This window comes from Amycolatopsis sp. NPDC004625 (assembly GCF_040609695.1).
Lineage (GTDB): Bacteria > Actinomycetota > Actinomycetes > Mycobacteriales > Pseudonocardiaceae > Amycolatopsis.
This window is the reverse complement of record NZ_JBEXKX010000030.1, coordinates 1-56,910: the sequence shown is the minus strand read 5'-3', so window position 1 is coordinate 56,910 and position 56,910 is coordinate 1. Positions and strand designations below refer to the sequence as shown.

At 73.6% G+C, this 56,910-nt stretch carries 49 protein-coding genes (1 of these 49 only partly in view); 26 read left to right on the top strand and 23 right to left on the bottom strand.

What is annotated here, in order from left to right; translation table 11 throughout:
* A protein-coding gene (katG, locus tag ABZW17_RS29885; protein ID WP_354821508.1) for a catalase/peroxidase HPI crosses the window boundary here: on the top strand, positions 1–1,802 show its 3' portion. Its footprint begins 472 nt before the window's first position; the window shows 1,802 of its 2,274 coding nt (coding positions 473–2,274); its start codon lies off the left edge, out of view; it ends in the stop codon at positions 1,800–1,802.
* A 136-nt stretch (positions 1,803–1,938) separates the two neighbouring features.
* Positions 1,939–2,706, top strand: coding sequence for a polysaccharide lyase family 7 protein (locus ABZW17_RS29880; protein ID WP_354821505.1), 768 nt, complete (start codon positions 1,939–1,941; stop codon positions 2,704–2,706).
* A 34-nt stretch (positions 2,707–2,740) separates the two neighbouring features.
* Here ABZW17_RS29880 and ABZW17_RS29875 read toward each other — a convergent pair whose 3' ends face one another.
* Positions 2,741–3,763 carry an LLM class flavin-dependent oxidoreductase gene (locus ABZW17_RS29875; protein ID WP_354821502.1) on the bottom strand — a complete coding sequence of 341 codons (1,023 nt, stop codon included), beginning with the start codon at positions 3,761–3,763 and terminating at the stop codon, positions 2,741–2,743.
* A 125-nt stretch (positions 3,764–3,888) separates the two neighbouring features.
* Here ABZW17_RS29875 and ABZW17_RS29870 point away from each other — a divergent pair, with 125 nt between their 5' ends.
* The 8 genes from ABZW17_RS29870 to ABZW17_RS29835 all read left to right on the top strand — a co-directional run bounded on the left by ABZW17_RS29870 (position 3,889) and on the right by ABZW17_RS29835 (position 13,410).
* A complete protein-coding gene (locus tag ABZW17_RS29870; RefSeq protein WP_354821499.1) occupies positions 3,889–4,407 on the top strand; it encodes a hypothetical protein in 519 nt (172 codons plus the stop codon).
* Between the two features lie 150 nt (positions 4,408–4,557).
* On the top strand, positions 4,558–6,225 hold the full coding sequence (locus ABZW17_RS29865; RefSeq protein WP_354821672.1) for an alpha/beta fold hydrolase: 1,668 nt from the start codon (positions 4,558–4,560) through the stop codon (positions 6,223–6,225).
* 90 nt (positions 6,226–6,315) lie between these two features.
* Positions 6,316–9,594, top strand: coding sequence for a DUF4132 domain-containing protein (locus ABZW17_RS29860; protein WP_354821496.1), 3,279 nt, complete (start codon positions 6,316–6,318; stop codon positions 9,592–9,594).
* A gap of 446 nt (positions 9,595–10,040) precedes the next feature.
* A complete protein-coding gene (locus ABZW17_RS29855; protein ID WP_354821493.1) occupies positions 10,041–10,370 on the top strand; it encodes a helix-turn-helix domain-containing protein in 330 nt (109 codons plus the stop codon).
* A 128-nt stretch (positions 10,371–10,498) separates the two neighbouring features.
* Complete coding sequence (locus ABZW17_RS29850) at positions 10,499–10,858, top strand: metalloregulator ArsR/SmtB family transcription factor (protein WP_354821490.1); 360 nt, start codon at positions 10,499–10,501, stop codon at positions 10,856–10,858.
* A complete protein-coding gene (locus ABZW17_RS29845) occupies positions 10,855–11,343 on the top strand; it encodes an SRPBCC family protein (RefSeq protein ID WP_354821487.1) in 489 nt (162 codons plus the stop codon). Before ABZW17_RS29850 ends, ABZW17_RS29845 begins: the two co-directional genes overlap by 4 nt.
* A gap of 1 nt (position 11,344) precedes the next feature.
* Positions 11,345–11,905, top strand: a complete 561-nt coding sequence (locus ABZW17_RS29840) for a maleylpyruvate isomerase family mycothiol-dependent enzyme (protein WP_354821484.1) — start codon at positions 11,345–11,347, stop codon at positions 11,903–11,905.
* Between the two features lie 152 nt (positions 11,906–12,057).
* On the top strand, positions 12,058–13,410 hold the full coding sequence (locus ABZW17_RS29835; protein ID WP_354821476.1) for a cellulose binding domain-containing protein: 1,353 nt from the start codon (positions 12,058–12,060) through the stop codon (positions 13,408–13,410).
* A 2-nt stretch (positions 13,411–13,412) separates the two neighbouring features.
* Here ABZW17_RS29835 and ABZW17_RS29830 read toward each other — a convergent pair whose 3' ends face one another.
* The gene (locus ABZW17_RS29830; protein WP_354821473.1) at positions 13,413–14,156 is read right to left on the bottom strand and encodes an alpha/beta fold hydrolase; all 744 of its coding nucleotides are present in this window, start codon (positions 14,154–14,156) and stop codon (positions 13,413–13,415) included.
* A complete protein-coding gene (locus ABZW17_RS29825) occupies positions 14,156–14,524 on the bottom strand; it encodes a DUF1330 domain-containing protein (protein WP_354821470.1) in 369 nt (122 codons plus the stop codon). Before ABZW17_RS29825 ends, ABZW17_RS29830 begins: the two co-directional genes overlap by 1 nt.
* A gap of 72 nt (positions 14,525–14,596) precedes the next feature.
* On the opposite strand from ABZW17_RS29825, the gene ABZW17_RS29820 reads away from it, so the two are divergent.
* The 5 genes from ABZW17_RS29820 to ABZW17_RS29800 all read left to right on the top strand — a co-directional run bounded on the left by ABZW17_RS29820 (position 14,597) and on the right by ABZW17_RS29800 (position 19,919).
* Complete coding sequence (locus tag ABZW17_RS29820; RefSeq protein WP_354821467.1) at positions 14,597–15,226, top strand: TetR/AcrR family transcriptional regulator; 630 nt, start codon at positions 14,597–14,599, stop codon at positions 15,224–15,226.
* Between the two features lie 32 nt (positions 15,227–15,258).
* Positions 15,259–16,251 carry a LacI family DNA-binding transcriptional regulator gene (locus ABZW17_RS29815; RefSeq protein WP_354821464.1) on the top strand — a complete coding sequence of 331 codons (993 nt, stop codon included), beginning with the start codon at positions 15,259–15,261 and terminating at the stop codon, positions 16,249–16,251.
* Positions 16,252–16,766: 515 nt separating this feature from the next.
* Positions 16,767–18,119, top strand: coding sequence for a sugar ABC transporter substrate-binding protein (locus ABZW17_RS29810; RefSeq protein WP_354821461.1), 1,353 nt, complete (start codon positions 16,767–16,769; stop codon positions 18,117–18,119).
* A 40-nt stretch (positions 18,120–18,159) separates the two neighbouring features.
* Positions 18,160–19,071, top strand: a complete 912-nt coding sequence (locus ABZW17_RS29805; protein ID WP_354821458.1) for a sugar ABC transporter permease — start codon at positions 18,160–18,162, stop codon at positions 19,069–19,071.
* Between the two features lie 32 nt (positions 19,072–19,103).
* Complete coding sequence (locus tag ABZW17_RS29800; RefSeq protein ID WP_354821669.1) at positions 19,104–19,919, top strand: carbohydrate ABC transporter permease; 816 nt, start codon at positions 19,104–19,106, stop codon at positions 19,917–19,919.
* Here ABZW17_RS29800 and ABZW17_RS29795 read toward each other — a convergent pair.
* Genes ABZW17_RS29795 through ABZW17_RS29785 form a run of 3 tightly spaced genes read right to left on the bottom strand, consistent with a single transcriptional unit; the run spans position 19,909 to position 23,732 of the window.
* A complete protein-coding gene (locus tag ABZW17_RS29795) occupies positions 19,909–21,453 on the bottom strand; it encodes an ATP-binding protein (RefSeq protein WP_354821455.1) in 1,545 nt (514 codons plus the stop codon). The genes ABZW17_RS29800 and ABZW17_RS29795 overlap by 11 nt on opposite strands.
* Complete coding sequence (locus ABZW17_RS29790) at positions 21,450–22,667, bottom strand: transposase (protein ID WP_354821452.1); 1,218 nt, start codon at positions 22,665–22,667, stop codon at positions 21,450–21,452. Before ABZW17_RS29790 ends, ABZW17_RS29795 begins: the two co-directional genes overlap by 4 nt.
* A 39-nt stretch (positions 22,668–22,706) precedes the next feature.
* Positions 22,707–23,732: a hypothetical protein gene (locus tag ABZW17_RS29785; protein ID WP_354821449.1), complete on the bottom strand. Its 1,026-nt coding sequence runs from the start codon at positions 23,730–23,732 to the stop codon at positions 22,707–22,709.
* Between the two features lie 258 nt (positions 23,733–23,990).
* On the opposite strand from ABZW17_RS29785, the gene ABZW17_RS29780 reads away from it, so the two are divergent.
* The 3 genes from ABZW17_RS29780 to ABZW17_RS29770 all read left to right on the top strand — a co-directional run bounded on the left by ABZW17_RS29780 (position 23,991) and on the right by ABZW17_RS29770 (position 29,837).
* Positions 23,991–25,562, top strand: coding sequence for an ATP-binding protein (locus ABZW17_RS29780; RefSeq protein ID WP_354821446.1), 1,572 nt, complete (start codon positions 23,991–23,993; stop codon positions 25,560–25,562).
* 198 nt (positions 25,563–25,760) lie between these two features.
* Positions 25,761–26,591, top strand: a complete 831-nt coding sequence (locus ABZW17_RS29775) for a helix-turn-helix transcriptional regulator (protein ID WP_354821443.1) — start codon at positions 25,761–25,763, stop codon at positions 26,589–26,591.
* A 225-nt stretch (positions 26,592–26,816) separates the two neighbouring features.
* Entirely contained in the window at positions 26,817–29,837 is a 3,021-nt protein-coding gene (locus ABZW17_RS29770) for a type I polyketide synthase (protein ID WP_354821440.1), read from the top strand.
* 219 nt (positions 29,838–30,056) lie between these two features.
* Here ABZW17_RS29770 and ABZW17_RS29765 read toward each other — a convergent pair whose 3' ends face one another.
* Genes ABZW17_RS29765 through ABZW17_RS29725 form a run of 9 tightly spaced genes read right to left on the bottom strand, consistent with a single transcriptional unit; the run spans position 30,057 to position 39,560 of the window.
* On the bottom strand, positions 30,057–31,283 hold the full coding sequence (locus ABZW17_RS29765) for a PP2C family protein-serine/threonine phosphatase (protein ID WP_354821437.1): 1,227 nt from the start codon (positions 31,281–31,283) through the stop codon (positions 30,057–30,059).
* Positions 31,252–31,734 carry an ATP-binding protein gene (locus ABZW17_RS29760; RefSeq protein ID WP_354821434.1) on the bottom strand — a complete coding sequence of 161 codons (483 nt, stop codon included), beginning with the start codon at positions 31,732–31,734 and terminating at the stop codon, positions 31,252–31,254. Before ABZW17_RS29760 ends, ABZW17_RS29765 begins: the two co-directional genes overlap by 32 nt.
* A complete protein-coding gene (locus ABZW17_RS29755) occupies positions 31,734–32,066 on the bottom strand; it encodes an STAS domain-containing protein (RefSeq protein WP_354821431.1) in 333 nt (110 codons plus the stop codon). The genes ABZW17_RS29760 and ABZW17_RS29755 overlap by 1 nt, the downstream gene beginning before the upstream one ends.
* Before the next feature lie 7 nt (positions 32,067–32,073).
* Complete coding sequence (gene glgX, locus ABZW17_RS29750) at positions 32,074–34,209, bottom strand: glycogen debranching protein GlgX (protein ID WP_354821428.1); 2,136 nt, start codon at positions 34,207–34,209, stop codon at positions 32,074–32,076.
* A gap of 24 nt (positions 34,210–34,233) precedes the next feature.
* On the bottom strand, positions 34,234–34,569 hold the full coding sequence (locus tag ABZW17_RS29745) for an STAS domain-containing protein (RefSeq protein WP_003077073.1): 336 nt from the start codon (positions 34,567–34,569) through the stop codon (positions 34,234–34,236).
* Between the two features lie 27 nt (positions 34,570–34,596).
* Complete coding sequence (locus tag ABZW17_RS29740) at positions 34,597–36,411, bottom strand: AGE family epimerase/isomerase (RefSeq protein WP_354821424.1); 1,815 nt, start codon at positions 36,409–36,411, stop codon at positions 34,597–34,599.
* 44 nt (positions 36,412–36,455) lie between these two features.
* Positions 36,456–37,088: a DJ-1/PfpI family protein gene (locus ABZW17_RS29735; protein ID WP_354821666.1), complete on the bottom strand. Its 633-nt coding sequence runs from the start codon at positions 37,086–37,088 to the stop codon at positions 36,456–36,458.
* Positions 37,089–37,093: 5 nt separating this feature from the next.
* The gene (locus ABZW17_RS29730) at positions 37,094–38,710 is read right to left on the bottom strand and encodes a thiamine pyrophosphate-binding protein (protein ID WP_354821421.1); all 1,617 of its coding nucleotides are present in this window, start codon (positions 38,708–38,710) and stop codon (positions 37,094–37,096) included.
* A gap of 25 nt (positions 38,711–38,735) precedes the next feature.
* A complete protein-coding gene (locus tag ABZW17_RS29725; RefSeq protein WP_354821418.1) occupies positions 38,736–39,560 on the bottom strand; it encodes a type 1 glutamine amidotransferase domain-containing protein in 825 nt (274 codons plus the stop codon).
* A 209-nt stretch (positions 39,561–39,769) separates the two neighbouring features.
* Here ABZW17_RS29725 and ABZW17_RS29720 point away from each other — a divergent pair, with 209 nt between their 5' ends.
* Entirely contained in the window at positions 39,770–41,416 is a 1,647-nt protein-coding gene (locus ABZW17_RS29720) for an FAD-dependent oxidoreductase (protein WP_354821415.1), read from the top strand.
* Between the two features lie 49 nt (positions 41,417–41,465).
* Here the strand turns inward: ABZW17_RS29720 and ABZW17_RS29715 are convergent, their stop codons facing one another.
* Positions 41,466–42,200 carry a hypothetical protein gene (locus ABZW17_RS29715; RefSeq protein WP_354821412.1) on the bottom strand — a complete coding sequence of 245 codons (735 nt, stop codon included), beginning with the start codon at positions 42,198–42,200 and terminating at the stop codon, positions 41,466–41,468.
* 182 nt (positions 42,201–42,382) lie between these two features.
* Between ABZW17_RS29715 and ABZW17_RS29710 the strand changes: the two genes are divergently transcribed.
* A complete protein-coding gene (locus tag ABZW17_RS29710; protein ID WP_354821409.1) occupies positions 42,383–43,846 on the top strand; it encodes an MFS transporter in 1,464 nt (487 codons plus the stop codon).
* 68 nt (positions 43,847–43,914) lie between these two features.
* Here the strand turns inward: ABZW17_RS29710 and ABZW17_RS29705 are convergent, their stop codons facing one another.
* Together ABZW17_RS29705 and ABZW17_RS29700 are read right to left on the bottom strand one after the other, a co-directional pair.
* Entirely contained in the window at positions 43,915–45,096 is a 1,182-nt protein-coding gene (locus tag ABZW17_RS29705) for an amidohydrolase family protein (RefSeq protein ID WP_354821406.1), read from the bottom strand.
* Between the two features lie 70 nt (positions 45,097–45,166).
* Positions 45,167–45,853, bottom strand: a complete 687-nt coding sequence (locus tag ABZW17_RS29700) for an EthD domain-containing protein (RefSeq protein ID WP_354821403.1) — start codon at positions 45,851–45,853, stop codon at positions 45,167–45,169.
* Between the two features lie 165 nt (positions 45,854–46,018).
* On the opposite strand from ABZW17_RS29700, the gene ABZW17_RS29695 reads away from it, so the two are divergent.
* The 4 genes from ABZW17_RS29695 to ABZW17_RS29680 are packed head-to-tail and all read left to right on the top strand — an operon-like array spanning position 46,019 to position 49,687.
* Positions 46,019–46,813 (top strand): SDR family oxidoreductase, encoded by a 795-nt coding sequence (locus ABZW17_RS29695; RefSeq protein ID WP_354821400.1) that lies wholly within the window; start codon positions 46,019–46,021, stop codon positions 46,811–46,813.
* Complete coding sequence (locus ABZW17_RS29690) at positions 46,813–48,021, top strand: aminotransferase class I/II-fold pyridoxal phosphate-dependent enzyme (RefSeq protein WP_354821397.1); 1,209 nt, start codon at positions 46,813–46,815, stop codon at positions 48,019–48,021. The genes ABZW17_RS29695 and ABZW17_RS29690 overlap by 1 nt, the downstream gene beginning before the upstream one ends.
* A complete protein-coding gene (locus tag ABZW17_RS29685) occupies positions 48,018–48,947 on the top strand; it encodes a diiron oxygenase (protein ID WP_354821394.1) in 930 nt (309 codons plus the stop codon). Before ABZW17_RS29690 ends, ABZW17_RS29685 begins: the two co-directional genes overlap by 4 nt.
* The gene (locus ABZW17_RS29680) at positions 48,947–49,687 is read left to right on the top strand and encodes a tryptophan 2,3-dioxygenase family protein (protein ID WP_354821391.1); all 741 of its coding nucleotides are present in this window, start codon (positions 48,947–48,949) and stop codon (positions 49,685–49,687) included. Before ABZW17_RS29685 ends, ABZW17_RS29680 begins: the two co-directional genes overlap by 1 nt.
* A gap of 7 nt (positions 49,688–49,694) precedes the next feature.
* On the opposite strand, the gene ABZW17_RS29675 is transcribed toward ABZW17_RS29680, so the two are convergent.
* The 5 genes from ABZW17_RS29675 to ABZW17_RS29655 are packed head-to-tail and all read right to left on the bottom strand — an operon-like array spanning position 49,695 to position 54,521.
* Positions 49,695–50,522, bottom strand: coding sequence for an alpha/beta hydrolase (locus ABZW17_RS29675; protein WP_354821388.1), 828 nt, complete (start codon positions 50,520–50,522; stop codon positions 49,695–49,697).
* Complete coding sequence (locus tag ABZW17_RS29670) at positions 50,519–51,487, bottom strand: methyltransferase (RefSeq protein WP_354821385.1); 969 nt, start codon at positions 51,485–51,487, stop codon at positions 50,519–50,521. The genes ABZW17_RS29675 and ABZW17_RS29670 overlap by 4 nt, the downstream gene beginning before the upstream one ends.
* Positions 51,484–52,713 carry a hypothetical protein gene (locus tag ABZW17_RS29665; RefSeq protein ID WP_354821382.1) on the bottom strand — a complete coding sequence of 410 codons (1,230 nt, stop codon included), beginning with the start codon at positions 52,711–52,713 and terminating at the stop codon, positions 51,484–51,486. The genes ABZW17_RS29670 and ABZW17_RS29665 overlap by 4 nt, the downstream gene beginning before the upstream one ends.
* A 25-nt stretch (positions 52,714–52,738) precedes the next feature.
* The gene (locus ABZW17_RS29660; protein ID WP_033262363.1) at positions 52,739–53,047 is read right to left on the bottom strand and encodes a muconolactone Delta-isomerase family protein; all 309 of its coding nucleotides are present in this window, start codon (positions 53,045–53,047) and stop codon (positions 52,739–52,741) included.
* Positions 53,048–53,078: 31 nt separating this feature from the next.
* Positions 53,079–54,521 (bottom strand): ankyrin repeat domain-containing protein, encoded by a 1,443-nt coding sequence (locus tag ABZW17_RS29655; RefSeq protein WP_354821379.1) that lies wholly within the window; start codon positions 54,519–54,521, stop codon positions 53,079–53,081.
* Positions 54,522–54,745: 224 nt separating this feature from the next.
* Here ABZW17_RS29655 and ABZW17_RS29650 point away from each other — a divergent pair, with 224 nt between their 5' ends.
* Both ABZW17_RS29650 and ABZW17_RS29645 read left to right on the top strand, forming a co-directional pair.
* Positions 54,746–56,212 (top strand): FAD-dependent monooxygenase, encoded by a 1,467-nt coding sequence (locus tag ABZW17_RS29650; RefSeq protein WP_354821376.1) that lies wholly within the window; start codon positions 54,746–54,748, stop codon positions 56,210–56,212.
* Between the two features lie 72 nt (positions 56,213–56,284).
* Positions 56,285–56,797, top strand: coding sequence for a VOC family protein (locus ABZW17_RS29645; RefSeq protein WP_354821373.1), 513 nt, complete (start codon positions 56,285–56,287; stop codon positions 56,795–56,797).
* The last annotated feature ends 113 nt before the right edge of the window (positions 56,798–56,910 follow it).

Here is a 56,910-nt window from a genome sequence, read left to right as displayed (position 1 = left end):
ACGCCAACCTCGACAAGGCCCGCCGCCTGCTGTGGCCGGTCAAGCAGAAGTACGGCCAGAAGATCTCGTGGGCCGACCTGCTCGTCCTGGCCGGCAACGTGGCCCTGGAGTCGATGGGCTTCCAGACCTTCGGGTTCGGCTTCGGCCGCGTCGACACCTGGGAGCCGGAAGAGATCTTCTGGGGTCCGGAGGACGACTGGCTGGGCGACGAGCGCTACGCCAGCGACACCGAGATGGTGCCCGAGCTCGGCGCGACCGAGATGGGCCTCATCTACGTCAACCCCGAGGGTCCCCGCGGCAGCGCGGACTTCGAGGCCGCGGCGCACTTCATCCGCGAGACCTTCGCCCGGATGGCGATGAACGACGAGGAGACCGTCGCCCTCATCGCCGGCGGCCACACCTTCGGCAAGACCCACGGCGCCGGCGTGGCCGACGACCACGTGGGCCCGGAGCCGGAGGGCGCCCCGCTGGAGGCGCAGGGCCTCGGCTGGCTGAACACCCTCGGCAGCGGCAAGGGCCAGGACCAGATCACCAGTGGTCTCGAGGTCACCTGGACCGACAAGCCGACCGAGTGGAGCAACCGCTTCTTCGAGATCCTGTTCGGCTACGAGTGGGAGCTCACCACCAGCCCGGGCGGCGGCAAGCAGTACGTCGCCAAGGACGCGCCGGAGATCATCCCGGACCCGTTCGACCCGGACAAGAAGCACAAGCCGACGATGCTCACGACCGACCTGTCGCTGCGCTTCGACCCGGTCTACGGCCCGATCTCGCAGCGGTTCAAGGACAACCCGGACGAGTTCGCGCTGGCCTTCGCCAAGGCCTGGTACAAGCTGCTGCACCGCGACATGGGCCCGGTCAGCCGCTTCCTCGGCCCGTGGGTCGCCGAGCCGCAGCTGTGGCAGGACCCGGTGCCGGCCGTCGAGGGCGACCTCGTGGGCGACGCCGACATCGCCGCCCTCAAGGCGAAGGTGCTGGAGTCCGGCCTCTCGGTGTCCGAGCTGGTTTCGACCGCGTGGGCGTCGGCCGCGAGCTTCCGCTCCACCGACAAGCGCGGTGGCGCGAACGGCGCCCGGATCCGCCTGGAGCCGCAGCGTAACTGGGAGGTCAACCAGCCCGAGCAGCTCGGCAAGGTCCTCGAGGTCCTCGAGGGCGTCCAGCGCGAGTTCAACGGGGCGGGCGGCGCGCAGATCTCGCTCGCCGACCTGATCGTGCTGGCCGGCTCGGCCGCCGTCGAGAAGGCGGCGCGCGACGCCGGCGTCGAGACGACCGTGCCGTTCCACCCGGGCCGCACCGACGCCACGGCCGAGCAGACCGACGTCGACTCGTTCAAGGTCCTCGAGCCGCGCGCCGACGGCTTCCGCAACTACCTGCGGGCCGGCGAGAAGCGCCAGCCGGAGGTGCTGCTGGTCGACCGCGCGTACCTGCTCGACCTGACCGCGCCGGAGATGACGGTCCTGGTCGGCGGCCTCCGCGCCCTCGGCACGAACCACGGCGGTGCCGCGCACGGCGTCCTCACCGACAAGCCGGGCGTGCTCACCAACGACTTCTTCGCCAACCTGCTTGCCCCGGGCACGCGGTGGAAGGCGTCGGAGTCGGCGGAGAACGTCTACGAGATCCGCGACGTCACGACCGACGAGGTCAAGTGGACCGCCACCGCGGTCGACCTGGTCTTCGGGTCGAACTCGCAGCTGCGGGCGCTGGCCGAGGTCTACGCCAGCGACGACGCTCGCGAGAAGTTCGTGGCGGACTTCGTCGCGGCGTGGACGAAGGTCATGGAGCTGGACCGCTTCGACCTCGCCTGATCGCTCCCCTTGCCACGGGCCCGGCCGGTTTCCGGCCGGGCCCGTCCGGCGATCTTGACATCGGGTGCACGCCGACCTACCGTGAGTTCCACGCCGCCGGGTTGTCCAGACCATTTATCGTCTGAAAGGACACCCGATGACGCGTGTTCGTGCTTTGCTCGTTCTCCTGGCGGTCCCGGCCCTGGCCGCGGCGACCGCGTCCCCCGCACTGGCGGCGAACCCGGCCGTGGCCCCGGGCGGCAACTTCGACCTCGCGGTCTGGCAGCTGCAGGAGCCGGTCGGCTCGCCGGGCAGCCCGACGACCATCTCGTCGTCCCGCCTGCAGGGCGCCAACGGCTTCCAGGACAGCTACTTCTACACCGACACCCGCGACGGCGCGATGACCTTCTGGGCGCCGGAAAAGGGCGTCACCACGCCGAATTCGAACTTCGCGCGGTCGGAGCTGCGCGAGATGAACCGCGACGGATCGGCGGCGAACTGGTCGCTGAGCGGGTCGCACAAGCTGACCGCGACCCTGCGCGTGGTGTCGGTGACGTCGAACGTGTGCGTCGGCCAGGTGCACCTCGGCACCGGCGGCTCGTCGACGAAACCGCTGCTGGAGCTGTACTACCGGGCGAGCGGGGACATCGTGCTGGGCACGGAGAACTCCCCCGACGGCGGGCAGACCGCGCACACCGTCGGCCACGTCGCCGTCGGCAAGACGTGGAGCTACACGATCGGCATCTCCGGCGGCAGCACCATCGACCTCACGGTCAACGGGAGCACCACGCACTACGCCATTCCGTCGTCGTTCAAGGCGTACAAGCAGTACTTCAAGGCGGGCTCGTACAACCAGTCCTCTTCGGACAGCACGACGAAGGGCGCGCGCGTGGCGTTCTACGGCCTGAAGGTCACCCACGGCTGACCGCGCGGCCCGGCCGCCACCGGGCCGCCGCTCGTCAGCGCCAGCCCAGTTCCGGGGCCACGTGCGTCAGGATGTTCTCCAGCACGTGCGCGTTGTAGTCGACGCCGAGCTGGTTGGGGATGGTGAGCAGCAGGGTGTCCGCGGCCTGGACGGCCTCGTCCTCCTTGAGCTGCCGCACGAGCTCGTCGGGTTCCCCGGCGTAGGAGCGGCCGAAGATCGCCCGGGTGTTCTCGTCGATCATGCCGACCTGGTCACGCGAGTGGCGGTCGCGGCCGAAGTACGCACGGTCGGTGTCGTTCGTCAGCGCGAAGATGCTGCGGCTGACCGAAACCCGCGGCTCCCGCTCGTGGCCGGCTTCGGTCCACGCTTCGCGGTAGGCCTCGATCTGCTTGCGCTGCTGGACGTGCAGCGGTTCGCCCGTTTCGTCGTCCTTGAGCGTCGAGCTCTGCAGGTTCATGCCGAGCTTGGCGGCCCAGACGCTGGTCGCGTTCGAGCCGGAGCCCCACCAGATGCGGTCGCGCAGGCCCTCGGAGTGCGGTTCGAGCCGCAGCAGGCCGGGCGGGTTGGCGAACATCGGCCGCGGGTTCGGCTGTGCGAACCCCTCGCCGTCCAGGAGCTTCAGGAAGACCTCGGTGTGCTGCCGGGCCATGTCGGCGTCCGTCTCGCCCTCGCCGGGGGCGTACCCGAAGTAGCGCCAGCCGTCGATCACCTGCTCGGGGGATCCCCGGCTGATGCCGAGCTGGAGCCGGCCCCCGGAGATGAGGTCGGCGGCGCCCGCGTCCTCGATCATGTACAGCGGGTTCTCGTAGCGCATGTCGATCACGCCGGTGCCGAGCTCGATCTTCGACGTCCGCGCGCCGATCGCCGCCAGCAGCGGGAACGGGCTCGCCGCCTGCCGCGCGAAGTGGTGCACGCGGAAGTAGGCGCCGTCGACGCCGAGTTCTTCGGCGGCCACCGCCAGGTCGATCGACTGGTGCAGGAAGTCGGCGGCCGACCTCGTCTCGGAGTGCGCGCCCGGCGACCAGTGGCCGAACGAGAGGAACCCAATCTTCTTCACACCCCCTCAGACGTCCGATGGCCGGGAATGATTCCCGGATGTGACGGGCTCGGTCGCTCGTTCCGGTGAATCGCCGCCCGGGTCCGGCCGGGCCGGGTACTCCGCCGGAAACGAGGAGGAGACGCATGCCCGACAACGACCTCACGGGGTTCCTGATCATCGGCCTGGTGTTCGTGGTGGCGGACGGCCAGGTCCTCTACCGCGGCGGCCGGCGGTACCTGAGCGGGCCGGACGGCGAGGAGGGGACCGGCTCGATGGCCTGGATGGTGGTGACCGTGTTCCACCTCGTGTCGTTCGGCGTGCTCGCCCTGCTCTCGGTCGTCGGCCCGCAGTGGTCCGGTTCGACGGCCGCGCTCGTCGGCCGGCTCGGAGTCTTCCTGCTGCTGATGGCCGTGGCGCACGTGCTGACGCTGGCCGTGCTCGCCCGGCGCCGGCAGGACCGGCTCGTCGAAGAGCACTTCCAGGAGCGGGAGACCGAGCCGCGCGGCACCGAAACCCACGTCCGGCCGGCCACCGAAGTGGTCGTCGAGCCGACCGCGGCGGACCCGGCGTGGCGGCCCGCCGTCACCCCGGTGCCCGGCCAGGACGGCGCGCACCCGCGGGTCGCCCCCGATCTCGGCAACCACGGGCCGTACCGCACCTGAACTGCACCGCAGGCGTTCACCGGATCGAAGGAATCCGCCCGGCGAGCCGCGGCTCCGCGCTGCCGCTGCCCCACCGGGCGTGATTGGATCTTGCCCGGCCGGTGCGTGAGGAAGGAAACTGCGGTGCGAACGTCCCGAGCAGGGCTGGCGGTGGCCGTCTCGGTCCTGGTGGCGGCCACGGCGCCCGCCGCCGCGACCACGCCCGACCCGCTCGCGCCCTACCGGGGCCAGCAGGTCGCCTGGGGCGCCTGCCCCTTCAAGCAGGGCACCCACGCCCGGGCCGCGCAGTGCGCCCGGATCACGGTCCCGCGGGACTGGGCGGCGCCCTCGGCCGGCACCGACCTGCAGGTCTCGATCAGCCGCGCGGCGGCCACCGCGACCCGGCAGGGTGCGATCCTGGTGAACCCGGGCGGGCCCGGCGGCCAGGGCACGTCGCTGGCCGGCGCGCTGGCGAGCCTGGAACCGGCGCTGAACGAGCACTACGACCTGATCGGCATGGATCCCCGCGGGACCGGCCAGGAAGGCGGCGAGGACAAGGGGTACGTCTGCCGCGTGCCGCTGGGCCGGCTGCCCGCGGACGACGACGACCTCGACGCCCGCGACCGCTCGGCGGCCAGCATCGCCGTGCACCAGCGGACCCCGCGCGTGCTGGCCGAGGCGTGCCAGAGCGACGCGCTCGCGCCGTTCGTCACCACCTGGCAGACCACGCACGACATGGACCTGATCCGCGCGCTGCTGGGCGACGAGAAGCTGAACTACCTCGGTTTCTCCTACGGCACCTGGCTCGGGGCGAAGTACGCGTCGCTGTTCCCCGACCGCGCGGGGAAGCTGGTCCTCGACTCCAGCGTGAACTTCGAGGGCCGGCTGCAGGCCGCGTTCGAAGCGTTCCCGAAGATCGACCAGCGCCAGTTCGACGGCGTCTACGCGCCGTGGCTGGCGCGGCGGTTCCCGGACCAGCTCGGCAGGACCGCCGTCGAGGTCCGGGCGAAGTGGGAGCGGCTGCGCACCTTCTTCAAGGCCAAGGGCGTGCCACCGGACGTCTTCGACTCGGTCTTCGTCGGCAACGGCAGCACCCGGCAGTGGATGACCGGCGCGCTGGTCCTCACGAAGGGGGCGGCGGCGATGGACGGCACCGCCACCCCGCCGCCCGCCGCGCTGCGCAGCGACCTCGACAGGGCCTCGCGCGCGGTCTTCGGCCGTCCGGCGGACCGGCTGACGGCCGCCGACGTCGCGGCGGACCCGCCGGAGCCCGACTACGCCGACGTCCCGGGGACGCGGCTGGCCGTGGCCTGCGGCGACCAGCCGACGCGGACGGCGAGCTGGTACAAGCTGCTCAGCGACCTGCAGGGGCCGGCCTACCCGCTGTTCGGCTGGGCGTACGGCCTGAGCGAGGCGTGCGGTTTCTGGTCCGACCCGCCGCAGCACGACCTGCCGAAGCTTTCGCCTCGGGCGGCGAAGAACATCCTGGTGGTGCAGGGCGAATTCGACCCGCAGACCGGTTACGAGCAGGCGGAGGCGGCGGCGCGGGCGGCCGGGATCCCGATGATCTCGGTGGCGGATTCGCCCTTCCACGGCCAGTACGCCGTCAGCGGCAATTCCTGTGTGGACGATCTGGTGAACGGCTTCTTCCTCGGCGGCGCACGCCCGGCGGCCACCATCTGCCCCGGCGTCCCCCTGCCCGGCGAGCACCAGGTGTTCCCGGTGCCGGGCCCGGCGGGCCTGCCGGCCGAGCCGTCGGTGCCCGCGGCGCGTGACTCGCTTTCGACCGCGCGGGAACGCCTTCAGGACGACATCAGCGCGGTCAACCGCGACCGCTGACCCCGGAAACCGGCCCCGAGCTGCGGACGTCCGGAAACTGTCGTACCCCTCCCGTAGCCTTCGGGCCGTGTCGATCAGAGGGGGAAACCAGTGAGCGAGACGACGTTCGCACCGGATCCGTCGCGGGGTTCGGCCGTCCACGTGCGGCGCGGTGGGGCGGCCCCGCCGGGCGTCGAGCCGGTGGCGGAGGCGGCTGCCTGGTGGCGGGCCGCGCTCGCCGGGGATGCGGTGGCGACCGCCGCCTTGTCCAATCCGGACAGCGATGCGGAGCTGGTCGAAGCCGCACTGGCGGGTGATGGGAGCGTGCTGGGCGCGGCTGTCTTGGCCGAGCTGCTGCAGTGCGGTCTCGCGAAGAAGCCCGGCGGCAGGGTCACCTCGTGGTGGATCGCCGACGCGTGGTGGCCGCGGGGGCCCGCGTTCGCGGTGCGGGCCGCGGCCGGGCTGGCCCGGATCGTCCACGTCGAACACTATGGGGCCACGCCGTTCCTGCGGCGGCGAACCGGCCTGAAGCCGTACTTCGAGACCGTGCGCCACCCGCTGTTCCGGCGGTTGCGCGGGATTCTCGCCGCCGCCACGGAAGCCGAGTACGAGGCGGCGACCGAGGCGCTGGCGGGCACTCGCACCGACCTGACCGGCAGGGTGGTGGCGTCGTACCTGGTGCCCACGCGCGAAGACTGGGCCGACGAAGTGGCCGCGGAAACCGCGTCGCTCGAAGACTACGGGTTCGACTGGCGCTCGGTGCTGCACTCGCTGTCGACACCCGCCCAGCTCGAAGCCGTCCCCACCGCGATGCTCCACTGGCGTCTCATGGACGAAGAAGGCCGCCGCACGCTCCTGGACGGGCTGGGTGCCGCCTCGGCGCCCGCGTTCGCCCGCGCGGCCGACGCCGACCCGAACGGCGGTGACTCGCGCAAGAAGCTGCTGGCCGTGCTCGCGGAGCTTCCGGGTGACGAGGCGTTCGAGCTCCTGGTCGCGCGGCTGGGGCAGAAACACGTGCAGCAGGCCCTCTTCGCGGCGATGGGCCGTGATCCGGTGCGCGCGGGCCGGTTGCTGGCCCGGGCCGCCACGTCGAAGGCGGGATACGCCGGGGAGGCGGGTTTCCTGCTGCGGTCCCACGTCGCGGCCCATCCGGCCGGTGTTCTCCCCGATCTCGCGGGCGAGGAGCGTGCCCTGGTCGAACGGGTGCTGGGCGGCGAAGACCGGCTGCCGGCGGTGTCCGGTGACGTCCTGCCGCGGGTGCTCGTGGACCCGCCGTGGGTGAACCGGCGGGCCGCGGCGAAACCGTTCGTCCTCAACGGACTGAGCGTCGACGCCGAGCCGAAACTCCGGTGGCGGCCCGGGGAACAGGCCGGCTGGGCCGAGCGGCGCACGCGGATGCACCGCGGCCTGCACGGCGGCTGGCGGCGGGCGGCCGCGGAGTACGACGCGGGGAAGCTGGTGGGGTGGTACGCGTCGATCCTGTTCCTGGACGCCCCGGACGCGTGGGTGCGCGAGCGGCTCGAAGGCTGGCGGCCCAGCGACCCGTGGGAGGGCGAACTCTGGGGCCGCGTCCTGGCGAGCCGGCACGGGCTGCTCGCGTACCGGCCCCTGGTGGCGGTCGCGAAGGCGAGCCCGGCGCTGTGCGGTGAAGTGCTGCTGCCGTACGCGAGCCCGGAGATCGCCGGGCTGGTGGCGGACTGGCTGGTCCGGCTGAAGACGGCCAAGCCGGTCGCGCTGGCGTGGCTCGGGCGGCACGCCGCCGACGCCGCCGCGTACCTGGTGCCACCGGCCCTGGGACCGGCGGGCAAGCACCGGCACGCCGCCGAGTCCGCGCTGCGGGTGCTGGCCCGCAGCGGGCACGAGGCGGCGGTGGTGGCCGCCGCGGCCGCCCACGGTGCCGAAGCCGCCGACGCCGTCGCGGGCGTGCTGGCCGCCGACCCGCTGGAGATCCTGCCGGCGCGGATCCCGGTCCCCGGCGCCTGGGCGGACCCGGCGGTGCTGCCGCAGATCCGTGTCCGCGGCGGCGAACACGCGCTGCCGGAGGCGGCCGTCCCGCACGTGCTGACGATGCTCGCCCTGTCGAAGCCGGACGAGGTCTACCCGGGCGTGGCGCAGCTTCGCGACACGTGCGACCCCGGTTCGCTCGCCGAGTTCGCCTGGGCGGTGTTCGGGCGGTGGCGGGCCGCGGACTACCCGGCCAAGGACGCCTGGGTGCTCACCGCGCTGGCCGAGCTGGGTGACGACGAGGTGGTGCGCGGGCTGAGCCCGCTGATCCGGGCGTGGCCGGGCGAAGGCGGGCACGCCCGGGCGGCGGCCGCGCTCGACGTGCTCGCCGGCATCGGCACCGACGTCGCCCTGACGCACCTGAACTCGCTGGCGCAGAAGGTGAAGTTCAAGGCCCTCAAGCTCCGGGCGCAGGAGAAGATCGCGGCGGTCGCGGCCGGGCTCGGGCTGTCGGCCGGGCAGCTGGCCGACCGCCTGGTGCCCACGCTCGGCCTCGACGAGCCCGAGACGGCGGTGATCGACTACGGCACCCGGCGGTTCGCGCTCGCCTTCGACGAGCAGCTCCGCCCCTCCGTCACGGACGAGAACGGCCGGCGCCTCAAGGCAGTGCCGAAGCCGGGTGCGAAGGACGACGCCGAGTGGGCCGCCGCCGAGTACAAACGGTTCTCCGCGCTCAAGAAGGAGGTCCGCGCGGTCGCCGCGGAGCAGATCCCGCGGCTGGAGTCGGCGATGGTCCTGGGCCGCCGGTGGCCGGCCGCGGAGTTCGCCGAGCTGCTGGCCGGGCACCCGCTGCTGGGGCACCTGGTCCGCCGGCTCGTCTGGCGCACCACGGGCGGCCGGACCTTCCGCTGCACGGACAGCGGCACGTACATCGACGTGCGGGACGAGGAGTACGTCCTCCCCGCGACAGCCGATGTCGGCGTGCCCCACCCGCTGGAGCTCGCCGGCGAGCTGCCGGCCTGGTCGGAGCGGTTCGCCGGGCTCGGGATCCGGCAGCCGTTCCCCCAGCTCGCCCGCCCGGTCGCGGCCCTCGACGAGGCCGAGCGGGCCGCCCCGGCGTTGAAGCGGTTCGAGAACCGCACGGTCCCGGTGGGCAAGCTCCTCGGCCTCACCCAGCGCGGCTGGGTCCGCGGCCCGGTCCGGGACAACGGAATCGAGCACGAGATCCTCCGCCCCCTCCCCGGTGGCGGCGCGGTGGTGGTGAACCTCGAACCGGGCATCGCGGTCGGCCTCCCGGCGGAGGAGCCGGAGCAGACCCTCACCGCGATCCGGCTCGACGAGCCGGCCACCGGCACGCGGGCATCCCGAGGCACCCGCGTCTTCGGCGAGCTGGACCCGGTGACGGCGTCGGAGCTGATCACGGAGCTGGCGGAGCTGACCCGCTGACCTGGCCCGGCCACCACGTCACCGCGGTGGCCGGGCCGGCCCCGTCGATGGGCGCCCCGGCGCCGACCTGGGCCTACGCCGGCGACCGGCTGACCGGCGCGCCCGACGCCGGTGTCCCGCGTCCGCGCGAATCAGAAAATCTCTGCTGGCGAAGGTAGACATTCCCCCGCGGCCGGAGGTAATGTTCTGCTCGTACCGAGAGAGACCAGACGGGAAGGAAGGCACGGGAACATCACTGGATCGCCCGCAGCGGCTCGTCGCCGCGCGGGTCCGCAGTCCCATCGAGTTCGGAGGTGGTGCTCGGTCACGGAAAAGCGATCCCCGCGCCGTTCGGCGCGGGTGCAGGAAGCCGGCGGTCACGCCGGCCGGCAGTAGTGATACCCAACCTTCGAGGACCCCGGGTGCCACCCACGGCACCCGGGGTCCTTTCTCGATGTGGAGGTGGAATGATCCCCGACCGGGAAAGACCGGCGGAGCCCGGCAAGTTCGACGACGAGCACTACCCCGGCTACACCATGGGCCGGGCCGCGGACATGCTGGGCACCACCCAGGGTTTCCTGCGCAGCCTCGGCGAGGCGGGCCTGATCACGCCACAGCGATCCGCCGGTGGGCACCGCCGGTACTCGCGGCACCAGCTGCGCCTGGCCGCCCGGGCCCGCGAACTGGTCGACCAGGGCACCGCCATCGACGCCGCGTGCCGGATCGTCTCCCTCGAAGACCAGCTCCACGAAGCACGCTCCCTCAACCGTTCCCGGCCGGCCGAACCTGACAGCTGACCCGCTCGGCTGTCCACCGTGGACCCCCGACCTGCCATGCCGGCCAGGCGCAAGCTTCTCAACCACCAGGTTGACAACCCGCGCTCCGGCCTCTAGGTTCGTGCTCAACCGAGGAGTTGAGAAGACAGGTGGACGAAGGCACCGAACGGCTCAACCGGGTGTTCGCGGCGCTGGCCGATCCGACCCGGCGCGATCTGGTGGCCCGGCTGGCCGGGGCGGACGCGACCGTCGGCGAACTGGCCGAGCCGTACGCCATGAGCCTGCAGGCGGTCTCCAAGCACGTGAAAGTGCTCGAAGAGGCCGGCCTGGTGACGCGCAGCAAGGATGCCCAACGCCGGCCGGTCCACCTGGACGCCGAGGTGTTCGACCTGATGACGAAGTGGATCGACCGGTACCGGCGGCAGGCCGAAGAGCGCTACCAGCGGCTCGACGCCCTGCTCGGCCGGATGGCCGGCGACGCAGCCCCAGCCCGCGAGGACGCATCATGACCATGGCGAAACACGAAACCGAGATCCAGGCCGACGGGCGGGTCCCGACGATCCGGATCGTCCGGGAGTTCGACGCGGCCCCCGGACTCGTGTTCCGCGCCCACGTCGACCCCGAGCTCTACGCGCAGTGGATCGGGCCGCACTCGGTCACCACGAGGATCACGCGGTGGGACGCGCGGGCCGGCGGCGCGTGGGCCTTCGCCAACGACCGGGACGGCGAAGAGATCGCCGCCTTCCACGGCAGTTTCCACGACGTGCGGCCGGACGAGCGGATCGTGTGGACGTTCACCTACGACGGCGAGCCCGACGGCGTCGCCCTGGAAACCCTGACCCTCGAAGCACTCGCGGGCGGCCGGACCCGGCTGCAGGTGCTGAGTGTCGTGCAGGACTTCGAAACCCGGGACGGCATGCTGGCGAGCGGCATGAACACCGGTCTCACCGAGGGCTACGCCAAGCTCGACGCACTGCTCGCCAAGGAGGCGTGACATGACACCCACCGGACCCGCGCAGCGGCACGCGCACGACGCCGCCCGGTTCACCGAGCTGACGGAGTCGGCTTCGGCCGCCGACTGGGCGCGGCCCAGCCCGGTCGACGGGTGGACGGCGCTCGACGTCGTGCGGCACCTGGTCGAATGGCCGCGGGCGTTCCTCGGCGGGGCCGGGATCGCCCTGCCGGCCCTGGCCGTCGAAGGCGACCCGGCCGGCGCCTGGAAGCAGCACGTCGCCGACATCCAGGCCATCGTCGAGGACCCCGCCGGGCGGGTGCTCAGCAACCCGCACACCGGCGACCGGCCGGTGGACGAGGCGATCGACCAGTTCTACACCAACGACATCTGGATGCACAGCTGGGATCTCGCCAAGGCGCTCGGCCGCGAACCCGACCTCGGCGAGGAGCGCTGCGCCGCCACCCTGGCCGGGATGCAGCCGATGGAGGAGCTGCTGCGCGGCAGCGGCCAGTTCGGCCCGGCGGTGCCGGTGGCCGCCGACGCCTCGGCGCAGGACCGGCTGATCGGCTTCCTCGGCCGCGACCCCGCCTGGCGGCCCTGAGCGGACGGCGGCACGCGCCGGGTGCGCGTGCCGCCGCGGCGCACCGCAAAGATTGACAACCGCCGGTCCCCGGAGGACTCTGGGAGCGCTTCCAGAAGTCGCCGCCGGGGTCGCTTCCGCCTGCCCCGGCACGAAAGGCGGAAGGAGAGTCCATGGGATCCGCCTCCCGCCGGGGTGCCGCGCGGCCGGCCGTGCTCGCCGCGGTCGCCCTGCTGGTGCTGGGGGTTTCCGTGCTGTGGCCGTGGCCCTCGGGCGCCGCACCGGCGGCCCCGCTGACCGGCAACGCCACCCACTTCGACGCACTCGGCGCCCCCTACGGCGGCTGCGGCCTGCCCCAGGACCAGCTCGACTCGCCGGATTTCGTCGCCCTCAACGTCTACAACACCCCCGGTGACTACGGCTTCTACCCGCGGCCGATCCCGCCGGCGCAGGCCGCCAAGATCGGGCTGTGGGACAACGGCCGCAACTGCGGGCGGTTCGTGCAGGTCACCATCGGCGACTACTGCACCGGCGTCAACGACGGCGCACCGGGACAACCGTTCTGCCGCAACGGGTCCTGGGTGACCGACGGTTACGCGGGCGCCCAGCTGACCATGGTCGTGGCGGACAGCTGCGGCGATTCGAACGCCTGGTGCCGCGACGATCCCGCCCACCTCGACCTGTCGACGGCGTCGCTGAACCGGTTCGTCAAGAACGGTGCCCCGGTCGGGGACATGAACCCCGCGCACTGGAACAACCGGCACGTCTCGTGGTCCTACGTGCCCGCGCCGAGCTACACCGGCGACCTGAAGCTCGGCTTCCTCCAAGGGGCGCAACGGTATTGGACGGCCATCGCCGTGTCGCACCTGCCCAACGGCGTGCACGGCGTGGAGTTCCTCGGCGCCGACGGCACGTGGCAGCCGGCGCAACCGGACAGCGATCTGGGCCAGGCGTTCCTCATCGGCCCGACCGCCACCGCCGGCACCGCCTACGCGATCCGGGTCCGCGACGCGAGCGACGCGCTCGTCAACGACGGCCGCGTCTACCGGTTCACGCTGCCGGACCAGTGCCTTTCGGGGTGCGGACCCGCCTACACCGCCATCAGCTACACGACCGGCACCGGCACCCCGACGACCACACCCACGACGCCCACCACGCCGACGGTCCCGACCACGACGCCCACCACGCCGACGGTCCCGACCACGACGACGACCACGCCGGCCGGGATGGCCTGCACGGCGACCGCCGCGGTCACGTCCACCTGGAACGGCGGGTACCAGCTGCAGTTCACCGTGCGGAACACCGGCTCGGCCGCGGTTTCGGGCTGGACCACGTCGTTCACGTTCCCGGACACCCAGCAGGTGACCAACTCCTGGAACGCCGCGCTGACCCAGACCGGCCGGCAGGTGCAGGCGGCCAACCAGTCCTACAACGGGACCCTGGCCGCCGGAGCCACGACGACCTGGGGCGCCACGGTGTCCGGTGCCGCCCAGCCTCTCTCCGGACTGGCCTGCGCCGCCCGCTGACCTCAGGGGACGGTGGCCCAGAACCCGGTCAGCGCCGCGGCGGCGCGGGCCGGGTCGTGGGTCATCCACCAGTGGCCGAGGCCGTCGAGCTCGGCGACCCGCGCACCGGCGCGGGCCGCCGAACGGCGGCGTTGGTCCTCGGTCCCGGAGACGTGGTCGGCCGTGGCCAGCACGGCCAGCCCCGGCCGGGCCGCCGCGCGTTCCAGCGGCAGGCCCAGGCCGGGCACACCCACGGCGGCGGACCGGTACAGGGTGAGTACCGCCCGGCCCATCGCCTCGTCCTGCCCCTCCGCGACCCGGGCCGCGACGGCTTCGCCCATCCCCCGCGCCACCAGCACCGCCGCGCGGTCCGCGGCCGTGCCGCCGAACCGCGCCGCGACGTCGGCCTCGCCGGCTCCCGGCGTCTGCCAGCGGCGGGCGAGTTCGTGCCACTCGTAGCCCGGGTCGTACATCCCGAGCGCGTCGCTGACCCAGCTGCGGACCAGGTCCGGGTGGCTCAGGACGACGTTCACGACGTGCCCGCCGCCGAGGTCGTGGCCCACCAGGTCCACCGGCTCGCCGAACGCCGCCAGCTCGGCGGCCAGCCAGTCGCGGTAGCCGGCGTGGGTCGCCTCGAACCCGGGCGGCAGCGGGGCGCCGAACCCGGGCGGTGACAGGCGGACCACGTCGGACCGCGGGAGCTCCGCCAGCAGCAGGTCCCAGACCGCCGCCGTCTCGGGGTTGCCGTGGACGAACACCGCGGGCATCACGGACCGGCCGGCGTGGTCGGCTGCAGGACCGATTCCAGCAGCGCTTCGGTGCGCAGGTGGCCGATCGCCTGGTATTCGGGGTCGCGGACCATCGCGGCGAACGTCTTCCGGTCCGGGTAGCGCACCAGCGCCACCGTGTCCCACGCCTGCCCGTCCTCGGCGACGAGGGCGCGGCCGCCGTCGCCCAGGAACTCGACCGTCAGGCCGTAGCGGGTGTTCAGCCCGCGGTTCAGGGCTTCGACGTACCGCCCGTAGCTCTCGCGGCCACCGTCCGGGCGGAACCGCAGCAGGTTGAGCATCACGACCGGGCCACCGGGGTCCTCGGCGAGCAGGGTGTCGAGAGCGTGGTCTTCGATTTCGATCATCAGGGCCTCCTTGGCCGCCACCATACACATACTTGTTTGTCGACACGCAAGTTACTTTGCTACGCTGGTGGCATGCCGACCAGCCGCCGCACCCAGCAGGAACGCCGTGACCAGGCCGAAACCGCGCTCCTGACCGCCGCCGCCGAACTCGTCGTCGAGCAGGGCGTGCGTTCGCTGACGCTCGCCCGCGTCGGGGAACGCGCGGGGTACAGCCGCGGGATCGTCACCCACCACTTCGGCGGCAAGCAGGCGCTGGTCGAACGGCTGGCGCGGGCCACGCAGACCGGATTCGTCCCCGGCCTCGAGGACGTGCCGCCGGGGCTCGGCCGCCTGCTGCGGCTGATCGACGGCTACCTCGGCGAGCTCGGCCGGATCGGGGTGTTCAACCGGGCGTTCCTGCTGCTGTGGGCGGACTCCGCCACCCAGCCGGAGCTGGCGCCGATCTTCCGCGAGCGGGACGCGGCCTTCCGCGCCGACCTGCGCGAAGACGTCGAAGCCGGGATCGCGGCCGGGACGATCGACGCGGGGATCGTCCCGGCCGAAGCCGCGACCGCCGTCGTGGGGCAGCTGCGCGGGATCGCGCTGCAGCGGCTGCTCGACCCGGCGAGCGTCGACACCGGGGCGCTGCGCCGGAGCGTCACCGAGCACTGGCGCCGCGCCCTGCGACCGGCTTCCTCCGCCGGGACACCGGCGACCCCTTAGGCTCTTCGTCGGACCGCGGAGGGAGGTGGCGGGTGACCGGGCGGCTGCCGCGGATCAAGCGCGTGACGATCGAAGACGTGGCCAAGGCGGCCGGGGTGGGCCGGCAGACCGTTTCGCGCGCGCTGCGCGACCTGCCGGAGATCGCGCCCGAAACCCGCGACCGCGTGCTGGCCGCCGCGAGCCGGCTGGGCTACCGGCCGAGCGCGCTGGCGAAGGGCATGCGCACCCAGCGTTCGGACGTCATCGCGCTCGTCGTGTCCGACATCGCGAACCCGTTCTACCCCGCCGTGGCCCGCGGGGTGTACGACGCGGCGGAGGCCGCCGGGTGCAGCGTCGTGCTGTACAACACCGACGCCGACCCGGGCCGCGAGCGCGACGCCATCGAGGACGCGCTGGCCCGCTCCGCGCGAGGTGTCGTCGGGTTCTTCTACGGAACGCCCGAAGACGTCCTGGCCGGCTACGCGCGCTCGGTGCCGCTGGTCGTCGCCGACCGGGAGCTGTCGACCGAGGTGGCGGCCTCGGTGAGCAACGACTTCGCGGCCGGGACCGCGGCCGCGGTCGAGCTGCTCGCCCGGCGCCCGGACGCCTGCCTCGGCATGCTGGACAGCTCGGTCGGGGTGGCGGTGGACGAGCGGCGCCTGGCCTTCCTCGCCGCCTGCGCCGACCACGGCTTCGGCGACGTCTCGGCCCGGATCGTGCAGGGCCCGCCGAGCATCGCCGGCGGCACCGAGGCGGCCCGCCGGCTGCTGGACGAGTGGCCGGCGGTCAACGGCATCTTCGCGTTCAACGATCTGATGGGCATCGGCGCGGTGCAGGCGGTGCTCGCGCGCGGGCACGCCGTCCCGGGTGACTGCGCGGTGGTCGGGTTCGACGACCTGGAGATGTCGGCCTACCTGAACCCGCCGCTCAGCACGGTCCGGATCGACAAGTACGACCACGGGCAGGCCCTGGTCCGCGCCCTGCTCGCGGACACGGCCGACCGGATCTCGCTGCCGGTTTCGTTGATCACCCGCGCCACCGCCTGACGCCGGTTCCGCCGAAGCCGCCCTTGACGGCGTCCCCCTGAGATGCGCATACTCCCCGGGAACCAGGGCCGGGAACATTCCCGGGAACGTTCCCGACACCGGGTGGAGAGGGAGACAAGGGCATGCACGCAGGCGATCCGGGACCACTCGGGCCCCGCTTGCTGCCGCGGGCCCGGGCCGGTCGCGAGGGGACGGTTGCGAGGCGCGGCCGCGGTGGGTGCGAGAACCTCGCGCTCAGCCGCCGGGGCCGCGGTGGGCAACACTGCCTCCGCGCCGGGCCGCCGGGGTGCCGGAACCTCGCCCCGCGCCCGGGCCGCAATGAGAACTCCGTACCGGCCCGCGAGCACCCAAACCTCGCACCGACCCGTCCCCCGGCCGCGGTGCGCACCCAACCATCCGCCGCCAAGACCACCGTCCACACCGGACTCCGCGCCTGCTGAACCTTCCCGAAGCCCGGGTCGTCCCGATCCCGGGCCTCGGCTGACTCCGCCGCCACCCCGAAAGGACCGAACGCAATGGTGCGTACCTCTCCCCCGACAAGACGGCTCCGCCGGCTCGGCGCCGTCCTGGCCGCGGCCGGGCTTGCGCTGGCCACCGCCGCCTGCGGCGGCAGTGACGCCGCCGCGCCCGCCGCCGCGGCCTGTGCGCCCTCCGGTGGCAAGGTCGACCTCTCCTTCTGGTCCTGGCTGCCCGGTATCGACCAGGCCGTCGCCCTGTGGAACCAGGGGCACCCCGACATCCACGTCACCGTCGAGCAGACCCCGCAGGGCAACCAGGGCACCTACAACAAGATGTTCACCGCGCTGAAGGCCGGCCAGGCACCGGACCTCGGGCAGGTCGAGTTCGACTCGCTGCCCGGGTTCCGCGTCCAGCAGGGCCTGCGGGACATCTCGGGCTGCCCCGGCGTCGCGGACGCGAAGGCGAAGTTCGTCGACTGGACGTGGGCGCAGGCCTCGGTCGGCGGCGACGGCGTCTTCGCCATCCCGCAGGACACCGGCCCGATGGGGCTGTTCTACCGCAAGGACCTGTTCGAGAAGTACCACGTGCCGGTGCCGACGACCTGGGACGAGTACGCGCAGGCCGCCAAGACGCTGCACGCCGCCGACCCGAACCTCACCATCACGCACTTCCCGCAGAAGGACGTCAACTGGTTCGCCGGCCTGGTCTGGCAGGCGGGCGGGCACTGGTTCGCCCAGGACGGCCAGCAGTGGAAGGTGAACCTCACCGACCCGGCGTCCACCAAGGTCGCCGACTACTGGCAGAACCTGCTGTCGCAGGGCCTGGTCTCGAACTACCAGGGTTTCTCGGAATCGTGGAACAAGGCGCTGGACTCCGGGCAGATCGCCACCTGGACCGGGGCCGTGTGGGGCGTCGGCACGATCGCGAAGGCCGCGCCGTCGACCGCCGGGAAGTGGGCCGTCGCGCCGCTGCCGCAGTGGACCAAGGGCGAGCAGCGCTCGGGCAACTGGGGCGGCTCGACGACGGCGGTCTTCGCCGGCACCAAGCACCCGGCCGAAGCGGCGCAGTTCGCGCTGTGGCTCAACAGCGACCCGCAGGCCCTGGCCATCCTCAGCGCGCAGGGCGGCATCTACCCCGCCACCGTCGACGCCCAGGCGAACGCGAAGGCCTCGCCCGAGAACACGCAGTTCTTCGGCGGCCAGGACGTCGACGCGGTGTTCCGCGACGCGGGCAAGGGCGTCAGCCAGGACTTCACCTGGGGCCCGTCGATGGAACAGACCTACGCCCACGTCCGGGACGGGTTCGGCGCCGCGCTCGCCGGCAACGGCACGCTCGGCAAGGCGCTTTCCGAAGCCGGCGCGGCGACGATCACCGACCTGCAACGCCAGTCCATTCCCGTGGCGAAGTAGGGCGACGATGGTTGTCGCAGCGTCTCGAACCGCCGCCGGCGTGCCCGCCCGCCCCCGGGTGGCACGCCGGCGGCGGGCGGGGACCAGCACGCGCGCCGCGTGGCTGCTGCTGGCCCCGTTCCTGGTGGGGTTCGCGGTGTTCTACGTGGCCCCGATCGTCGTGGCGGTGGTGAAGAGCTTCACCGCCGTCACCCGGACCTCGACCTACGGCCGGCCCGTCGAGGTGTTCGCCGGGCTCGGCAACTACACCGCGGCGCTCGGCGACGCCGGGTTCACCGGCTCGGTCGGGCGGGTGCTGCTGTTCGGGGTCGTCCAGATCCCGGTCATGCTCGGCCTCGCGCTGGTCCTGGCGCTGGCCCTGGACTCGGCGGTCGTGCGGCTGCGGCGGTTCTTCCGGCTCGCGTTCTTCCTGCCGTACGCGGTGCCCGGCGTGATCGCCGCGGTGATGTGGGGTTTCTTCTACGCGCCGAACCTGTCGCCGGTCAACCAGCTGCTCGACCCGGCCGGGATCCACCCGGACCTGTTGTCCGGCAACGTGATCCTGTACTCGATCGCGAACATCGTCACGTGGACGTTCACCGGGTACAACATGCTGATCCTCTACTCGTCGCTGCAGGCGATCCCGACCCAGCTGTACGAAGCGGCCCGGCTCGACGGTGCGTCCGGCTGGGCGATCGCCTGGCGGATCAAGGTGCCGGTGATCGCGCCGTCGCTCGTGCTGACCGGCGTGTTCTCCATCATCGGCACGTTCCAGCTGTTCACCGAACCCCAGGTGATGGCCGGGGTTTCGAGCGCGGTTTCGTCGTCCTACACCCCGTCGATGGCCGCCTACGCCCAGATTTCCGCCCAGAACTACGGCCTCGGCGCCGCGATGAGCGTGCTCGTCACGCTGCTCATCGCGATCCTGTCGTGGCTGTTCTTCCGGATCACCCGTGCGAGGGCCGCCCTGTGACCACCCAGCCGAGCACCCGGAGTTCGTCCGTCGTGGTGACCACGGCGATGTTCGTGGCCGCCGTCTACTTCCTGCTGCCCGTGGTGTGGCTGGCGATTTCGGCGACGAAGTCCGCCTCCGACCTGTCGACCACGTTCGGGCTGTGGTTCTCCGGCAACCACCTCGGGCAGAACCTGCACGACACCGTGACCTTCGGGGACGGCCTCTACCTGCGCTGGCTGGCCAACAGCGCGCTGTACTCGGTGGTCGGCGCCGCGGCGGCGACGCTGCTGTCGGCGATGGCCGGGTACGCGCTCGCGAAGTTCAGCTTCCGCGGGCGGTCTTTCACCTTCTCCGCGGTGCTCGCCGGGGTGCTCGTGCCGCCGACCGCGCTCGCCGTCCCGCTGTTCCTCATGCTCGCCGGGGCGGGGCTGACGAACACGGCGTGGTCGGTGCTGCTGCCGAGCATGATCAGCCCGTTCGGGGTCTACCTCGCCCGGGTGTACGCGGCGGCGTCCGTCCCGGACGAAATCCTGGAAGCCGGCCGCATCGACGGCGCCGGTGACGTGCGCATGTTCTACACGGTGAGCCTGCGCCTGATGGCTCCGGCGCTGGTCACGATCTTCCTGTTCCAGTTCGTCGCGATCTGGAACAACTTCCTGCTCCCCCTGGTGATGCTGACCAGCGACCGGCTGTACCCGGTGACGCTCGGCCTGTACACGCTCAACACCCAGATCACCCGCGACCCCGACCTGAAGGCCGTCGTCGTCACCGGATCGCTGCTGTCCATCATCCCGCTGATCCTGGCTTTCCTGGCGCTGCAACGGTTCTGGCGCACCGGGCTGGCCGCCGGGGCGGTCAAGGACTGACCACGCCCGGCAGCCGGACCACGAACCGCGTGTCGCCGGGCGCCGACACCGCCTCGATCGAGCCGTTGTGCCGGAGCGCGACGATCTCGTGGCACAGGTGCAGGCCGAGGCCGGTGCCGCGGCCGATGTCCTTGGTGGTGAAGAAGGGCTGGAACAGCCGCGGCAGCAGGTCCGGCGGGATCCCCGGGCCGCTGTCGCGCACCTCGACGACCGCGCACGGGCCCTCCCGGCGGGTGGTCAGCCGCAGTTCGCCGCGGCCGCCCATGGCCTGCACGGCGTTGCGGACGAGGTGGGTCCAGACCTGGTTGAGCTCCCCGAGGTGCGCGATGACCGGCGGCAGCGGCGCGTAGTCGCGGACGACGGCGAGGCCGGTCAACGTCGGGGCGAGCACGCGCAGCGTCGCCTCGAGCCCTTCGACGACGTCGACCTCGCGGTCCGGGGCGCGGCCGAGGTCGGAGTAGGCGGCCGCCGAGGCGACCAGGGCACTGATCGCCCGGCCGGCGGAGCGGGCGTCCTCGGCGAGACCTTGGGCGGAGAGCCGCCCGGCGAGCAGCCGGACGGCGAGGTCGAGCACGTCCGGTCGCACGGCGGCGGCCAGCGTGTCGAGGGCGGCGGTGGTGAGGGTGGAGAGGGGCGGGGCGAGGTCGGCGGCGTCGTTGAGGCCGGCGGCGGTGAGCCAGTCGGCCACCGCATCGACGGCCTCCGCGGCCGCCAGGGGATCCGGCTGGGCACCGCTGACCAGCCGGTCCGGCGAAACCCGCTCGGGGGCGGCCGAGCCGATCGTCGGCCGGCCCGGCGAGACCCGCTCGCCGGCGGCCGAACCGGGCGTCAGCCGGTCCGGCGAGACCCGCTCGCCGGCCGGCCCGGCGGCGGCCGTCAGCCGGTCCAGCGCCGCCCGCTCGCCGGGTGACGCCGCGGCTCCCCACGCCGTCGCCGTCGCCGTCAGTTCCGCGGCCGTGGCCTCGAACGAAGCCGCCGCGCGGACCAGGGCCGCCACCGGGTTGTTGAGCTCGTGGGCCAGGCCCGCGGCCAACGTCCCCAGGCCCTCCATCATCGTGCGCCGCCCCGCCTGGGCTTCGTAGGAACGGATCCGCCAGACCAGCACGGGCAGCAGCACGCGACAGATCTCCGGGCAGCGCACCAGCATCCGCAGGAAGGTTTCGCGGTCGTACGCGAGCAGTTCCACCGGGCCGACCGCCGTCGCCGCGGCCACGTAGCCGCCGCCCGCCAGGAGGGGGAGCTCGCCCGTGTACTGGTGCGCTGCCGGGGGTTTGCCGGCCGCGTGCGGTGCCGCGGCCGGGTCGGCGAAGTGACGTCCGACGATCTGCTCGCGGCCGTCGATCCGCTTGCTCAGCAACAGTTCGCCCGCCAGCAGCACGTAGAAGTGCTCCGCGGGCTGGCCGTCGTCGAACAGCTGCTCGCCGTCCCGCAGGAGCTGCCGCGTGCCGGCCGCCGCCAGCCAGGTCCGGCGCTCGTCGTCGAGCGCCGCGAACAGCTCGATGGCGCGCAACCGGGCGCCCGTCACCGGGGTCATGCGTACGGCCGGATCCACGCGTCGCCGGTCTCCGGCACGCCGGCGTTCTCCTGCAGGACACGGTAGGCGTGCGCCACCGACGCCAGCGTCACGTGGTGGTGCCAGCCGCGGAAGGAGCGGCCCTCGAAGTCGGCCAGCCCCGATTCGTCGTGCAGCCGGGCCAGCCCCTCGGCGACGCCGCGGTGGCGGCGCACCAGGTGCACCAGGTCCGGCATCCGGGCCTGGGTGATGTTGGTCAGGTGGATCAGGTCCGGCTGCGGCCGGCCGGACACCCGCTCGGCCAGCAGCTGCCGGGTGCCGCGGTGCAGCCGCGCCGGTGCGGGCGCGGTGCGCCCGGTGGCGGCCAGCGGGGCCAGCACGAACTGCGAAATGCTCGCCGGCCCGTGCGCGGTCTCCCGCCAGTTCATCGTCATCCGGCCGAGCCGGCGGGCCTGGCGCACCAGCTCACCCGCGGTCCTCGGCTGCGGCGCGCCCAGCGCGGCCGCGGGCACCGCGCCCGCCACCGGGGTGTCTTCCGAAACCTGCACGACGTAGTGCAGGCCGCGGCGCTCCAGCCCGCGCAGCAGCGCCTCGACGTGCCGCTCGTGCCGGGCGTCGACGAGCACCGGCAGCGCGGGCAGGTCCCAGCCGTCGAGCATCTCGTCCAGCATCTCCATGACGTGCGCCCAGCGCGGCCGGTGCCGCTCCCCCGGCGGCACCCGCGAGCGCGTCCGGCGGCCGCTGTCCTCGTCCCACTCCCGCGGGAGCTGCAGCCGCCAGTCGACCGGAACGCTGCCTTCGTCGCAGGCCAGGAACACGGCCAGGCCCAGCTGGCAGTTGAGCACCCGCTGGCTGCTCGGGGCGAACTGCTTGGCCACGCCGACCGAGCTGGCGCCGTTCTTCGGGAACACCGCTTCGGCGATCACCAGCGCCCGCGGCCGCAGCGTGCCCGCGACCGCGCGGGCCAGCGCGGCGCGGACCGGCGCCCAGTGCCACGGGCTCTGGTTGACGAACTGCTGCAGCGACTGGTCGGCGCGCCAGCCGACGACGTGGTCGGAGATCCGGCGGATCGTCTTGCGGCCGGGCAGGGAGTACAGCCCGCGGACGTACACCTCGCCCCAGCGCCGCTGGTCGGAGCGGGCGAAGGAGGCGAACAGGTCTTGGCAGAAGGCGGACAGGTCCACCGGATCGGCGGGTGCGACCGGGACGAAGCTCTCGATGCGGGCAGTGGTCATGGTTCCCCCAAACGGTTTGCTTCTCGTGCCGTGCGTGGATCAGGCCGCGGCGCGGCCGACCCGGCACACGGCGAGCTCTTCCTCGCCGTGGGCGTAGTGCAGCCGGACACGCATCGCCGCGGCCTGCGGCGCGTACCGCGTGCGCCAGTCCTGGAAGTGCGCCCACGCCTCGCCGTACCCGCGCTGCTCGGGCAGCCCGGCGAGCACCGCCACGCGGACGCTGTGTTCGAACCCGCGTTCCTCCCTCCCCTGGAGGCTCACCGCGGGCCGCGGCAGGTCGATGCCGAGCTGCCTGGCCAGTGCGGGCAGGCAGCTCGAACCGGCGTCGAGCACCGACCGCGCGCTGTGCGGGGCCCACGCCGGTGCGACGGCGTGGGTCAGCGCGGCGGCGTCGAGCACCAGCACCGCCGCGTCCAGCCAGCACAGCTCGCTGGCGGGCCGGAAGCAGGTCAGCGCCGGGTAGCCGGTGTGGGTCGCCCGGATGTCGGCCAGCCAGCCCGTCCACTGCCGGAACAGGTCGTCGAGGTGCTCCCGCGAGCCGAACCGCAGGTGCTCGGCGAGCAGGAACTCCGCCTCGGACGGCTTGGTGCTGTGCGTGCACAGCTCGGCGACCATCCGTTCGCGACGGCTGTAGGCGGCGACGATCCGCGAGAGGTGCAGCCCGAAGACCAGCAGCACCTGCAGCACGGCGAGCCAGCCCGCGACGGCGAGCAGGGCCGCCGCCCCGGAGTCGTCGCGCAGCACCATGAACCGCGCGATCCCGCCCGGGGTCGGCGGGATGCCCGCCAGCGCCGGGACGAGCAGGGCGGCACCGAGGAAGGTGGCGGCCAGCCAGCCGCCGCCGACGAGCATCAGGGCGAGCGGAGCGCACAGGTCCAGCACGCGCTCGCGGCCACCGGGCGGCAGCCACCGGGCGAGGGCGGCTCCCCCGCCGCCGACCGCCCGCACGGCCAGCCGCATCAGCCGGCCGGACCGCTGCCGCGGGGTGAACACCGTGCGCAGCACGCTCAACCCGGTCACCGCGAGCAGGGTGATCCCGGCGAGCAGCAGGGCCGCCGGGATCACCGGATCACCGCCGAGGCCGGTCGCCGTGGATCTCCGCCGTGCCGCACCCGCCTGCTCATCCCACCGGCCTCCAGTCCGTCCAGTTCTTCGAGCTTGCGCCGGTGAACGCCGGCCAAACAGAACCGGCTTGTAGTGGTACTGGGAATGCCTGCACTCGGTTGAGTGACGGAAGTGGTCACACTCCGTCAGCTCGATCTTGACCGGTTCCCCTGTCCGGGCGAGCGTGAACACTCATCCACCAGCGGAAAGGGGACTCCGATGGACTGGCACTTCGTCGGCCGGGCCGAGCACCTCGAACGGATCCGGTCCCGCCTCGCCGAACGCGCGCCGGATCCGCTCGTGGTCGTCGGGGAGCCTGGCATCGGCCGTACCAGCGTGGTGCGCAAAGCGCTGGCGGGCCTCGATCCCGGGCGGGACGCGCTGCTCGAGGTCCGCCCGGGCGGGCACGAGCCGTTCTCGTCGCTGCGGCACCTGCTGCCGTCCGGCGGGCGGCCGGCGGGTCGCGACGCCGTGCGGGAGGTCGCGGACGCGGTGCGGGCGCGGGCCGCGGGCCGCCGTCCCGTGCTGCTGGCCGACGACGCGCACCTGGCCGACCACGCGACGATGCTGGTGCTGCAGCACCTCAACCGGCACGCGGGCGCGTTCCTGCTGCTGACCCACCCGATCCCGGCCCCGCGCCCGGGCGGCGGCGACCCGGTGGACTGCCTGCGCTACGAACGCGGCATCCAGACGCTCCGGCTGCCCCCGCTGTCGGTCGACGAGGTGGGCGCGGTGGTGGCCCGGCTGGTGGACGGCCCGGTCCGTTCGGCCACGACGGAGGCGCTGCACGCGGCCACGGCGGGCAATCCGGGGCTGCTGCACGACATCGTGGTCCGCCAGGACCTGCGCGGGCGGATGGTCCGCGAGGGCGGCCGGTGGCGCCTGGCGGATTCGCCGCCGGCCGAGGGACCGGCGTTGACGTGCCGCGGTGTCGCGCACCTGCTGGCGGCGGTCGCGCGGGCGTGGGAGTCCCTGGCCCTGGACCAGGTGGAGGACCTGTGCCGGCTGGCGGCGTGGAGCGGCGCGGGCGGCGAGGTGGCCCTGGTGCAGGCGGCGGTGCACCTGCTGCGGGGGCGGGCGGCGGAGGCGTTCGACGCGCTGGACGGGCGTGGGGCAGGCGGGGCCGGGATGGGCGCTGTGCTGGACCTCCGCGGCGCAGGCGCGGAGAGCGGCCGCAGCGCAGGTTCGGACGCGGTGCCCGACCGCGCCACACCCGGCGAAAGTTTCGGCGGTGCCCCGGAAAACGGGCCCGGTGCGGCCGCCGGGCACCCCGATGATCCGCACCCCCTCCTCCTCCGCGCCATGTGCCTCGCCTTCGGGCGCCGGAACCCCGGCGAAGCCGATGCCCTCCTCGCCGCCGCGGCCGCCGCGTCGCCCCACCGGGATCGCCTGCACGCCTACCGGGGCTGGCTGCTCGCGGTGGCCGGGCGGGGTTCCGAGGCCGCCGGTGTCCTTTCCGGTCTCACGCACCACCGGGACCGGCACGCCGCCCTCTTCGCCCACGCCGCCGCCGCCATCGGGCACCTCGATCTCGGGCGCGGGGCCGCGGCCGTGTCGCACCTGCGGCGGGCGCTCGTGCTCGCCGAGGCCGATCGGGCCGTTCTCCCTTGGATGGCGCCCTACCTGCGGGCCTACCTCATCGATGCGCTGCTGCTCGCCGGGCGGATCACCGAGGCCACCTCGCTGGCCGGCGAATTCCACGCCGCCGCGCCGGACTGCGGGTGGAAGGTCGCCGTGGCCATGGCCGCGTTGACCGCCGCCGCGCGGTCCGGTGGGGTGCAGGTCTCCTGAGCACGAAAGGACGTCCGAAGAAAGGACCACCCGGCCCCATTCCGGTTCGCTCGGTCCCCGGGTGATTGGTCCTCTTAGGTCGTTTCGCCGGATATCGGCGGATAGTTCACACCAGCGGACCGCCGTGGCCGCCCGGATGCGACCGGTCCGGCCCGTATGCTGTCCGAATGGCCCATTGCCTGGGGGATTTTCGTCCGTTTGCCCATCGCGCCCGAGGCCGGCATGTCCACGGCCGGTGACAGCCGGCGGGAACTGGCCAAGTTCCTGCGCAGCAGACGCGAGCGGATCACGCCGGACGAGGTCGGGCTGCCCGCCGGGCCGCGGCGGCGCACCGTCGGGCTGCGGCGCGAGGAGGTCGCCGTCCTCGCCGGGCTGAGTCCCACCTGGTACACCTACCTCGAACAGGGCCGCGGGATCCAGCCCTCGCGCGAAGTCCTCGACAGCCTGGCCCGCGTCCTGCGGCTGACCGAGGACGAACGCCGGTACGTGCACAGCCTCGCGCACGGCTCGGTCGTCCAGACCGCGCCGCTGACCACGGACGTCACCGCGACCGACCTCATCCGCCAGGTCGTCGCGCAGTTCGACGACAGCCCGTACCCGGTCTACGCCGGCGACCAGTACTGCGAACTCGTCGCCTGGAACCAGGCGGCCTGCGAGTGGTACGACGACTGGTCGGCCCTGGCACCGGGGCACCGCAACTTCCTGCACTGGCTGCTGTCCTCGCCACTGGCCCGGGAACGCCTGGTGGACTGGGAAGCGGTCACCCAGGACACGGTGGCCCGCTGGCGCGCCGAGTGCGCCCGCCACCCCGACGACCCGCACATCCGCGCGCGGATCGCCGAGTTCACCCGGCTCAGCCCCGCCTTCGGCGACTGGTGGGAGAGCCACGAAGTGCTGGAACACCGGTCGGCCGTGCGGCTGTTCCGGCACGGGCACCTCGGGGTCCAGGCGATGCGGATCGTCGTCCTGCAGTCGCCGGAGTTCACGCCCTCCGGCGTCGTGCTGCACCTGCCCGCCGGCGCCGAATAGCGGCCGCGCGTTTCGGCATTCCGTTATTTGGTCGTTGACCACCGGTCGGTCGGCGAGACAGGCTGTGCGCAGTGTGCCGATCGTGCTCGGTATTGCCGGCCCCTGTGCAAGTGGTTGCGGCCCCGAGCGAAGATCCGCCGACTGGGGAACGAGCAATAAAGGCCAGGCCCGCCATTCCGGGATCGCCGATGATGACCCGTGGCTGCACGAGGGGAAGTTATGATCTTGAGGACGAGCAGGGACCATGCCCGGCAAACTCCCGCCGAGCAGGGCGTCGCCATTGTCGGGGCCGGCTGCCGGCTGCCCGGCGCCGACACTCCGGCGCAGTTCTGGGAGGTGCTGCGAACCGGCCGGGACACCATCACCGAAGTGCCGGACGACCGTTTCGACATCGACCGGTGGTTCTCCCCCGAAATGGGAAAGCCGCACACGATCCGCAGCCGAAGCGGTGGCTTCCTGGATCGGATCGACCAATTCGACGCACGTTTCTTCGGCATTCTGCCCAACGAAGCGGAGCAGATGGACCCGCAGCAGCGGATGCTCCTCGAAGTCACCTGGCAGGCGTTGGAAGACGCCGGCCGGACCGCGCCCGAACTGGCCGGCTCGAATACCGGCGTCTACGTGAACATGTGCAATTCCGGATACTGGGACGTGTTGCGCGCGGCGGGCCGGCACGACCTGCACGCGGCGATGGGCGGCGAGGCGGGCGGGATGGCCGCGGGCCGGATCGCCTACCACCTCGACGTCCGCGGCCCGACCATGGCGCTGGAGTCCACCTGCGCCACCGCGCTGCTGGCGGTGCACGTCGCCGGCCGCGCCCTGCGGTCCGGGGAAATCGACCTGGCCATCGTCGGCGGCGCGAACCTGCTGCTGTCGCCGGACCCGTACTTCGCGCTGAGCGAGGCGGAGCTGCTCTCCCCCACCGGGCGCTGCCGGTTCGGCGACCGCGACGCGGACGGCTACGTGCGCAGCGAAGGGGCCGTGGTGCTCGTCCTCAAGCGTCAGGAGGACGCGGACGCCGACGGCGACCGGACCTACGCGACGATCATCGGCACGGCGGTGCGCGGGGACGGCCGCAGCGGCGGCAGCCTCACCAGCCCCGGGGTGTCGAGCCAGGAAGTCCTGCTGCGCACCGCCTACGAGGACGCCGGGGTCTCACCGGCCGACGTGGACTTCGTCGAGGCGCACGGGCCGGGCACACCGGCGGGCGACCCGGTCGAGCTGTCGGCACTGGCCACCGTGCTCGGCGAAGAGCGCGATCCGGCCCGGCCGTGCCTGGTCGGCTCGGCGAAGTCCAACGTCGGTCACCTGGAAGGCGCGGGCGGGGCGGTCGGCCTGCTGAAGGCCGCGCTCGCGCTGTACCACCGGGAGCTGCCGGAAACCCTGCACGTGCGCACCCCGCTGGCCGTCTTCGACGAACCGGGCGGCCCGCTGCGGCTGGCGCGGGAACGGACGCCGCTCACCCCGATCGGCCGCCCGGCGCTCGCCGGGGTGAGCGCGTTCGGCCTCTCCGGCGGCCACGCGCACACCGTGCTGTCCGAAGCACCGCTGGCGGCCCGCGCCACGCCTCGCCGCGCGGAGGCCCCGGCGTACCTGCTTCCGTTGTCCGCCAAGGATCCCACGGCCCTGCGAACGCTCGCCGCGGCGACCGCCGAACTGCTCAGCGCGCCCGGCGGGCCGTCCGCCGCGGACGTCTGCCACACCGCCGGGACGCGGCGCACGCACCACGAGCGCCGGGTGGCGGTGGTGGGCCGCACCCGGGCGGAGCTCGCCGACGAGCTGATCGCGGTGGCCGGCGGCCGCGGTGCCCGGCCGGCGCCGGTGCACGCGCCCCGGGTGGTGTTCGTCTTCCCCGGGCAGGGTTCGCAGTGGCCCGGCATGGGCCGCGAACTGCTGCGCACCGATCCGGTGTTCGCCGCGCGCCTGGCCGAATGCGACCGGGCGGTGTGCGACGAAGCCGGGTTCTCCGTGCTGGCCGCGCTGGAATCGGGCCGCACACTGTCCACTATGGACGAGGTGCAGCCGGTGCTGTGGGCGGTGCAGGTGGCGCTGGCCGCGAGCTGGCGCGGCCGGGGCGTCGAGCCGGGGCTGCTGATCGGGCACAGCATGGGCGAGGTGGCCGCCGCGGTGACGGCCGGCGCGCTGACGGTCGCCGAAGGCGCCGCGGTGATCTGCCGGCGCAGCGGCCTGCTGGCCCGCCGCCGGACGCCGGGTGCGATGTGGGCGGTGCAGCTGGGCGAGGAACCGGCGGCCCGTGCCATCGGCGCGCACGCCGACCGGGTCTGCGTCGGGGTGGTCAACAGCCCGCACGCGACGGTGCTTTCCGGCGACCCCGGTGCGCTCGCCGCGGTCGTCGCGCCGCTGCGCGCGACCGGCGTCCACTGCCGGCAGGTGCAGGTCGACTACGCCTCGCACGCGCCGCAGGTGGCCGGGCTCTGCCCGGACATCGAACGGACGCTCGCCGGGCTGCGCCCGCGCGAAGGCGGGGTGCCGCTGCACTCGACCGTGCGGAACCGCGTGGTCGGCGGCGCCGAGCTGGACGGCCGCTACTGGGCGGACAACCTGCGCCTGCCGGTCCGGTTCGCCGACGCCGTCGGCGCGGTGCTGGCCGATCCGCGGCCGGTGCTGTTCGTCGAGATCAGCCCGCACCCGATCCTGCACGCGGCGATCGAGGACGGCATCGAGGCCGCGGGCGCGGCCGCCGCCACCGTCACCGGCTCGCTCGAGCGGGAAGGACCCGAGGCGGCGACGATGCTGCGGGCGCTGGCGACCGCGTACGAGGCGGGCTGCGACCCGGACTGGGCGCGGCTGACCGAAGGCGCCTTCGTGCCGCTGCCCGGCTACCCGTGGCAGGGCGAGCGGTTCTGGGTGGACGACGGCGCCGGGGCGTGGACCTCGCCGGTCATCGCGCTGCCCCACCGGCACGTCCCCGCCGGCGAACGGTACGACGAGCAGGCCGACCGCCCCCGGCGGGACCCGGGCACCCCGGAGGAGTGCGCCGAGGACCTGCTCCGCCGCACGGCGGCGCTGCTCGGCATCGACACCGGCGAGGTGGATCTCGACGTGCCGCTGACGCAGCTGGGGGTCAACTCGCTGTTCGCGGTGAAGCTGGCCTACCGGCTGCGGTCCGATCTGGACATCACGATCAGCGTGCGTGAGCTGCTGCAGGCCCCGTCGATCGCGGAGCTGGCCGAGCTGGTGCACGACCGGCTGCCGGGAGCGGTCGACGCCGACCAGGCATCCTGACCGGCCCGTGGCGGCCGCCTCCCCCACGGGTGGCCGCCACGGGCCCCGCGGTGCCGGCAGTCCACTGTGGAGGAACCGGCGCGGGTGAGCCACCGGGTCTCCGCGCTCGGTCCGCCCGAGGCCGAACCTCGCGGTCCGCGAACACGCCACGACCGCACTCGAACACGGCGATCGCGCCGGCCCGGTGCGGGCCGGCGCGATCGCGGCCGGGGTACCGCGTCACGGGCGGCTCCGCCGGTGCAGCGCCAGCATCGTGATGTCGTCGGACTGCTCCGCGCCGGAGACGAACCGCGACAGCGTGTCCTCCATCTCCAGCAGCAGTTTTTCGGCCGCCGTCCCCGCGCGCCCGGCCACCGCGGTCATCCGGTCCATGCCAAACAGCGCGCCCGCCCGGTCGCGGGCCTCGACGACCCCGTCCGTGTAGAGGAACAGCGTGTCGCCGCGCTGGAGGCTCGTGTGGCCGAGCGTGTACGCGCTGCCGGGCATCATGCCGACGGCCGGCCCGGTCGGGGTGAGCAGCTCGTGCCCGCCGCCGGAGCGCACCAGGACCGGCGGGTTGTGGCCGCCGTTGATGTACAGCAGCGCGCCGGACGCCGGGTCGAGCACGCCGAAGAACACCGTGGCGAAGTAGCCCTGCCGCAGGTGGTTGCGCGCCATGTACCGGTTGGTGCCGAGCACGGCCTGGATCAGCGGGCCGGCGCCGAGGGACAGCAGCGGCGGCAGCACCGCGCCGGCCGGCGCCACCTCGGGCACGGCGTCCACCGGGCTCCAGGTGCCGGTGTGCTCGGCGGTGTGCCGCAGCAGGGTCCGGATCAGGGCCATGAACAGCGCCGCGCCGATGCCCTTGTCGCAGACGTCGGCGACGACGAACCCCAGCCGGCGGCCGTTGACCAGCTCGAAGCCGTCGTAGAAGTCGCCGGCCACCTGGCGCGCCGGGCGGAACCGCGACGCGAACTCCCAGCCCGGCGCCGACGGCAGCTCCTGCGGCAGGAACCCGGACTGGATCTCCCGGGCGATGCTCAGGTCGCGTTCGTACTCGCGCACGCTCGCCGCGGCCGCCATCTCCTCCACCGTCATGGTCAGCTGCCAGCGTTCCCAGCAGGACGTCATCCGGCTCCGCAGCAGGCCCGGCAGGTACGGCGGGACGACGAAGTCGAACCCGCCGCGCGCGCACGCCTCCAGCGCCTGGAAGTCCTCGCCTTCCGGGAACACCAGCAGGGTGGCCGAGGCGCCGGCCACCGCGACCTGCTGCGCGATCAGCGCGACCCGCTGCAGGCCGAGCGACGCCGACACCAGCAGCACGTCGGCGTCGAGCCGGCCGGGCCGCTCGGCGAACCCGGCCGCGCTGACCTTCGTCAGGCCGATGTCCTGCGCGCGCAGCACCCGCTCGAGCTCGGGGGCGGGGTCTTCGCTGTCAGCGACGAGTAGCGCGGTCGTACCGCTCATCGTTTCCTCCGTCGTTCGTGGCGCCCCGGTGCCCGCCGCGTTCGCGGTGCAGCACCAGGGTGTTGCGGTTGCGGCCGCGCACGTGCTCGTAGCCGAACTCGTCGACGACGGTCAGGGCCAGGTGCAGGCCGAGGCCGCCCGCGGCGCGCAGCGGCGGTTCGGCCGACAGCCGGGGGTCGGGGTGGTGGCCGCGCGGGTCGAACGGCGGTGCGTCGTCCTCGATGCTGAGCCACACCCGGCCGTGCGCCGCGTAGCCGCCGAGGTCGATCACCCCCGGCGCGCCGCGGTAGCCGTGGCAGGCGATGTTCGTGGTGATCTCGTCCGCGGCCAGCCGCAGCCGGTAGGCCTGCGGCGCCGCCAGGCCGCCCTGCGCGGCGAGCTCGGCGACGAGCCCGGCCAGGACGCCGTTGACGTCGTGGCCGCTGTTGACCAGCAGCCGGCGCGCGGCCATCAGGGCTCCGCCCGGCTCTGCATCACGATGGCCCGGTCGAAGCCGGTCAGGCGGATCGTCTCGGCCACCTCCGGGCGGGCGCCGACCAGCACGATGTCGCCGGTGCGGCCCAGCTTCTGGTGCGCGAAGACCAGGCACCGCAGCCCGGCCGAGGACAGGTAGGTCAGCTCGCCCGCCAGCAGGACGATCCGGCGGACCCGCTGCTCGACGGCCCGGGTGACCAGCTCGTCGAGCACGGCCGCCGAGCGCGAGTCCAGTTCGCCGGACAGCCACACCGTGGCGGTCCCGTCGTCGACGTCGAGCTTGGCCTGGAAGTCCGGGGGAACACTCATCGGTGGCTCACTCCTCGTGCGGTTGCGCCGGGGCGGGGCGCGGCCGGGCGAGCAGCACCGCGGACGACCGCGGGGCCAGCCGGACCGCGTCCTGCCGGGGCAGGGGGGGTTCGGTGCCGGGCGCGTGGCTGTCCGCGCCCGGCCCGGCGCCGGTGTCGGCGAACCGGTGCCAGCTCAGCTCGGCCGGCAGCCCGGGCAGCTGCAGCTCGTGCGGCTCCCAGTGCGCGTTGGCGGCCACGTAGACGCAGTCGTCGGTGCCGCTCGCGTCGCGCGCGCACAGCATCGCGGCGAACACGCGGCTGTGCGGCGACCAGTCCGGCGTCCACGCGCGCACGCCGTGCCAGCTGACGTCCGGGAACAGCCCCTGGGTGCGCCCGGTCGGCTGGCGGCGGCGCCGCAGGCACGGGTGCGCCCGGCGGAAGGCGATCAGGTGCCGGGTGAACTCGACCAGTGCGGCGTTGCGCTCGACCAGCGTCCAGTCGAACCAGGACAGCTCGTCGTCGTGGCAGTAGGCGTTGTTGTTGCCGTGCTGGGTGCGCCCGGCCTCGTCGCCGGCCAGCAGCATCGGGATGCCGTGGCTGGTGAGCAGGATCAGCAGCGCGTTGCGCACCTGCCGGTCGCGCAGCCGGGCGACCGGGCCGCCGTCGGCCGGGCCTTCGTGCCCGCAGTTCCACGAGATGTTGTGGTTCTCGCCGTCGCGGCCGTCCTCGCCGTTGGCGTCGTTGTGCTTTTCGTTGTAGGACACCAGATCGCGCAGCGTGAAGCCGTCGTGCGCGGTGACGAAGTTGACCGACGCCACCGCGCCGCGGCGGGCGTAGAGGTCCGGCGAGCCGACGAACCGGGTGGCCAGCTCGGCCACGCTGCCGACGTCCCCTTTGAGGAAGTGCCGCAGCGCGTCGCGGTAGCCGGCGTTCCACTCCGCCCAGCGGCAGTAGTCCGGGAAGCTGCCCACCTGGAACAGCCCGCCCGCGTCCCACACCTCGGCGACCAGCTTGCAGTCGCGCAGCACCGGGTCGTGCGCGAGCGCCTCCAGCAGCGGCGGGTTGGCCAGCGGGACGCCGTCGGGGGCGCGGCCGAGGATCGCGGCGAGGTCGAACCGGAAGCCGTCGACGTGGAACTCCGCCGCCCAGTGGCGCAGGCAGTCCAGCACGAACCCACGCACCACCGGGTGGTTGCAGTTGAGCGTGTTGCCGGTGCCGCTGAAGTTGAAGTAGTGCCCGTCGGGCGTGAGCATGTAGTAGGTGCGGTTGTCCAGCCCGCGCAGCGACAGCGTCGGGCCCCGCTCGTCGCCCTCGGCGGTGTGGTTGAACACCACGTCGAGCAGCACCTCGATGCCCGCCCGGTGCAGTTCCTTGACCGTGTGCTTGAACTCGTCGACCTGCATGCCGTGCCGCCCGGTGGCGGCGTAGCCGGCCTTCGGCGCGAAGAAGCCGACCGTGTTGTAGCCCCAGTAGTTCGCCAGGGGCTCGCCGGTGCGCGGGTCGCTGCGGACGTTGTCCCGTTCGTCGAACTCGAACACCGGCATCAGCTCGACGCAGTTCACGCCGAGCTCGACCAGGTACGGGATCTTCGCGACCAGCCCGGCGAACGTGCCCGGCGCGCCCACCCCCGAGCTGGGGTGGGCAGTGAACCCGCGCACGTGCGTCTCGTAGACGACCAGGTCCTCCGGCGGGATCCGCAGCGGCCGGTCGCCTTCCCAGTCGAAGTCGGCGGCGGCGATCCGGGACCGCCACGGCCGGTCCCGCCCGCACCGCCAGCGTTCGCGCCCCGACAGGAGCGTGGCGTACGGGTCGACGAGCAGCGCCCGGCCGTCGAACCGGTCGCCCTCGGCCGGGGCGAACGGGCCGTCCGCGCGGTAGGCGTAGGCGATCGCCTCCGGGTCGAGGCCGAACACCGTCATCGCGTACACCCCGCCGATCCGGAAGGATTCGTCGAAGGGCAGTTCCGCGACCGGCTCGTCCTCGCCGGCGCGGAAGAGCACCAGCGTCATCGCGGTGGCGTTGTTCGAGTACACCGAGAAGTTGACCCCGCCGGGCACCGGTGTCGCCCCGAAGGGCAGCGGCTGCCCGGCGCGGACCCCGAACCCGCCGATGCGGTGGGTCGGGTACGCGTCGATCCGCGCCGGCAACGACGTCCAGCTCATCACACCTCCTGCGTCGGTTCGCCGTCACGGCTCGAGCGCGGCGAGCCCCTCGGCGAGCGTGTCGGTCACGGTGAAGAACCCGAGGAACCCGGTCGCCGCCATCACCTCGCGGACGTCCGGCGGCGCGCACGCGAGCGCCAGCCGGGCGCCGTTGGCCTGCGCCTGCCGGTAGACCAGCAGCAGGACCCGCAGCCCCGCGCTGGACATGTACGACGTCCGGCCGAGGTCGATGAGCACCAGCCCGCGCGGCGGCACCAGGTCGCCGAGCTGCTCGTGCACCCTCGGGGCGGTGCTGCTGTCCAGTTCTCCGTCCAGCGCGATCACGGTGACCGCGCCCTGCATGTACTTGGCGACTTCCATGGCGTATCTCCGGTCTTCATCGGGCGATCAGCGGTCCACCGGCGAGAGGTGGGCGCAGACGGTCAGTTCGCCGTCGCTGTCGGGCAGGCGCACGAGCAACCGCTCGGGGTCGTAGCCGGCGTACGGGCGGCCGTCGACCTCGACCCAGTCCAGCCGGACCCGGCCCGGCGGCAGCGCGTCCGGCGCCACCCGCAGCACGCGGCCGGGAAACCCGTCGGGGCGCGGGCGGAACCACAGGGCCAGCGGTTCGCCGCTGATCAGCAGCCGCTGGTAGACGGTGGCGAGGTAGCACAGCTCGGAGGCGTGGTACATGCTCATCGAGTGGCTGCCCTTCAGCCGCTCGGTGCCGAGCAGGTACGGGACGCCGGAGGCGAGCACGTTGAAGTAGACGCCGCCCTCGTCGTGGTCGAGGAAGAAGGCGTTGTAGAAGGCCGAAGCCTGCCGGGCCTGGTCGAGGAAGGCCGGGTCGCCGCCGTTGCCGGCGAGCACCAGGTAGGCGAGGATCGCCTGCTCCTGCTGCCACCACGCCTTGCGGTCGTGCCAGACGAACCGGTGCCGCCCGTGCCCGGCCGCCGGCGTCCGCTCGAGGACGTCGTACCAGCCGCCGCGGCGCAGGTCGGCGCCGTACTCGGGCAGGGACTTGCCGATCCGGGCGGCCAGTTCGCGGTAGGCGGCCTTGGGGCGGATCGCGTTCATCCGCATCAGGTTCCAGGCGATCTTGAGGTTGTGCCCGACGACCGCGCGGTCCTGCTGCCAGCCGTGCCCGGTGTCGGGCGTCCAGTCGGCGTGGAACCGCTCGCGCACGAAGGGGCTGCCCTCGTCCGGGAAGTGCTCGACGATCAGGTCGAACGTCTCCTCCAGCAGGTCCGCGTGCCGCTCGTCGCCGGTGGCGAGGAACAGGTTGACCAGGTAGGCCGGCGCGTGGTCGCCGATCGAGTTCCAGTTCTTGCGCGCCCGGTTGGGCCCGAGCGACTCCTCGTGCGGGCTCAGCCGGAGCGGGTCGATGTGCGAGAAGTACCCGCCGTGCTCGGGGTCCCGGAAGAACCGCCGGAACAGCCGCAGGGTCGCCTCGGCGTCGTCGGCGATCCGCGGGTCGCCGGTGATGCGGTAGGTCTGGGCCGGGCCGGCGAGGGCGTAGATCTGCTCGTAGGCCGGGATGGCGTGGTAGTCGTCGCCGAACTCGGAGGTGAACAGCTTCTCGTGGTAGCCGCCGCGGACGTCGATCCCGTGGTACCAGTAGACGACGTCCTCGTCGCGGTCGACGAACCGCATGTGCTCGCGCAGGTACTCGGTGCCGCTTTCGGCGACCCGCAGGTAGTCCTCCTCGCCGGTGAGCAGGAACGCCGACGCCATGCCGTAGACCAGCCGCGAGATCGTGTCGGTTTCCTGCACGTGGTGGTCGCTCTTGTCGCCGCCCAGGCGCAGGACCGTGCGGTAGTCGGCGAAGTCGGCGTGCGCGGCGGTGCCGAACTGGGCCCGCCGGTAGAACCGGGCCAGCTCGGCGAGCTGCCGCACCCACCACCCGCGGTGCTCGAACGCGTACTCGGTGGCGCTCCGGCCGCAGAACACGACGTCCTCGACCTCGAAGACGTGCCCGCCGCGGTCCGGGTAGAACACCCCGTAGGCGAAGAGGGGACGGCCCGGTTCGAGGAGCTCGTCGAGCTCACCGGTGGCGTCGGCACCCGGTTCGCCGAGGTTGCGCAGGAACCGGGCCGAGGTCGTCGGGGTGAGCTCGGCCCGCACCGGCCGGCCGTCGTGCGTGCGCAGGTCGGCCACCCGGGCGCGGCGGTCGTAACCGGTGACGCGCGCGGCCACCAGGTCGGAGAAGGGGAAGTCGGTCATCGCAGGCACTCCCGGCCGGAGATCCGAAGTGGACGGTGCAGGACTCAGCCCGCCCGCCGCCACCGGCGTGGCCGCCGCGCCGAGCGGGCGGCGACCAGGTCGATGAGCGCGCGGGCGAACAGGTGGCAGTGGTCGGCGCTGCGGGCGGTGACCAGGTCGCCGTCGACGACGACGTCCTGGTCGGTGTAGACCGCGCCCATGTTGCGGACGTCGCCGAGCAGGTTCACGTGCGCGGTCACCCGGCGGCCGCGGACGTGCTCGGGGATCGGCGAAACCAGCCACAGGCCGTGGCAGATCACGCCCTTGAGCACCTCCGGCATGCCGAACGCGCGGCGGAGCAGGTCGACGGCCGGGGCGAGGCGGGCCGGGTCCTCGGTGTAGCGCAGGCGGTCGGACACCATGCCGGACGGCACGATCAGCGCGTCGAAGCCGGCGAGGGTCTCGTCGTCGACCTGCTCGAGGTCGTCGTCGACGGTCACCGGGAGGCCGAACTCGTGCCCGGTGAAGGTCAGCGAGTCCTGGCCCCAGAGCCGCGTCAGCCAGCGGACGGTGGCGCCCTCCTCGGCGAACCGGCGTTCGTAGTAGTGCAGTTCCGGCTCGACGTAGTCCGCCTCGATCAGGACCGCGATCGTCCGCCCGGTCAGCACGCCGCCTTCGCGCGGCACCAGCTGCTTCATCGCGCTCACGCCGTCACCAGGTCGATCAGGAACGGGCCGGTGGCGGCCAGCATCCGCTCGACGGCTTCGTCCACTTCGGACGCCTTGGCCACGCGCACGCCGTCGACGCCCATGGCCGCGGCCAGCTCGACGAACCCGATCTCCGGGTCGCCGAGGGCGAACCCGCCGGGGTAGCCGTGCGGCTCGATGCCCCGCTCGGCCCGGTACCGGTCGAGGTTGTGGTCCAGCAGCCGGTAGCGGCCGTTGTTGCAGACGACGAACCGGGCGGCGATGCCGTAGCGCGCGGCGGTCCACAGCGCCTGCGGGGTGTACATGCTGCCGCCGTCGCCGGTGAACCCGACGACCTGCGCCGCCGGCCGGGCCAGCTTCGCGCCGATCGCCCCGGTGATGCCGACGCCGAGGGAACCGCCCCGGGTGAGGAAGTAGGTCCCCGGCACGCGCGGCGGGAGGTGCTTGACCAGCCCGGGCGACGCGGTCAGCGCCTCGTCGAACACCACCAGGTCCGGGCCGGCCTGCGCGGCCAGCGCGGCGGCGAACCGTTCGACGAGCGGGCTGTCCCCGGTCACCTCCGGGGCGGTCCAGGTGTGGCGGGCGAGGTCGGTCCAGCCGGTGTCGGGCAGTTCGTCGGCGAGCAGGTCGCCGAGCGCGGCCAGGGTGGCCTTGGGGTCGGCCACCAGCGGCACGTCGACCGGGAAGTTCTTCGCCACCTCGTAGTCGTTCAGGTCGACGTGGACGATCTTCGCGCCGGGCGCGAACGGGCTGCGCAGTTCCGGGAACACCTCGGGGAAGACGTAGGTGCCCGCGATCAGCACCGCGTCGGCCCGGGAGACGATCCCCGCGCTGTGCGTGCCGAACATGTGCCCGAGCTGCCCGCGGTGGAGCGGGTGCGTGGTGTCCATGTTGACCTCGGAGTCGTTCACGCCCCACACCGGCGCGTTGAGCAGCTCGGCCACCCGGGTCAGCTCGGCCTGCGCGCCGGACACCGAGACGCCGTCGCCGAGCAGCACGATCGGCTGCTGCGCCGAGGCCAGCAGGGCGGCCGCCCGGTCGAGCTCGCCCGGCACCGGCAGCACCGCGCGGGTCGGCACCACCGTGCGCACCACGGGCTCGGTGGTGAGCTCGTCGAGCACGTCCATCGGCAGCGAGACGAACACCGGGCCGCGCGGCGGGGTCATCGCGATCTTCACCGCCCGCCGCAGCACCCGCAGCAGCGAGCCGGGGTGCAGCACCCGCGTCGCGTACTTCGTCACCGGGCGCGCCATGGCGACCAGGTCGGCCGCCATCTGCGCGTCGAGCGCGTCGTAGCGGACCCCGGCCTCGCCCGCGATCACCACCAGTGGCGAGTGGCCCCGCATGGCCTGGTACAGCATGCCGATCCCGTTGCCGAGGCCGACGCCCGTGTGCAGCTGGACGAGCGCCGGCCGGCCGCCGGCCCGGGCGTAGCCGTCGGCGATCCCGACGACCGCCGCCTCCTGCAGGCCCAGCACGTAGCCGATGCCGGGGAAGTTCTCGAGCTCGTCGAGGAAGCCCTGTTCCACCGTGCCCGGGTTGCCGAACATCCGGGTCATGCCGTCGGCGGCGAACTGCTCGAGCATCGCCACCCGGCCCGCGCGTGCGGTCATCGTGTGCTCCTTCGGTCTCGGGCGGTTACCAGCCGAAGCGGCGCAGGCCGTGTTCCAGCACCTCGACCAGCTTCTGCCCGGCGAGGAACGAGTCCGGGGTGGACCGGGCGGTGACGAACGGGTAGTCGACGATCACCGACGTCTCCTTGCCGACGTTGCCGTGGTAGCGCCCGTCCGGGGCGGTCGCGTCGCGCAGGATGTACTCCAGCGGGTACGGCGGCGGGCCCATGTTGAAGTCGACGCCGACGAACCCGGTGCCGTCCTTGTAGTCGTACTCCTTGCAGTGGCCGGTGACGTGCTTGCCGCGGATGATGCTGGTGCGGTCCTCCCAGTCGCGGGCGAAGGCCAGCGGTGCGACGCCGTAGCACTCGCCGACGACCGGCTTGTCCGCGCGGACGAAGGCGAGGATCAGCTCGTGCAGCCGCTCGTTGTTGGCCAGGTCCACGATCGGGCCGCTGCCGCCCACGATGACCAGCGCGTCGTACCGCGCCACCTCGGTGTCCAGAGTGGACAGCTCGCGGTGGTACGCCTCGATCAGCCGCAGGAAGCCGGGCTCGCTGGTGTACGGCCGCTCGGGGATCAGCTCGGCCAGGCTCAGCGGGTCGTCCAGCCGGGCCGACTCGTCGAGCTCGCGCGCGGCGACGGCGACCTCGGGCGTGGTGACCGAGCGGCCCAGCGGCGGGTCGACGTAGCCGGGGTCGAGGCTCGGCGGCAGCGCCTGCGGCCGTTTCCCGTGGGGGGTGGCGAACACGCTCTCGTAGCCGGCCGCGTCGGTGGCGGTCACCGGGCCGAGCAGCTCCTCACCCCAGTAGCCGTACTCGGAGAGCACGTACAGGATCTTCTTGGACATCGGCACTCCCGTGCTGGTGCTGGTGGGTTCCCGGGATCCGGGCTGAGGCCAGTGAAGCAACCGGATCCGCCGGGGAGCCAGCGAAAAGCCTTACGGCGCCGTCACTTCGACAAGTCGGGGCGGGGGCCGGACGTCGATTCGGGCGTACCTCGGCGGACTTCGTGACGTCGGGATCGCACCCGCGCGCGTCCGGTGCGGACACTGCGATCATGGTGACCGCCAAGCAGTCCGCGCCCGCCCTGCTGGTCGTCGACGACGACCCGACCGTCCTCAGCGCGCTGAGGCGGGACCTCGGCCGCTACCGCGACCGGTACCGCGTCCTGGCCACCGGCACGCCCCGGGCCGCGCTGGGGATCCTCGACACGCTGCGCGAGCGCGGCACCGAAGCGGCGTTGCTGCTGGTGGACCAGCGGATGCCGGAGATGACCGGCACCGAGTTCCTCGGCCACGCCCGGGATCGCTTCCCCGCCGCCAAGAAGGTGCTGCTGACCGCCTACGCGGACACCTCCGTCGCGATCACCGCGATCAACGAGGTGCGCCTGGACCACTACCTCGTCAAGCCGTGGGAGCCGCCGGAGGAACGGCTCTACCCGGTGCTCGACGACCTGCTGGCGTCGTGGGAGGCGGCCTACTGCCCGCCCTACGGCGGCATCCGCGTCGTCGGCCACCCGTTCGCGCCGGCCACGCACCGGCTGCGCGACTTCCTGACCCGCCACCAGCAGCCGTTCCGCTTCGTCGACGTCACGACCGCGAGCGGCGCCGACGCCGAGGGCACCGCGTGGCCGCGGGTGCAGCTGCCCGACGGCACCCGCCTGTGCCAGCCCACGCACCGGGAACTGGCCGAGGCGCTCGGGCTCGCCCCGGCCGTGGACCGGCCGCACTACGACACGGTGATCGTCGGCGGCGGCCCGACCGGGCTCGCGGCGGCCGTCTACGGCTCGTCCGAGGGGCTGAGCACGCTGCTGGTGGACGCCTACGTGCCGGGCGGGCAGGCCGGCACGTCCAGCCGGATCGAGAACTACCTGGGCTTCCCGGCCGGGGTGTCGGGCGCGGAGCTGACCCGGCGCGCGGTGGCGCAGGCCCGCCGGTTCGGCACCGACATCCTGGCGCCGGTCTCGGCGGTCGCGCTGCGGGCCGCGGGCCGGGCCCGGGTGCTGTGCCTTTCGGACGGCCGGGAGGTGACGGCGAGCGCGGTGCTGCTCGCGACGGGCCTCGCGTACCAGCGGCTGGAGGCGGCGGGCGCGGAGCGGTTCGAGGGTGCCGGGATCTATTACGGGGCAACGACTTCCGAGACGACGACGTGCGCACAGGGGCACGCGTGGATCGTCGGCGGGGCCAACTCGGCGGGCCAGGCGGCGCTGCACTTCGCCGAACACGCTTCGCGGGTGACGCTGCTGGTGCGCGGGTCTTCGCTGGAGACGTCGATGTCGCGGTACCTGATCGACGAGATCCGCCGCCACCCGGCGATCGACGTCCGCCTGGACACGACCGTGGTCGCGGTGGACGGCGACGACCGCCTGCGCCGCCTGACCCTCTGCGACCGCCGGACCGGCCGGGTGTCCACAGCGGACGCGGAGTACCTGTTCACGTTCATCGGCGCGCGCCCCCGGACGGAGTGGCTGGCGGACGCGGTGGCCCGCGACGGTCACGGCTTCCTGCTGACCGGCCCGGACCTCCCGGACGACCCGTCGAACGGCTGGGACCTGCCGCGGCGGCCGTTCCTGCTGGAGACGAACCTGCCCGGGGTGTTCGCCGCCGGGGACGCGCGGGCCGGGTCGGTCAAGCGGATCGCGTCCGGGGTCGGCGAAGGCGCCATGGCCGCGTCGCTCATCCACCGGTACCGCGCCGGATCCTGACCACGGAAAAGGCCACCCGGGCGAACCCGGGTGGCCCCGTCCGGCAAGGTCAGGACGTCACGGTCAGCAGGTACTGCAGCAACGTCACCAGCTCACCCCGCTCGGCGTCCGACAGCACGTCGAACACCGGGGCCAGCAGCTGGTTGGTGACGTCGATCGCGCTCTGCCAGCGCTTGCCGACCTGGCGGACGCGGGACGCCTCCAGCTTCCCCGGCCAGCCGAACAGGTCCCAGATCACCGACGGCGAGTGGTAGCGCAGCGCGTCCTGCGGGGCCAGGTCGCCGGCGAGGACCGCGACCATGTGCCGCGCCCCGCGCAGCTCGCGCAGGACGTTGAGCTGGTGCAGGGCGTGCGCCTTCGGTTCGGCCGGCACGTCCAGGGCCCGCCAGCCGGCGAACACCGGCGCCAGCTCGGGGCCGGCCGCGGCGACCACCGGGTCCAGGAGCTCGGCCAGCCGGGCCGCGTCGAACTCGTCCGGGATGTGCTCCTGGGCCCAGCCGGCGGCGCAGGCCGCGAACTCGACCGACGCCTCCTGCCGCGGCAGCACCTCGCGGCTGCGGTCCCACACCACCCGCAGCGACTCGGCGTTGACGAAGGTGAACCCGGCCGCGACGACGTCGGCGTCGACGTCGCCCAGCACCCCGCCGCGGCCGACGAAGTAGAAGTCCGACTCGACGAACCCGAGCTCCGCGCCGCGGGCCAGGGTCTTGCTGCCGAGCATGAAGCCGGACGGGATCCGGCGGATCGGGTCCTCGGTCGCCGCGGCGACGTCGAGTGAATGCATGGCTGGCTCCTTCTCGCCAGGAGGATGGGGGGAGGCGGCCGGGAACACGCGCGTCGGCACGGCCTGGCGCCAGCATGCGCCCCGGCCGGGGCGGTCAGCCAGAACCGGCTCATGCTGGTACTGCGAATACCACGACTGGTTCAGGCTCTCCACGCGCGCGACGGGTGCTCCAGGCTGGTCCCATGGCTACTGACGCATCCCGGCCGGACCCGCCCACGCGCTTCGGCGCCCGGCGCTGGCTCCTTCTCATCATGCTCTGCGCATCGCAGTTCATGGTCGCGCTCGACTTTTCGATCGTCAGCGTGGCCCTGCCCGCCATCGGGCGCGACCTCGGCTTCACCTCCACCGCGGACCTGCAGTGGGTGATGACGGCCTTCATCCTGTTCATCGCCGGGTTCCTGCTGCTGTTCGGGCGGGCGTCCGACCTGTTCGGCCGGCGCAAGCTGTTCCTCATCGGCGTCGCGCTGTTCACGGTGTTCTCGCTCGCCGGCGGCCTGGCCGAGACGCCGTGGCTGCTCATCCTGGCCCGGGCCGGGCAGGGCATCGGCGCGGCGATGGTCGGCCCGGCGGCGATGTCGCTGCTGACGACGTCGTTCCGCGAGGGGCCGGAACGGCAGAAGGCGCTCAGCGTCAACGGCGCGGTGCTGATGCTCGGCTTCATCGTCGGCGTGATCAGCGGCGGCGTCATCACCGGCGCGTTCGGCTGGCGCTGGACGATGCTGCTGCTGGCGATCATCGGCGGGGTCGTGTTCGTCGCCGCGATCGCGCTGCTGGAGGAGAGCAAGGACGCGAACGCGGCCCGGCTCGACGTGCCCGGCGCGGTGCTCGCCACGGCGGGCATCCTCGCGCTCGTCTACGGCATCTCGACCGGCGACAGCGCCGGCTGGGCCGCCCCGGCGACGATCGGCACGCTCGCCGCCGGCGTGGTGTTGCTGGGCCTGTTCCTCTACGCCGAGGCGAAACACCCGGCGCCACTGGCACCATTGGACGTCCTCAAGCGGCGGTCGGTGAAGTGGGGCGGGCTGGCCGGGTTCATCACCTTCGGCATGTGCGGCGGCGCGACCGTGCTCGAGACGCTCTACATGCAGGACGTGCTGGGCTACAGCCCGATGCGCACCGGCCTGTCGCTGATCCCCCTCGGCGGCTCCGCGGTGATCGGCGGCCTGATCGGGAACAGGACGATCGGCGCGCTCGGCGTGCCGCGCGCGCTCGTGTGCGGGCTGGTGCTGCAGGCGGTGTCGACCGGCCTGATGGTGCTGCTGCCGCAGAGCGGCGACTTCACGCTGCTGGCGCTGACCAACATCGGCCTCGGCTTCGGGCACGTCACGGCGGTCATCGCGTTCAACATCACGGTGACGTCGGGGCTGCCGGACGACAAGCAGGGCCTGGCCGGCGGCCTGGCGCAGACGGCGCAGCAGCTGGGCAGCGCGGTGTGGCTGCCGGTGCTGGCGGCGGTGGTCACGGCCCGCACGGCGAGCCTGGCGGGCACCGGCGACCCGGTGACGGCGACCACGAGCGGCCTGCACGCCGGCCTGCTGACGGCGGCGTTGATCGCCCTGTTCGGCGCGGCCGTGGCGACGATCTTCCTGCGCGGCCGGAGCACGGCGGCGGCCGCCGCCCCGGTGGCCGCGGGCGTCAACGACTGACGGATTCACCCCCAGAGCAGGCGCCCGCCGGTCTTCCCAGGGACCGGCGGGCGCCTCCCTTTGGGCGCTCAGCCTGCTCCCACCTCGTGCAGCACGCCCTCCCGGCACACCGCGACCAACCGCCGCGTCGCGTGGATGTCCGTCAGCGGGTCACCCGCCACGAGTACCAGATCCGCCCGCTTCCCCACCGCGATCTCGCCGCGGTCGGCGAGCCCGAACCGCCGCGCCGGCGCCGCCGTCGCGGCCGTCAGCGCCGCCTGCGGCGTGAGCCCGGCCGCCACCAGCAGACCGAGCTCCCGGTGCAGGCTCAGCCCGTGCGCGGTCCCGGGCGCGCCGGCGTCGGTCCCCGCGAGCACGCACACCCCCGCGCGGGCCAGCGGCGCCACCATCCCGGCCGCGTACCCGGCCGCGTAGCCGTCGGCCGCCGCCGGGGCCATCGGCGTCGAAAGCGTCGCCAGGGCCGCCGCGTCCAGGACCCGCGCCTCCGCCGGCTCCGCCGCGCCCGGACGGCCGCAGAAGGATTCCAGCACGGTCAGCGTCGGCACCACGAAGACGTCCCGCGCCGCGAGTTCCGCGGCGAACTCCGGTCCGGGCGGGCGGTCGAACGGCAGGTGCGCGAGACCGTCGGCCCCGGCGCGGACCGCCGCCAGCGCCGACCGGACGTCCGTCGCGTGGACCACCGCGAGCAGCCCGTGCTCGTGCGCGGCCGCGACCAGCGCGGCCACCGCGTCCGCCGTCAGGGACGGCCGGTGTCCCTCCCCCGGCACCGAGGAGGCGAACACCTTCAGGTAGTCCGACCCCTCGGCCACGCGCGCCGCGACGAACGACGGCGCCTCCGACGGTGCCGCGAGCGTCGGGAACGGCCCGAACAGTCCGTGGTGGACGAGCTGGGCCGGGTGCCCGCCGGGCGCGGTGGCGCCGATGCCCGCCGACCGGAGGTCCGAGACCGGGCCGCCGCGCGCGGCCTCGGCCCGGACCGCGCGCAGGACGAGGGGGTCGGCGAACATGTCGAGCTGCGTCGTGACACCGAAGGCGAAACCGTGCCGCAGGCCGGGCAGCGTGAGGTGCACGTGCGCGTCGATCAGGCCGGGCAGCAGCGTCCGGCCCGCGCCCGGGACGACGTCGGCCCCGGCCGCCGGCACGTGATCGCCGATCGCGGCGATCCGGCCGCCGTCGACGAGCACGCTCGTCCGCGGCCGCACGCCGTGGCCGTCGAACACCCGGACGTCGTGGAACAGCAGGGGCGGCACGGCGGACCTCCTCGTGGCACGGGAAGGCCGCCGTCCGGTGCGGACGGCGGCCTGGCGGGACCTGCGGGGTTCAGCGCGGCTCGGGACCGATGATCCAGTGTTCCCGGACGACCATCTCGTGCACGTACCGAGGCTCCACAATGGACAGCAGCTCCTCGTGCGCCCGCTGGTACGCCGGCGACTCCAGCGCCGCGGCGAGAGCGTCGGTGTCGTCGAACCACAGCTGCTGCGCGGCATCCAGCAGCGCCTCGCCGACGCCGTAGTAGCCGTCGCGGGTGGTGCCCTGCAGGTACCGGCGCAGCCCGGGGACTTCGGCGGCGAGGTCGGCGTACTTGCCCCGCAGCCGGTCGCGGAACTCGGCCAGCGGCAGCCCTTCGCGCCGCTTGACCAGCTGGATCAGCTTGACACCGCCCGCGTCGGCCGGGCCGGGGACGACTTCGCGGGCGTCGGTGTCGAGGACCACCGACCGCCAGAAGGCGGCCCAGCGCGGTTCGTCGAGCCGGGCCCCGTTGAGGAACTCGTCGGTCTGCAGTGAGGCCAGCTGCTCCTCGTCGTTGGCCAGCCAGATTTCGGCGACGCCGCTCCACAGCGGATCCGCGGGCTCGGGCCCGAACGGGATCCGCGTGCCGATCAGGTACTTCCGGATCTGCGGGATCTTGGCGGCGTACCGGACCGCGTGCTCTTCGACCCAGTAGCGCTGGAACTCCTGCTCGCTCATCCCCGGCTTGGGGTGGGCGAAGATCAGTTGGTGGATCATGCGGTGCTCCCTTGTCGGTGCGCGTGGTGACCGGATCCCATGGCACCGCGGGGCGCGCGCGGGCGGCAAGGGTGCCGGGCGCACTCCCCCAAGTCGGCCCGCGACCGCACGAAGTAGCCGCCGGATCGGTGCGGTCACCGCGCTCCCGCCGTGAGAATCCGTGGCATGGCTGGACGTGGAGTGCTCGTCACCGGCGGTTCGAGCGGACTGGGTGAGGCGATGGTGCGCAGGTTCGCGCGCGACGGCGACCGGGTCTGGTTCACCTACCGGTCCCACCCGGACGCCGCCGCGCGGCTGGTCGCCGAAGTGGCCGGCTTCGGCGGCAAGGCCGAGGCGTTCGAGCTGGACCAGGGTGACGCCGAGAGCCACCGGCGGCTGCTGGAGCGGGTCCACGGGCCGGTGGACGTCCTGGTCAACAACGCCGCGGTCGGCACCAAGACCGTCGAGAACGTCGTCGACGGGCCGGTGGAACAGCGCGACGAGGCGTTCCTGCGGATCAACAGCGCCGGTCCACTGTGGATGATCCGGGCGCTGCTGCCGGCCATGCTGGACCGCGGCTACGGCAAGATCGTCAACGTCTGCAGCGTCGGCGGCGCGATCGCCACCTTCCCCGCGTTCGACGTCGCCGACGGGATGAGCAAGGCGGCGCTGGCCTACCTGACCCGCCACCTCGCCGCGCAGCTCGTGCACGACCCGGTGCACGTGTTCGCGATCTGCCCCGGCGCGACGCACACGCCGATGCTGCGCGCGAGCCTGCTCGACGCGCTGAGCGAGCCGCAGCTGGCGCAGCTGACCGGCCGGCTGCCCGGCGGCCGGCTGCTCGATCCGGCCGAACTCGCCGAGCTGACCTGGTGGCTGTGCGAAGAACCGGCCGCGTTGCTGCACGGCGCGGTGCTGGACGCCTCCCGTGGTCTCGGCGTCCATCCCGGCCTGGTCACCGGCCCGGAAGCGGGCTGCTGATGGTGGCCAAGCGCGCCGCCGCGCAGGCCGGGCGCGTTCCGGCGATCGCCGCGGCCCACCTGCGCGCCGAGGCGGACCCCTACCACCCGGTGACCAACCCCGGCGGCTTCCTCAACCTGGGCACCGCGGAGAACCGGCTGGGCTGGGACCTGCTGGCCGGCCGCGTCACGGCGCCGCGGCGGCTGACCCCGGCCGACGTCCGCTACGGCCCATTGCACGGCACGCACAAGCTGCGTGAAGCGACCGCCGCGCAGCTGTCCCGGCTCCTGGGCACGGCGGTGGACGCCGACGAGCTGGTGGTCGTCAGCGGGGCCAGCGCCGCCCTCGACATCGCCGCGAGCGTGCTCTGCGACCCCGGTGACGCCGTGGTCGTGCCCGCGCCCTACTACGGCGCGCTCGAAGTCCTGCTCACCGTCCGGTCCGGCGCCCGGCTGCTGCCGGCCCCGATGCGCACGGCGGACGGCTTCCGGCTCGACCCGGCTGTCGTGGCCGAGACCGTGGTGGCCGCGCGCCGCCGCGGCGAGACCGTCCGGGCGCTGGTGCTGACCTCCCCGGACAACCCGACCGGGCGGGTCCACCCGGCCGCGGACCTGCGCGAGCTGCTCGCCGTCGCCGCCCGGCTCGACCTCGACGTCGTCGCCGACGAGATCTACGCCGGTTCGGTGTTCGGCCCGGCGCCGTTCACCAGCGTGCTCGACGGCGGCCCGCGGGTGCACGTCGTCTGGGGCTTCGCCAAGGACTTCGGGCTGCCCGGGCTGAAGGTGGGCGCGCTGTGCAGCCGCGATCCCGAGGTGCTGGCCGCCGCCCGCGCCCTCGCCTACTTCGCCCCGGTGTCGAGCGACACCCAGGCGCTGCTGGCCGGGCTGCTCGCCGACGGCGACTGGGTCCGCGGCTACCTCGACGCCTCCCGCGCCCGGCTGGCGGCGGCCTACAGGGGCGTCACGGCCGCGCTGGCGGACGCCGGTGTCCCGCACCTGCCGGCGAGCGCGGGTTTCTCGGTGTGGCTGGACCTGCGCGCGTGGCTGGCGGAGCCGGGCCCACCTGGCGAACACGAGCTGTGGCAGCGGATCCTGGACTCGGCGCGGGTGAACATCCTGCCCGGGTCGGCGTTCGGCTCGCCCGAACCGGGCTGGTTCCGGCTCTGCTTCGCCACCGACGCGGCGCTGGTGCGGGAAGCGGTCCGGCGGCTGGGTGCGGTCCCGCGATGAGCCGCGGCCCGCTCGACGCGTGGTACGAGGCCGCCGGGGTGCGCACCGGCGTCCGGCGGATGCTGCACGAGGACGCCGAAGCCGGGAAGGTGTTCTTCCCGGAGCGGCTGGTGCCCTACCTGGCGCACGAGGCCGTGGCCGCGCTCCCGGCCGAGCGGCGCCGGGAGCTGGCCGTCCGGCACCTGTACCAGTTCCTGCTGTCCACGACCCACCTGGAGACGCGGGTGGTCAACCGCGGCGCCGAGCTGATCGCCGACGACCGCTGCGGCGTCCCGCTCGCCACGCCGACCCGCCTGGACGCGTTCAAGGTGTACTGCGACGAGGGCTACCACTCGCTCTACAGCCTCGACCTGGCCGATCAGGTGGCGGCCGTGACCGGGATCGCCCTCCCGCGCTGGGACTACGGCGGGTTCGTCGCGCAGCTCGGCGCGGTGGCGGCGGGGAGCTTGCGGGCGTACCCGGATCTCGCGCCGCTGCTGCAGACCGTGGTGTTCGAAACGCTCGTCACCAGCGTCCTCAACGAGGTCCCGGCCGACACCGGGGTCGTCACCACGGTCCGCGACCTGGTCCGCGACCACGCGAAGGACGAGGGCCGCCACCACCGGTTCTTCGCGGCGTTCTTCCACGAGCTGTGGCACGGCCTGGACGCCGCCACGCGATCGGCGGTGGCGTTCGCGCTGCCGGAGCTGATGAAGGGCTGCCTGGTCTGGGACCTCGCCCCGGTGCGGTCGTCGCTGCGCCTGGCCGGGCTGGACGCGGCCACCGCGGCCGCCGTCGCGACCGACTGCCACCGCGACGACGACGAGCGGTTCCGCACGATCTGCCGGTCTTCGCTGCGCATGTGCGCCTCCGCCGGCGTGTTCGAGGTACCCGGCGCGGTGGACGCCTTCGCGGCGCACGGGCTGCTCACCGGCGAGGAGGTCTGATGCCCGGCTACGGGGACTACCTGCGGCTGCCGGCCCTGCTCGCGCTCCAGCGGCCGCAGGCGGGCCCGCGGGCGCGGGACGAGCTGCTGTTCGTCGTCGTGCACCAGGCGTTCGAGCTGTGGTTCAAGCAGCTGCTGTTCGAGCTCGAGGACGCCCGGGACCTGATGCTGACCGGCGACGGGCACGTCCCGCGGCGCCGGCTGGAGCGGGCGGTGGCGGTGCAGCGGATGCTGCTGGGCCAGTTCGACGTCCTCGACACGATGGCCCCGCAGGACTTCCGGCTGTTCCGCGGCGTGCTGGGCTCGGGCAACGGCGGGCAGTCGGCGCAGTTCCACGAGATCGCGCTGCTGTCGGGTGCCCGGGACGGCGGGGGTTTCGACCGCCCGTGGTACTCGACGGCGGAGCGGTCCCGGCTGCGGCGGCGGGCGGCCGAGCCGACCCTGTGGGACGGGTACCTGGCGGTGCTGGAGAAGGCGGGCTTTCCGGTGGCGACCGAGGAGGAGCGGTTCGAGGCCTACGCCCGGATCGCCGCGGACCGCGACTCGCTGTGGGAGCTGGCCGAGGCCCTTGTCGCGCACGACCAGGCGTGGGCCGCGTGGCAGGGAAGGCACCTGCTGACCGTGCAGCGCCAGATCGGGCGCCGCCGCGGTACGGGCGGCACGACCGGGGCCGCGCACCTGGCGGCCCGGCGGGACGGGCGGTTCTACCCGGAGCTTTGGGAGCTGCGCACGCGGCTTTGACGGCCTGTCACGTCAGCGTGGCGCACCTGCGGGACGTGAGCTGCTCCCCCACCGCGGCACCCAGCGGCGTCGCCGGATCCGTGAGGTCGTAGGGCAGGTCGAAGTGGGTGCGGCCGGCGCCGACGAGGTCGGTGACGTCGGCGCCGGCCGCGGTCAAGGTGGCCGCCATCGCGGCGTGCTGACGGACGAACTCGGCGGGTTCGTGCTCGCCGCGGGCCAGGATCACCGGCGGGAGGACCGGGGGCAGCTTGCCCAGCGGGCTGTTCTCCCGCGCTTCGCCGACCGAGAGCCCCAAGGCGTCGTCGACGGTCGAGCCGATCAGCGGCTCGAGCTCGTACAGGCCGCTGAGCAGCGTCACACCGGCGAGGCGAGCACCGCCGGGCAGCAGCGCCATCGCGGCCAGGTGCGCGCCGGCCGAACTGCCGGCGAGGTGGATCCGCGCCGGGTCGATGCCGAGCGCCGGGGCGACGTGCGCCAGCAGGCGGATGGCCTGCCGGACCATCGCGGCCATCTCCCCGAGCCGGTGCGCCGGTGCCAGCCCGTAGCCGAGCGCCGCGAACGCGACGCCGCGGTCCAGGAAGCCGTCCGCGGCGAAGGCGGCCTGGTGCCGTCCGGACTCCTGCCAGAAGCCCCCGTGGACGAACACCATGAGCGGGGCTCGCGGGACGCCCGGGACGGGGAAGAAGTCGAGGAGCTCGGGCTCGGCGGTGCCGTAGCGCAGGGTCCGGTGGCCGCGGGCCCGCGCGGCGGCGGTCCGGGCGGCGTACTCGCCGAGGTAACGCCCGACGTCGGGCACCAGGCGGCCGGGCAGCAGGTCGCGGGGCGAGAGGGTCATCCCGGCACCGCCTCGATCACCGACGCCCGCTCCCCCGGTGTCACCGCGCGGACGGCGAACCCGCCTCGGGCCAGCAGCCGCCGCCAGGCGGGCGCCGTGCGCTCGCGGCCGCCCAGCAGGACCAGCATGTGCAGGTCCAGCAGGTGCCCCGGATGCGGGCCGCCGTCCTCGGGGATCACCTGTTCCAGCACGAGCAGCCGCGCGTCCGCCGGCATCGCCGCGCGGCAGCTGCGCAGGATCCGCACCGCCTCCGGGTCCGCCCAGTCGTGCAGGATCTGGGCCAGCAGGTACACGTCCCCGCCTTCCGGTACCGACACGAAGAAGTCGCCCTCGACGCGGCGGCACCGCTGCGGCACCCCGGCGTCCGAGACCACGCCGGGCCGGTCGAACACCGTCCCGCGCAGGCCCGGGTGCTTCTCCAGCAGCAGGCCGAGCAGCATCCCGTTGCCGCCGCCGACGTCGACGACGTGCCCGACACCGTCCCACGACCGCTCCAGCAGCGGCTGCGCGCGCACCGCGGCCAGCCCCGCCTGCGCCCGGTCGAAGTCCGCCTGCCGCGCCGGCCGCTCCGCAAGCCAGGCGAACAGCGGCGCGCCGAACACCGGCTCGAACGCCGGGCCGCCGGTGCGCAGGCTCAGCGACGCCTCCGCCCAGACCCGGTACGCCTCGCCGGTCATCAGCCGGGACAGGTGCCGCAGCGAACCGGGGACGTCCGAGCGCAGCAGTTCCCCGGCCGGGGTCAGCGCGTACTCCCCGGCTGTCAGGGTGAACAGCCCTTCGCCGGCGAGCGCCCGCAGGAACCGGGTCAGCGCGTCGGCGTCGGCGCCGAGTTCGGCCGCCAGGGTGGCCGCCGTGGCGGGCCCGGCCGCGAGCCGGTCGACGACGCCGAGTTCGGTCACCGCGTGGATCGCCTGGGCCACCACCGCACCCATGATCTTCCGCCGCAGGTCGGCGTACGCGCTCACGCCGGCACCCCCACCGGCCGCGCGGACAACGCCGGGAACAACGGCACCGCGGCCGCCCGGCGCAGGTACTCCGCGCCCGACGTGCCGCCCGTGCCCGGGACCGTGCCGATGATCTTCACCGTGATCCCCCAGTGCGTCCGCTTCATCGCGCACCACGCCTCGTCCAGCCGGACCAGCTCCGCGCACAGCCGGGCGGTGGCCACCTCGCCGAGCCGCTCGGCCGCCCGCAGGGCCGCCTCCTGCAGGGAAACGCCGGCGGCGGTGTCCGGCCGCGGGGCGCACACCGTCTCGATCCGGCGGAAGCCGCGGGACTGGATCGCGCTGCGGCCGCCGGTGTGCGCGCGGATCACCGCGAACGCCTCGGGCGGCATCGTCGTCACCACCCGGTACAGCGCGGGCGAAAGCGCCAGCAGCCGGGCGGCGTCGGCGATCAGCACCCGGGCGCGCCCGACCGCCAGGCGGACCAGCGCGTCGCGCGCCGCCACCAGGGTGTCGCCGATCCGGCGGTACAGCGTCTCGAACAGCTGCAGGCTGCGGACGAACATCTGCTCGTCGTGCAGCGGGGTCATCGGCAGCAGGGACAGCTCGGTGACCACCCGCACCCGCGGGGCGACGGTCTCGGTGGTCTCGGCGATCCAGGACGCGGCGAGTTCGGCGAGGTCCTCGTCGGCGGACGGCACTGGCAGGTCCCGCAGCCGCGCCAGGACACCGAGGCAGGCCCGGGCCCGCCGGTGCTGCGCCCGGCCCGGCTCGCGCCCGAGGGCGCGGACCTCCAGCCCGAGCAGGTCGGCGGCCAGGGCCTGCAGCAGGTCCGCCGCCGCCCGGTGCGGGGGCAGGTCGGCGCCGGCCGGGCTGTCCAGCAGCGGCACGGCCAGGTAGCCGTCGTAACCGCCGCCCGCCTGGTCGGCCGTGCACGGCAGCCAGTCCGGCAGCGGCCACGCGAGCCGCGCGCGACCGCCGCCGGAGAGTCTGCTGTGGACGGTCCACAGCAGGGCGGTGAGCTCGTCGCCGGCGTAGGCGCGGCCCACCGCCCGGTAGTGGCGCAGCACCGGGGCGAACGGGAACCGGGCCACCTCGGCCGGCCCGATCGGGGCCGGGGCGCCGGCCAGCCACGCGTGCACCGCCGCGACGGCCGCGCGCCGGTCGCCGCCACGCGCCGCGGCCTCGCTCACACCGCCGACCCCGGTCCCGCCGGGCCACCCGGCGTTGTCGTCCGCTGCCACCACCGTGCTCGCCACCTTCCGCCGGATCTCAGACCTGGTAACGCTTCTTGACGTCCTCGGCGAACCCGAGGTAGTCCCGCAACGGCCAGACCGCTTCGAACTCCAGGTACTCCCGCATCGGCAGCCGGCCGAGCGCGGTCCGGTCGAGCTCTTCGGCGTCCGGCGAGTCGATGATCGCGATCACCCGCTTCTGCGCGGCGACCTTCCAGATCCCGACGCAGAACCCTGAATCGACGGTCTCCTGGGCGTGCTCGGCCTCGTCGGCCTCGACGTCCCACAGTTCGTCGAGGGTGATCCGGCCCTCGTGGTTCCATCTCATCTGGACGTAGAACAACATCGGCGTGGTCCCTTCCGCGGGCGGGAAACGGTCAGAGCGCCCGGATGCGGGCGGTGAGGCGGTGGTCCGGGCCGAACACCTCGGCGGCGATGTCGAACGCGGTCTTGCCGTCGTGCCCCTCGACGTCGACCCGGGCCCCGGCGTCGAGCAGGATCGACGCGCAGTCGTCGTAGCCGTGCCAGAGCGCGTCGTGCAGCGCGGTGTAGCCGTTGGTCGCGCCCTGGTAGTCCAGGTCGGCACCCGGGGCCGAGGCCAGCGCCGAGGTGATCGCCGCGTGTCCGTTGTAGACGGCCTTGTGCAGCGGGCTCGCCCCGAACGTCGGCTCGGTCGCGTTGACGTCGGCGCCGCCGCGCAGCAGCAGCCCGGCGATCTCGGCGTGCCCGTCGCGCGCGGCGACCAGCAGCGGGGTGTGCTGGTCGTTGAAGCCGTTGAGGACCGGGTACCGCGCGTCGACGTCGGCGCCGGAGGCGATCAGCGACCGCACCCGCTCGACGTCGTTCGCGGTCACCGCGGCCATCAGCCGCTGCGCCGCGACGGCGTCCTCGTCGGACTTCGCGCGGTCCTTCAGCGCCTGCTCGGCTTCGAGCAGCTTCTCCTTGCCGAGCTTGTTGACGTTCAGCTCGTACTCGAAGTGCTCCTTCATCGAGAAGCCGTAGTGCGTCGAGAGGTTGACGCCCGCGCCGAGCTCCAGCAGGTACCGGGCGATGTGCGGCCACTTGTACCAGAGCGCGTCCATCAGCGGGGTGTGGCCGGTGGTCGCGGCCACCGCGTCGACGAACGCGCCCGCGTCCACGAGCACCCGCACGGTCGCCAGGTCGCCGCGCTGGACCGCCTTGTGCAGCGCGGTCGCGCCGCCGCGGCTGTCGGTGGTGAACACGTCGGCACCGCCGTCGACCAGTTCGCGCACGACGCCGGCGTTCCCGAGGCCGGCGGCGACCAGGAACGTCGTCAGCCCGGTGGCGGGGTCACGGCGATCCGGGTCGGCGCCGTCGCGAACGAGCCGCCCGGCCTCTTCGCGGTCGCCGGCGCGGACCGCGGCCAGCAGCCGCTCGTCGATGTCGGAGCGGAACAGCGCGATTTCCGGGCTGGCGTCGAAGAACGCGCGCCAGTGCGTGACCAGGCCGTCGTCGCCGACGGTCAGCACCATCGCGAACTCGAAGTCCACCTCCATGCCGGTCCGGTGGTGCTTGAGCTTCTGGTAGTTGACGACGAACGCGCGGTCGTCTTCGACGACCATCTGCCGCTGCTCGAACTCGGTGACGTCGGCGTAGAGCGTGCGCAGCCGGAACGCCTCCAGCACCTCGTCCTTGCCCCGCCAGACGCGCAGGTTGGGCACGATCGTGTTGAACTCGTTGCCGGGCAGGTCGAAGACGATCGCCGGGGAGAGGGCGGCGAGCACGCCCTCGACGTTGCCCGACGCGACGTCGGAGAACAGTTGCGTGACCACCGCGCGGGTGCTTGTGCTGTCCGCCATGAGAGATCCTTCGGCCGTTGTGTCTACTGTGGTGTGCCGGGCCTTTCCGCTCCCCAGCACACCGCGGCCGCGCCGGGCCGGGCAAGGCGCCGCCGCGCACTATCCGAAGTCGCCGCCGGCCGGGCTACTCCGTGCATTCGGCCTTGCCCCGCAACGGATGCGGCTCGACGCTGGAGGAGCCGCCGTCCCCCGCGGCGGCCGGGTGAGCGCAGGAGGGTTCCGCCATGTCCCTGTCCCCAGAACTACCCCGCTCCACCGACGTGCTCGTGGTCGGCGCCGGGCCGGTGGGCCTGACGACGGGCTGCGCCCTGCGCACGCTCGGGATCGACCACGTCGTCGTCGACCGCGCGCCCGGGCCCGCGGCGCATTCGCGGGCGTCGGCGGTGCACGTGCGCACGCTGGAGTCCCTCGCCGCGATCGGGGTCGCCGACGAGCTGGTGGCGCGGTCCATCCCGGGGCGCACGTTCACCGTCCGTGACGCGGAAAAGGTGCTGCTGTCCATCCCGTTCGCAGAGCTGGACACGCCCTACCCGTACGCGCTGAGCATCCCGCAGATGACCACCGAGGAGGTGCTCGCCGAGCGCTACGCCGCCCTCGGCGGCACCGTGCACCGCACCACGTCGCTGCTCGACCTGCGCGACAACTTCCCCGGCAGCACGGCGTCCGTTGTGGACTCCGACGGCGTCGTCCGGGCCATCGACGCCCGGTACGTGATCGGCGCCGACGGCATCCACAGCACCGTCCGCGACCGGATCGGCGTCGCCTTCCCCGGCGGCGCGCGGCCGCAGACCTTCATGCTGGCCGAGGTCACCATGGACTGGCACGGCCCGGAGGACGAGGTCGTCACGTTCTACTTCTCCCTGCGCGGGCTCGGCGCGGTGGCGAAGATCCCCGGCGACCTCTACCGCGTGGTGGCGCTGGTCGGCGACGACGCCGGCGTGCCCACCCGCGAGGACGTCCAGGAGGTCATCGACACGCGCGGCCCGGGTGCCGCGGGCGGGCGCGTGCGCGAGGTCAAGATGGCGTCGAACTGGCGGGTGCACGAGCGGCTGGCCGACAGTTTCCGGCGGGGCCCGGTGTTCCTCGTCGGCGACGCCGGGCACGTGCACAGCCCGGTCGGCGGCCAGGGCCTCAACACCGGCGTCCAGGACGCGCTCAACCTGGCCTGGAAGCTGGCCGCGGTGCTCGACGGCACCGCCGCCCCGGCCCTGCTGGACACCTACGACGCCGAGCGGCGGCCGGTCGCCGCCGGGGTGCTCGGGTTCACCGGCACGCTGACCGAGATTTCCACGCAGACGAACCCGGCGAGCATCGGGCTGCGCAACGAGGTGCTCGACTCGGTCGCGCAGCTGCCGGCGTTCCGCTCGTGGCTGGCCACCCGGCTGGCCGGCCTGCACATCTCCTACCCGGGCGAGGACGGCCCGCACACGCCCGGCCCGGGACGGCGGGTGGCGCCCCGGCGCGGGATGGCGCCGGGCATCGGCTGGACGCTGGTCATCCCGCCCGCCGCCGACGCCGTCGCAGTCAAGGAGGCCGCCGAAGCGAGCGTCACGCCGATCACCGTGCTCCCGGACGGCGACGCCACCCACGCCACGCTCGTGCGCCCCGACGGCTACGTCGCGCTGACCGCCGACGCCGATGCGGCCGCGACCCTGCCCGCCGGGCTCGCCGCCTGGCTGCGGCGCTCCTGATCCCGGTACCCGGTCCCGGGTCCCCGGTCCGCACCACCCCCGAAGGCAGTACCCCACCGAGGAGGTAGTCCCATGTCGGCACCCTGGTCCCGCCCGCCCGGCTCGGCCACGCTGATGCACGTCGCGATCCTCTGCAAGGACGTCGACGAATCCCTGCGGTTCTACCGCGACGGGCTCGGCTTCGCGAAGACGTACGAGTGGTCCAAGACGACCAGCGACACCGGTCAGGTGCTCTACTGCGACCGGGGCGTCTACGTCGAACTCGACGGCCACACCTACATCGAGCTGTTCCCCGGCGGCCGCGACGACGTCACGTCGATTTCCGGGCCGCTGCAGCACATCGCGCTGATCGTCGGCGACCTCGACGAGGCGTACACGAAGTGCCTGGCCGCGGGCGGCGCCGCCTTCCCGATCGAGGACTGGGACGGCGCGCCGACCCGGGTGTTCATCAACGGGGAGCCGGAGATGGAGGTGCGGGTCGCCTTCGTCCGCGGCCCCGGCGGTGAGCTGATCGAGCTGTACCAGCAGCTCAGCCCGGTGGTGGCGGTCGACCGGACCGCTGCCGCCGCGGGCGCTCCGGCGTAGCGGCACGACGGAAGCGGGGGGGGGCCCGGGGGGGGGGCCCCCCCGGGGGGGGGGCGGGCGGAACCCCAGGCCCCGGGGGAAGAGGACCGGGGGGGGGGGGGGGAGGAACCCCC

Bases quoted from the DNA above. Each gene is read 5' to 3' on its own strand.
- ABZW17_RS29880 (WP_354821505.1), top strand. From the start codon at position 1,939: ATGACGCGTGTTCGTGCTTTGCTCGTTCTCCTGGCGGTCCCGGCCCTG.
- ABZW17_RS29870 (WP_354821499.1), top strand. From the start codon at position 3,889: ATGCCCGACAACGACCTCACGGGGTTCCTGATCATCGGCCTGGTGTTC.
- ABZW17_RS29855 (WP_354821493.1), top strand. From the start codon at position 10,041: ATGATCCCCGACCGGGAAAGACCGGCGGAGCCCGGCAAGTTCGACGAC.
- ABZW17_RS29845 (WP_354821487.1), top strand. From the start codon at position 10,855: ATGACCATGGCGAAACACGAAACCGAGATCCAGGCCGACGGGCGGGTC.
- ABZW17_RS29840 (WP_354821484.1), top strand. From the start codon at position 11,345: ATGACACCCACCGGACCCGCGCAGCGGCACGCGCACGACGCCGCCCGG.
- ABZW17_RS29835 (WP_354821476.1), top strand. From the start codon at position 12,058: ATGGGATCCGCCTCCCGCCGGGGTGCCGCGCGGCCGGCCGTGCTCGCC.
- ABZW17_RS29830 (WP_354821473.1), bottom strand. From the start codon at position 14,156: ATGCCCGCGGTGTTCGTCCACGGCAACCCCGAGACGGCGGCGGTCTGG.
- ABZW17_RS29825 (WP_354821470.1), bottom strand. From the start codon at position 14,524: ATGATCGAAATCGAAGACCACGCTCTCGACACCCTGCTCGCCGAGGAC.
- ABZW17_RS29820 (WP_354821467.1), top strand. From the start codon at position 14,597: ATGCCGACCAGCCGCCGCACCCAGCAGGAACGCCGTGACCAGGCCGAA.
- ABZW17_RS29810 (WP_354821461.1), top strand. From the start codon at position 16,767: ATGGTGCGTACCTCTCCCCCGACAAGACGGCTCCGCCGGCTCGGCGCC.
- ABZW17_RS29795 (WP_354821455.1), bottom strand. From the start codon at position 21,453: ATGACCCCGGTGACGGGCGCCCGGTTGCGCGCCATCGAGCTGTTCGCG.
- ABZW17_RS29790 (WP_354821452.1), bottom strand. From the start codon at position 22,667: ATGACCACTGCCCGCATCGAGAGCTTCGTCCCGGTCGCACCCGCCGAT.
- ABZW17_RS29780 (WP_354821446.1), top strand. From the start codon at position 23,991: ATGGACTGGCACTTCGTCGGCCGGGCCGAGCACCTCGAACGGATCCGG.
- ABZW17_RS29765 (WP_354821437.1), bottom strand. From the start codon at position 31,283: ATGAGCGGTACGACCGCGCTACTCGTCGCTGACAGCGAAGACCCCGCC.
- ABZW17_RS29760 (WP_354821434.1), bottom strand. From the start codon at position 31,734: ATGGCCGCGCGCCGGCTGCTGGTCAACAGCGGCCACGACGTCAACGGC.
- ABZW17_RS29755 (WP_354821431.1), bottom strand. From the start codon at position 32,066: ATGAGTGTTCCCCCGGACTTCCAGGCCAAGCTCGACGTCGACGACGGG.
- glgX (WP_354821428.1), bottom strand. From the start codon at position 34,209: ATGAGCTGGACGTCGTTGCCGGCGCGGATCGACGCGTACCCGACCCAC.
- ABZW17_RS29745 (WP_003077073.1), bottom strand. From the start codon at position 34,569: ATGGAAGTCGCCAAGTACATGCAGGGCGCGGTCACCGTGATCGCGCTG.
- ABZW17_RS29740 (WP_354821424.1), bottom strand. From the start codon at position 36,411: ATGACCGACTTCCCCTTCTCCGACCTGGTGGCCGCGCGCGTCACCGGT.
- ABZW17_RS29735 (WP_354821666.1), bottom strand. From the start codon at position 37,088: ATGAAGCAGCTGGTGCCGCGCGAAGGCGGCGTGCTGACCGGGCGGACG.
- ABZW17_RS29730 (WP_354821421.1), bottom strand. From the start codon at position 38,710: ATGACCGCACGCGCGGGCCGGGTGGCGATGCTCGAGCAGTTCGCCGCC.
- ABZW17_RS29725 (WP_354821418.1), bottom strand. From the start codon at position 39,560: ATGTCCAAGAAGATCCTGTACGTGCTCTCCGAGTACGGCTACTGGGGT.
- ABZW17_RS29720 (WP_354821415.1), top strand. From the start codon at position 39,770: ATGGTGACCGCCAAGCAGTCCGCGCCCGCCCTGCTGGTCGTCGACGAC.
- ABZW17_RS29715 (WP_354821412.1), bottom strand. From the start codon at position 42,200: ATGCATTCACTCGACGTCGCCGCGGCGACCGAGGACCCGATCCGCCGG.
- ABZW17_RS29710 (WP_354821409.1), top strand. From the start codon at position 42,383: ATGGCTACTGACGCATCCCGGCCGGACCCGCCCACGCGCTTCGGCGCC.
- ABZW17_RS29700 (WP_354821403.1), bottom strand. From the start codon at position 45,853: ATGATCCACCAACTGATCTTCGCCCACCCCAAGCCGGGGATGAGCGAG.
- ABZW17_RS29695 (WP_354821400.1), top strand. From the start codon at position 46,019: ATGGCTGGACGTGGAGTGCTCGTCACCGGCGGTTCGAGCGGACTGGGT.
- ABZW17_RS29690 (WP_354821397.1), top strand. From the start codon at position 46,813: ATGGTGGCCAAGCGCGCCGCCGCGCAGGCCGGGCGCGTTCCGGCGATC.
- ABZW17_RS29685 (WP_354821394.1), top strand. From the start codon at position 48,018: ATGAGCCGCGGCCCGCTCGACGCGTGGTACGAGGCCGCCGGGGTGCGC.
- ABZW17_RS29680 (WP_354821391.1), top strand. From the start codon at position 48,947: ATGCCCGGCTACGGGGACTACCTGCGGCTGCCGGCCCTGCTCGCGCTC.
- ABZW17_RS29675 (WP_354821388.1), bottom strand. From the start codon at position 50,522: ATGACCCTCTCGCCCCGCGACCTGCTGCCCGGCCGCCTGGTGCCCGAC.
- ABZW17_RS29660 (WP_033262363.1), bottom strand. From the start codon at position 53,047: ATGTTGTTCTACGTCCAGATGAGATGGAACCACGAGGGCCGGATCACC.
- ABZW17_RS29655 (WP_354821379.1), bottom strand. From the start codon at position 54,521: ATGGCGGACAGCACAAGCACCCGCGCGGTGGTCACGCAACTGTTCTCC.
- ABZW17_RS29650 (WP_354821376.1), top strand. From the start codon at position 54,746: ATGTCCCTGTCCCCAGAACTACCCCGCTCCACCGACGTGCTCGTGGTC.
- ABZW17_RS29645 (WP_354821373.1), top strand. From the start codon at position 56,285: ATGTCGGCACCCTGGTCCCGCCCGCCCGGCTCGGCCACGCTGATGCAC.